A 56,922-nucleotide genomic window follows, 5' to 3' on the forward strand; every position below is an offset into this window, starting at 1 on the left:
AAAGCAGATGCTGTTGCGGCACCGGTGAAGCCTGTCACACCGTCTACCGCAGCAACGCCTGGCATCAAGTCTTCGCTGAATCCCTCCGCGAAGTGGCCGTTTCCGACAGGATCGCGGCCTTGATCCAATAGACTGAGTAAAAGGAAAACGGGGCGCCAAGCCCCGTTTTTCTTTTCGCGGCACCCGCCTTCTGACAGGGATTGCGGCAGGCCGATGCCGCCGCTTGCAACGTCTTGTAACGTTGGCGGCATGAGGGCGGATTGACAAAGCCCATTCAAATCAATAGACTGCGCACGTCATTGGAAAGACGGTGTCTTAACCGAGCCCTGCAGGCCATTCGCCGCTGAGTCGCGCTCGCGCCGTCACACACAACATACATGCCCTGATGATTCAACCTTGCCGTACTGGATGACGTCCCCCGTTTTCCGGTTCGGTGCCTGTGATGTGCCTCCTGGTTGCGGAGGCTTGCTGCATGTGATGGAGCTCTCGTTCGAGAGTTGTCGCCATCGATTTCGTCAAGAACCGGTACAACACAATCCGATTGTAGTGGCGCCCTGCTGCGTCGTCGGAGTGATGCCGGTTCGCATGATAGGAGCGTCGGAATGACTCACGTCGTCAGACTGTCCCGGTTTTTCAAGCATCTATTTACATTTATCGTGCATTTCGCGCATGGCGGCTTCGTCATGCTGGGTGCGATCGTCATGGCCTTGGGTGCCTATCAGGTCATTCAGTTCGGTCCGGCCGGGCTGGATCCCCGCAGCGCCTTCGGTTACAAACCAGCCGTCGGAGCGTACGCGTCCGAGGATGTGGCCCTGGCTGACGAATCGCTTGAGGAGTCTGCCGGAGCAGAGCGCGTCTCAGGTATGCCTGCAGGTTATGCAAGGGTCGCCAATGCGATTGCCAAACGTCACCGTGTTTCGCCAGTTGTTGTTGAAACGCTGGTCCAGGCAGCGATAAAGGAAGGGCGTTCGAACGGGATTGATCCGATGCTGATTCTGGCGGTGATCACGGTCGAGTCACGATTCAATCCGTTCGCGGAAAGCGCGTTTGGCGCGCAAGGCCTCATGCAGATCATTCCGCGTTTTCATGTGGAAAAGATCGCATCGGAAAAGGGGGCGGCCGCACTCTTTGATCCGATCGAGAATATCCGTGTCGGTACGATGATTCTCAAGAATTACATTCGTTCCACAGGCAGTGTGGATGCGGGTTTGCAGATGTACGGCGGCGCAAGCGCCGATCCTGAAATGAGCTACGCAGCAAAAGTCCAGAGCGAGCTTGAGCGCTTGCGTGCCCTGTCGCATCCCGGTGGTCCGCTGCGTACGGCAAACCGTGCCGGGGCTGATCCTCAGGCCTGAGAATTTCTTACAGGCAGCTTCTGATGCGAGTGAGCGCTTCCATCAGGCGCTCTTCGCTGGTGGTATAGGCCAGTCTCAGGTGCTGGTCGGATTTCCAGTCTCCGAAGTCTGCGCCAGGCGTCGCGGCGACAAATCCTTTTTCCAGCAGTCTGAGTGCCAGATCCTGACTGTTGCTGGTCAGCTCGCTGGTGTTCGCGTAGATGTAGAACGCTCCTTCCGGCTGCCGGTGAATGCGGAATCCGAGCCCCGGCAGTTCCCGAACGAGCAGATCGCGGCGACGTGCGAACAGGGCGCGACGCTCTTCGAGCAGGCCGATGCATTCCGGTGTGAATGCGGCCAGCGCTGCATGCTGTGCGGGCGTAGAGGCCGCGATGTAGAGGTGCTGGGCCAGTTTTTCCACATGACGCTCATAGCCTTCGGGCACGACCAGCCAGCCCAGGCGCCACCCCGTCATTCCGAAGTATTTCGAGAAACTGTTTACGACGAAGACATTGTCATGTTGCGCCAGTACGCTGCTGGCCTTCGTGTCGTAGACAAGGCCTTGATAGATTTCGTCCACGATCAGCGTTCCGCCAAGTTCCTGCATCAACCCGTTCATCATCTCGACTTCGGGAGCGCTGATCAGCGCGCCTGTCGGATTGGCCGGGCTTGCCACAAGCAAACCCTTGCTGTGCTCGCTCCAAGCCTGCCGGATCTGTGATGCTTCCGGTTGATAGTTCGTGCCGGCTTCAACCTGAAGGGCGCGCGGAACGCCGTTGCAGGCTTGAATGAACTGCCTGTTGCAAGGGTAGCCCGGATCGGTGAGCAGCCACTCGTCCCCGGGGTCTGTCAGGGCCGCAATGGCCAGCAGCAATGCTGCAGAGGCACCTGCCGTGATGATGATCCGGTGTGGCGGAACATTCGCATTCATGCGTGTCCGGTAAAAACGGAAGATCGCGTCTCTCAGCTCCGGCAGTCCGGTTGCCTGTGTGTAGCGAACGTCGCCGCCCGCGAGAAATCGTTGGGCGGCCGCGATGATGGGAGGCGGCGTCGGAAAGTCAGGCTCACCGACTTCCATATGGATGATGTCGTGCCCGGCTGACTGCAGTGCATGGGCTCTGGCAAGCAGCTCCATGACATGAAAAGGCGGGATGTTGGCCGCTCGTGAGGAGAGGGCAGGGCGCGAGGTCATTTTGGAAGGGCGTTGGAGTGGCGAAGCCCGAAGCATAAACCTCTCGCCGGCGGGCGAGGCAGACGGAGCCGGCATGCAGGGGAATTACCGGATGCAGAAGCGCGCCAGGGTATGCATAGAATGCAGGAGCCAGAATAATTCAGCGGCGTCTTGCACGCTGACACACCCTAGAGAGAGGACCTTCCATGGACGAGAGTATCCGGGCTGCTGCGCTGGAGTACCACGCAAATCCGCGCCCAGGAAAAATTGCTGTCGTGCCGACCAAGGCGCTGATGAATCAGCGCGATCTCTCGCTGGCGTACTCACCGGGGGTGGCGGCCGCCTGTGACGCGATTGTCGACGATCCGGGGGCCGCGAGCCTCTATACCGCGAAAGCGAACCTGATCGGTGTCGTCACGAACGGAACGGCGGTCCTGGGGCTTGGCAATATCGGCCCTCTTGCGGCCAAGCCTGTCATGGAGGGGAAGGGCGTCCTGTTCAAGAAATTCGCAGGCATTGATGTCTTCGATATTGAAATCAAGGAGCAGGATCCTGATCGTCTGGTTGAAATCATCGCCGCACTTGAGCCTACCTTCGGCGGCATCAATCTGGAAGACATCAAGGCTCCGGAATGTTTCTACATCGAGCGCAAGCTGCGGGAGCGAATGAATATTCCGGTCTTTCATGACGATCAGCATGGCACGGCGATCGTGGTGGGGGCGGCTGTTCTGAATGGACTGTGCCTCCTGGGAAAGAAACTGGATGAGGTCAAGGTGGTGACCTCAGGCGCAGGGGCCGCAGCACTGGCTTGCCTTGACCTGCTGGTCAAGCTGGGAATCCCGGTCGGTAACATCTGGGTGACCGATATTCATGGCGTGGTCTATGAAGGACGCGCCGAGGAGATGGATCCGATCAAGACCGTGTATGCCAAGCGCACACCGGCGCGTCATCTTGCCGACATAATCGCGGGAGCGGATGTTTTTCTCGGCCTGTCTGCCGCGGGCGTGCTGAAGCCGGAAATGGTTGCCGGCATGGCGCCGAATCCCCTGATTCTTGCGCTGGCAAATCCGGTGCCGGAAATCATGCCGGAGCTCGTGCACGCCGTACGCCCGGATGCCGTGGTGGCCACGGGGCGCTCCGATCACCCGAATCAGGTCAATAACGTTTTGTGTTTTCCCTTCATTTTTCGCGGGGCACTTGATGTTGGCGCCACCACCATCAGCGACGAGATGCAGCTCGCAGCGGTCCACGCGATTGCCGCGCTTGCGCGCGAAGAGCAGTCCGATGTCGTGGCCGCGGCATACGGAGAGCAGGTCTCCGGCTTTGGTCGGGAATACATCATCCCGAAGCCATTCGATCCTCGCCTGATTGTGCGGATTGCGCCAGCGGTAGCCCGGGCGGCCATGGCGTCGGGGGTTGCGACCCGGCCCATCGTGGACTGGGACGCCTATGAGCAGCAGCTCAACAACTTCATCTGGCACTCCGGCATGATGATGAAGCCGGTGTTTACGGCAGCCAAACGGGATCCGAGGCGGATCATTTTTGCCGAAGGTGAGTCCGAACGCGTCTTGCGTGCTGTGCAGACCGTTGTAGATGAAGGATTGGCGAAGCCCTTGCTGATCGGCCGGCCGGATGTGGTGGAAATGTACATCCAGCGCTTTGGTTTGCGCCTCAGGACCGGTGTTGATTTCGAGCTCGTGAATCAGGACTCCGATCCGCGTTACAGGGAACTTTGGAGCGAGTATCACCAGATCATGGAGCGGCAGGGGGTTTCCGTTGAATATGCCAAGCGCGAGGTGCTTCGCCGCCCCACACTCATTGGTGCCCTGATGCTCAGATTCGGCTGGGCAGACGGGATGATCTGCGGGACGCACGGTTTTCATGGCCAGCACCGACGCTTCGTTGAGAACGTGCTTGGTCGACGGGAGGGCGTCAACAGCATGTATGCGATGAATCTGCTGGCCCTGCCGACGCGGACCATCGCTCTGTGCGATACCTATGTGAATTACGATCCGACTGCCGAGCAGGTTTTCGAGATGACCTGCCTGGCTGCAGAAGAGTTGCAGCGTTTCGGTATTACGCCCAGAGTGGCCTTGTTGTCGCATTCGAGTTTCGGAACGGATGACACGCCCACAGCAAGAAAGATGCGTGCAGCGCTTGCGCTGCTGCATGCACATCGGCCCGATATCGCTGCGGAGGGTGAAATGCACGGTGACGCCGCGCTCGACGCCAAGATCCGGCAGCATATCTTTCCGAATGCACGCATGAAGGAAGACGCGAACCTGCTGGTGTTCCCCACGCTCGATGCCGCCAATATCGCCTTCAATCTCCTCAAGACCGCATCGGGAGACGGCATGACGGTCGGCCCCATCCTGCTCGGCGCGGCCAGGCCGGTCCATATCCTGACGCCGACAGCGACCGTCCGGCGCATCGTCAATATGACCGCGCTTACTGTTGTCGATGCGCAATCGACGCGCTGAAAGGTTGTTGTGGCGCTGGATTCGGGGCTTTTGAGCGTTACGAAGAGGCGCTTCCGCGGCTGTCCAATGCGTGCCTCAAGCCGTTTCGGACTTCAAGAAGCTGCCCATAAAGCCGTATACTCTCGCCGGGTCCATGAAGTCACATCGCGGTGTCGGAGCATTGCCGGGCGGCGGGAAGGCAGGATCTGAACGTTCAAGAAAAACATTAAAAAACGTTCCTATCTATATAATTCCTAATAATCATTGCTACAATTTGGCAATGATCAGGAAGTAGCAGGAGTTGCTCTAGATGCGAGCTCAAAAGGTTCTGGCAGGGTTTCTGGGGGCGTTGTTCGCCGTTGCAATGCCATTGGCTGCTGATGCGGCCCAGAAAAACAGTAAAAAGCATTCTGTGAAGAGCACTGCCGTGGCTGCCAGTCCCGCGCGCGCCAAACCGGTCAAGGCCGTAGCAAAGAAGCGCAATGCAGCCAAGGCGACGCCGGTGAAGGCCGTCAGCCGTTCTGTCGAGGCCGATCTCGATCGAAACGGAAACCCCATGCTTCAGTCCTCTGCGTTCATCGTCCAGGAAGTCAATACCGGTAAGGTGCTGCTGGAGAAGAATGCCAATGTGGCCGTTCCCATTGCTTCCATTACCAAGCTGATGACTTCCATGGTCGTTCTGGATGCGCATCAGAGTCTGTCGGAGATCATCGAAGTTACCGATGAGGACGTTGATCGTCTGAAGGGCACGAGTTCCAGGCTTGCAGTCGGGACCCGGTTGAGCCGGGAGGAAATGCTCAGGCTGGCGCTCATGGCCTCCGAGAATCGTGCTGCATCTTCCCTGGCGCGCAGTTACCCCGGCGGCATGCCCGCCTTCCTCGAGGCCGTGCATGTGAAGGCGAAGATGATGGGGTTGACGGCGACTCGACTTTTTGACGGCACGGGCCTCAACAAGAACAACGTGTCTTCCGCGCACGACCTTGCCATTCTCGTGGCCAACGCTTCCCGTTACCCGCTGATCCGCGAATTCTCGACCTCGCCTGAATATACGGCGGAGCTTGCCAACGGGCGGGCACACACCTTCCACAACACGAATTCGCTGGTGAAGAGTTCTGACTGGCAGATCGACGTACAGAAAACCGGCTTCATCAATGAGTCCGGCAAGTGTCTGGTCATGCAAGCCTGGCTAGGCAACAAGCCCATTGCAATCGTTCTGCTGGATTCAAACGGCCGATACACGCGGATCGCGGATGCCAACCGTGTCCGTAAGTGGTTTGAAGCCACGATAGCCAATCACATTCAGCCCGTGGCGCTTCATCATCACGCGGACGCTATGGCCTCGGCCAACTGATCCGCGAAGTTTTGAAGGCGAGTGAAGCCGGCAAGGAGCCAGTTCCTGCCGGCTTCATGCTTTCTGGCCACGGAAAATCGTGCCACAGCCAAGGCGGCTCAAGCAGACTGCAGAAGTCCCGCAAGGGTTTTGCGGTCGGCCGGTCGGCGCCAGAATGCCCAGCGTGCGATCCGCGGCAGTGTGATCTGGAGCATTCCTTTGTCTGATGGTGCAAGCAGCCTGAGCTCATTGATCCGGCCTTTTTGCCAGCCTTCGATGGCAGGCTGAAGCAGCTCGCGGTCAATGACGCTCAGAGCATCTGTCCATCCGGCGAAATCTCCGTCCCGGGCAGCAAGCAGGGCCCGGTCGTCATGAACCCAGCTGTGTCCGGGGCGACCTGAAAACGCTTCGTCTGGCGACTTGAGCCGCGAGCAGCCTGCGCGGCGTGCGAGGCCGGTCACTATTGGATCGTTGCTGAAAACATGCGCCGCGGGCGGGAGGAGCGGGTTCAATGAAGCGGGCGACTCTCCCCACAGCCATATGCCGTTAGCATTGAGTAGGCCTTGTTCACGGCGACGCATGTTCACCGGATGATTGTGCAGGCAGACCTGCAATTCGTTGCTCAGCCGGGCGTATTCACGGGCTCGCGGGCCTTCTGGCTGAAAGTAGGCAACCGGGCGCCCCAGCACATCATCCAGAGGGTGGAAGCTGGTATCAGGGTCTGCATGTGGCAGCAGGTAGAAATGTGCCGGGCTGGTCATGAGCCATTGTCCGGCATCGCTGAACTCGGCATTCAGGGTGGAAATGAGTTCAGTCGCTTCCTGGGGGCTCAGCGCGACTTCCCTCGGACCTCTCAGAATCAGCGCGTCGGAGGAAAATCCGAGTGAAACCGGGTCAGCACAGAGGATGCCGGGTGCTACCGCTTCGGTGGTCTCGCGTTCTCCTGTCAGGCGAAGAGCCGCCCAGTCCAGCGCCTCGGCGCCCCACTGACGGCTCAGATATCGAAGCCAGGTCTGCCCGGGGCCGCGCTCGACACGGCCGCTGCCTGCAAGCGTGGCAAGCGCGGGAAGATTCAGGGACTCAATGGCGCTACCGATTCCCTGACCAGGCCAGATGAGTCCAGGCAGGACGAAGGAGACTTCGCTGCCTGCCATCTTGCTCGGGCCTGTGCCCATCCCGGGGTGAAAGCTCACTGAAAGATCCTGTGTGATTGGTGTTCTGGTACGGGTGCGCACGGGGCCGGGGCAGTGTAGCATTGCGACGCCATGAAATTTCCTCTTCTAGTCGGGCTGCGCTATGTGCGCGCCAAGCGTCGCAACGCATCGGGCGGCGGCTTCATTTCCTTCATTTCGTTTGCTTCGATGGCGGGGGTCGGTCTCGGCGTGATGGCGCTGATTGTCGTTCTCTCCGTCATGAACGGCTTCCAGGAAGAGCTGCGCAATCGCATCCTGGGGGTTGCCTCCCATGCGCAGATCGTCTCTTTCGAAGGCGATCTGAGGAACTGGCAAACCTACGCCTCCGTAGCCACCCGGCGATCGGAGGTCGTTGCCGCCGCGCCGTTCATTCAGCAGCAAGCCATGTTTTCGATGGATCAGTCGGTGCGCGGAAGTGTCATTCGCGGCATTGATCCTGTGCTGGAGGACAAGGTTGCCGATTTCGCGAGGTTCATGAAGCAGGGCGTTTTGTCGGATCTAAGGCCGGGTGAGTTCGGCGTGATTCTCGGCAAGGAACTGGCCGGAGCCCTGGGAGTGCGCGTGGGCGAGAAAGTCACGCTGATCGCACCGCAAGGGCTTGTCACGCCTGCAGCCGTGCTGCCCCGCCTCAAGCAGTTCCGGGTTGTGGGCATTTTCGAAGCCGGCATGTTCGAGTACGACTCGGGGCTTGCGCTGATCCACATTCAGGATGCCCAGACGCTCTACCAGATGGGCGAGGGGGTGTCGGGGGTGCGCTTGCGCCTCAATGATCTCTTCAAGGCTCGCCAGCTCGCTGCCACGCTGTCGGCAGAAATGCCGCAAGACGTGTATGTGAGTGACTGGACCCAAAGCCATGCAAACTTCTTCCGTGCGGTCCAGATGGAAAAGACGGTGATGTTCATCATCCTCTCGCTCATCGTGGCCGTGGCAGCGTTCAACATTGTGTCGGCACTGGTCATGGCGGTGCAGGACAAGAAAGCGGACATCGCCATCCTGCGTACGCTCGGCGCCAGTCCGCTGGAGGTGATGACGATTTTCATCGTCCAGGGCGCCACCATGGGCATGATCGGTCTGGGCGCAGGAACCTTTTTCGGCGTCTTGCTGGCGAAGAACATTTCGACGGTAGTGCCCTGGATCGAAAAGACCTTTGGTGTCCAGTTCCTGGCCAAGGACGTTTATTACATCTCGGATCTGCCGTCGCAACTGTTGTGGGGCGACGTGCTCGGCGTGCTGGCCGTGGCGTTCGTGCTCACGGTGATCGCCACGCTGTATCCGAGCTGGCGCGCTTCGCGTATCAATCCTGCCGAGGCCTTGCGCTATGAGTGAGCCCATGAATGAAGTCGTTCTCCAGGCGAACGGCCTGTCCAAGACCTATGGCAGCGGAAGCTCGGCGGTGCCGGTCCTGCAGGAAATCAATCTGAGTGTGGGTCATGGTGAGACGCTCTCCATCATCGGCGCGTCAGGCTCGGGCAAAAGCACCTTGCTGCATCTGCTGGGCGGACTGGATACGCCGAGCTCCGGAGAGGTGACGCTGCTGGGCCGCCCCCTGACGCATCTCAGCGACGCCGAGCGTGGCCGCATGCGCAACCAGGCCATGGGCTTCGTCTATCAGTTCCATCATCTGCTGCCCGAGTTCAGTGCGCTGGAGAATGTGGCCATGCCGCTGGTAATCCGGGGGCTGACGACGCATGAGGCCCACGGGCGGGCCGCGAAAATGCTTGAGTCGGTCGGGCTGGGACATCGACTGGAACACACGCCGGGCGAGCTCTCCGGCGGGGAGCGGCAGCGCGCCGCGATTGCCCGCGCACTGGTGACTGAACCACGCGTGCTGCTGGCAGACGAGCCGACCGGAAATCTGGATCGGCAAACGGCTGCGACGGTGTTCGAGCTGATGCTGGACCTGAACCGGCGACTTGGAACGGCACTGGTGATCGTGACGCACGACACCGAGCTTGCCCGCCGTGCCGGGCGGGTGCTGAATCTGCAGGACGGTGTGCTGGGGCAGTCTGCCTGAGTACGTGGGCCAGGCGAAGCGCGCCGGGCTTACCTGCCGAAAACGCCGTACCAGCCGAAGCCGACGGTGTAGCTGGCCGAATCCCTGACGCCCGCCATCCTTGCGGCCGTCAGGTCGATTCCCAGCTTGCCGGGGATTGCCCAGAGCCTGATGCCGGTCGACTGCGTGGTGCCTGCGTGCTGCTGATACATGGCCTCCCCAAACAGCATGACCCGCTCGTCCACGTTCCAGCTCAGGGCGAGATTGCCCAGGCGAGCGTTCCGGCGCTCGACACGGTCGCGGGCCAGTCCGAGGTTGAGATGCAGGGCCAGATCCTCCTGAAGCGCCCAGCTCCCCAGCAGGAGGGCGCCATTCTCGACCGGGCGGTAGCCCGTGCTTTCGTCTTCGGCGGCAGCAGAAGTGCGCGCGCGACCACTCCAGATCTTTCCGCCAAAACTCAACGGCCCGTAGCTCAGGGCTGACGGCCCCCATTTCAGCGCGAGAGATTGCGCCGTCTCGGTCTGCCCCTCGGCCTGCCGGCTCCGTGATGCTTCCAGTCCGAGCTCGAACTCGCCCAGCCCGCAGGCGGGCGCCACGACCCAGCCGCGGCTTTCCTTCGCCTTGTCACGCCAGGCTTCCAGCTGGCAAAGCCGGTCTCCCACCGTTCCGGCGTCGTCAGTACCGAGCGGACGGCCCGCAAACGCCGGTGTCGAGAGGAGCATGAGCAGGGCAAGCAGTGTTCTTTTCATTTTCAGTGCAAGCGTAAAAGTGGCGGTTTCAGTCTAGAGGCCCGTTTTCCATGCCAGCCATCAGGATCTTCATGGAGCGGGTTGGCGTGGATGTCTGCCGCGCAGGGCGCTCCGACGCTGCCATGCCTGACGGGTATGGATCTGCCAGCACAGCTTGACGGCAAAGTAACCTGCTGCGGCCAGGGCCAGCGCCAGCAGGGGCAGGCCGATGAACAGCGGTTTGCCCAGGCTGAGGAACCAGTCCAGCCAGGCGCGCATGAACTCGCTCATGCCGATGTCGCCCAGTTCGGCAGGCGGTGAGAACGCGGCGTCACTGCCTGTCACGAAGCGCCCGATCATGAAGGCGACCATATAGAGCGGGACGATCGTGAGCGGATTGGAGAGCAGCGTGCCGATCAATGCGAGCGGCAGATTCACCCGGAAGATCGCGCACAGGATGGCAGCCCCCAGCATCTGAAGCGGACCGGGGATCATGCCGCAGAAGAGCCCTACTGCGAGGCCACCGGCGGCCGAGTGCCTGTTCACATGCCAGAGGCGTGGATGGAGCAGGGAGTTGCCGAACAGCCGGAAGATCCGTTTGTCGCGGAGGGAGTCAGGGTGCGGCAGATGTTTGCGGATCAGTTTTCGCATCGGAGCTGCTTGAACGGAGAAGCCGGGTGGACATCCGGCAAGGCGGGTAGTTCGGCACGCTAGCCCGACACGCTCACCGACAATCCATCCCATGCGCATAGTCATCCTGTTTTTTGCGGCGGGCACGGCATTGTGCCAGTTGTTGGCCGAGCTTCCTTCATGGCACGTACTGCCCGTTCCGGTCTTGCTGACTGCCTCTCTTGCCATGGTTGCCACACCGGCGCACCCGCGCCGGGCACGCGCTTGCGTCTGTGTTGCCGCGCTGCTGACGGGCTTCGGGCTGGCGGTCTGGCGTGCCGAAATCCGTCTGGGGGAACGCCTGCCGCAGTCACTGGAGAGGCAGGACATTGTCCTGCAGGGCCGGATTGTCGATTTGCCGCAGCGCAATGATCGGGGGCTCCGTTTCCAGTTCGAACCGGAGGCGTCGGCATCGAATCCGGGCGTGCCCGGCAGGATCTCTCTGGGCTGGTATGCCGATTCCCGCTCCGTGCTGCCGGTACTGCACAGCGGGGAGCGCTGGCAACTGCGGGTTCGACTGAGGCAGCCTCACGGCAATTTCAATCCTCCCGGATTCGATCAGGAAGCCTGGCTCTTCGAACGGGGTGTGAGCGCGCAGGGATATGTACGGGCCTCACCTGGCAATCAGCGCCTGCCCGGCGAAGGGCTTTCCTTTCTGGCCCGTGTGGATCAATGGCGCGAAAGCGTCCGCAGCCGCTTTGAGCAGGTTTTGCCCGACTCCCCCTGGCGCGGGGTGCTGATCGCGCTTGTCGTGGGGGATCAGGCAGCGATTCCGGAGACGCAATGGGAACGCTTCCGGGTCACGGGCACGACCCATCTCATGAGCATATCGGGGCTCCATGTCACGCTCATCGCGCTCATCGTCGGAACGCTGGGTGGCGCCCTCTGGCGCCGCGTACCGGCACTGATGTTGCGCCTGCCTGCGCAGAAGGCTGCTTTGCCGGCGGGTGTGCTGGCAGCAGGCTTCTATGTGCTGATTGCCGGTGCGGGCGTGCCGGCAGTGCGCACCTTCTGCATGCTGCTGGTGGCGGCGCTGGCGCTATTGTGCGGTCGTAATGCGAGCCCTTCGCGGATCATGGCGGCCGCCTTGCTGTGCGTGCTCGTACTGGATCCCTGGGCGGTCCTCTCCGCGGGATTCTGGTTGTCCTTCGGTGCCGTGGGTGCGCTGCTGCTGATGGATGCCGGGCGGCGGAAGAGGCCTTCGTCAGGAGGCCGGCTGTATCGCCTGGTTGCTGACTGGCTGCGCGCACAGTGGGCCGTGAGCCTGATCGCCCTGCCTTTGCTGCTGGGCCTGTTCCAGCAGTTTTCGCTGGTGTCTCCCCTGGCAAACGCGGTAGCCATACCGGTGGTGAGCGCGCTTGTGACGCCGCTGGCAATGCTGTTCGCATTGCTGCCCCTGCCGGCGCTCGCCTTGCTCGCGGCGTGGGTCACAGGCTGGCTCATGAAGTTTCTCGATCTGCTGGCCGGGCTGCCACTGGCGCTCTGGCAGCAAGCGGCGCCTCCCGCATGGCTGGTGGCCTGCTGTCTGCTCGCTGCCGCTTTCGCCTTGTTGCCGCGTGGCCTGCCGGCCAGGTGGGCCGGATTGCTGGCTTTCATTCCCTTGCTCGGCTTCACGCCGGTCAGACCGGAGCAGGGGGGCATGACGGTTAACGTGCTTGATGTCGGACAGGGGCTCGCCGTGCATGTGCAGACACACCGGCAGGACCTGCTGTTTGATGCCGGCCCCCGCTACGGCCCCGAGGCCGATGCGGGAGCGAGAATCATCGTACCCTGGCTGCGCTCCCAGGGCGTTGCACGCCTCGACGATCTGGTGATCTCGCATGCGGACAAGGATCATGCGGGCGGCGCGGCAAGTCTGCTGGCCGCACTGCCGGTCGGCCGGCTGCGCAGCAGCCTCGGTGCGGACGATCCGCTCCTGAAGACCCGTGTGCCTCACCGGCCATGCGTGGCAGGGGACGCATGGGAGGCCGATGGCGTGCGCTTCCAGGTTCTTCATCCTGCCGCGGATTTTTCCGGCAGCGAGAATGATCGTTCCTGTGTGCTCAGGGTCTCAGCGGCAGCGGGCAGCGTGCTGCTGACGGGAGACATCGGCCTGCGTGCGGAGGAGCGCCTGGTGGCCGAAGACGCCTCGAGGCTTGCCGCCGAACTCCTGATCGCGCCGCATCATGGCAGCCGGACATCTTCCGGCGAGGATTTCATCCGGGCCGTCTCGGCGCGGCATGTGGTTTTCACGCCCGGCTATCTCAGCCGCTTCGGGCACCCCGCGCCAGAGGTTGTTGCGCGCTACGAAGCGAGCGGTGCCCGGCTGTATCGCTCGGATCACGACGGTCTGGTGCGTTTCAGGTTTGATCTGCGTGGCATTCAGGCGGAGCGCATGCGGAGTGCCCATCTGAGATACTGGCATGATCGTGATTGAACGCTGACAGGAGACTGGCATGTCAAACACAACCCCCTTCCGGCACGGAAGCGTGCTGTGCATGAGCGGCCTGCAGCTGCACCGGATGGCCTACACGGACTGGGGCGACCCGGACAATCCGGATCTGGTCTTTTGCGTTCATGGTCTCACACGGAATGCGCGGGACTTCGACCGGCTTGCTGCGGCACTCTCTCCTCGCTACCGCGTCATCTGCTCCGATGTGGCCGGTCGCGGCCTCAGCGACTGGCTGCTTGATCCCTCGGGTTACGTGGTGCCCAATTATGTCAATCACATGCTTACGCTATTGGCCAGGTCGGGCGCCGAGCGGATTCACTGGGTCGGAACGTCGATGGGTGGTCTGATCGGCATGGGCCTCGCTGCGCTCGATCAGTCGCCGATCCGGAGCCTCGTGCTTAACGATGTGGGGCCGGTGCTCGACGCGCCAGCGCTTCGCCGGATTGGTGAGTATGTGGGGCGAGCCCCCCGGTTTGCTTCGGTAGAAGAGGCGGAAGCCTACATGCGACGAGTCGGGCCGGGCTTCGGCGAGCTTGACGACCAGGCCTGGCGGGAGATCACGCTGAGCTCGATCCGCCAGGCGGGGGAGGGCTGGTGCATGCGTTACGATCCCGCAATCGGTGAGGTCATGCGGGCCACCGTCGATACGATGGATGCGAATCTCTGGCCGCTGTGGGACAGGATCCGCTGCCCCGTTCTTGTCCTTCGTGGCGAGCATTCCGATCTGCTGAGCAGTGCGACGCTGGCGGAAATGACGCAGCGTGGCCCCGGCGCGCGGACGGTCGTGATCCCGGATACCGGGCACGCGCCGATGTTGATGAAGGCGGGCGAGATCGCCCTTGTTTCGGATTTTCTCAAGGCTGAGGGCGCATGACATTCATCGGTTTCTTCAAGAGCCTGGGCTGGGCGGACTGGCTCGGGCTCGCCTGGTTCCTGGTCTGCTGGTCAGGGTATGAGCGACTGGTGGAGAAGGGCTGGAAGGGGCATTCGACGCTTCTGGTCGAAGGCCATCATCTGCGCGTGCAGTGGGCAAGGCAATTGCTGACGCGGGAGAACCGGATCGTCGATTGCGCGCTCGTGGCCAATCTGGTCAGCAGCGTGAATTTCTACGCAAACACGTCGATCTACATCATTGCAGGCCTCTTCGCGACGCTCGGCGCACTGGACCGTTTCATGGATACCGCAGCAGAGCTCCAGTTCTCGCGGAGCTTTTCGCGCGAGGCCATGGAGCTCAAGCTGATCCTGCTGATCACCATCTTCGTGGTCGCCTACTTCAAGTTCACTTGGGCGCTGCGCCAGTTCAACGTGCTCTCCATCACGACCGGCGCGGTGCCTCCGCGGGAATCCTCTCCCGAGGTTCTCGAGCGCTTCGCGCAGAAACATGCCGCGGTGAATACCTGCGCGGGCGACGATTTCAACCGCGGTCTGCGGGCGTATTACTTCGGCCTGGCGGTGCTGGGCTGGATGCTTTCGCCCTGGCTCTTCATCATCGCGACGACGGTCGTGGTGTATGTGCAGGCAAGGCGCGAGTTCGATTCGCCGGTGCTCCGCGCCTTGCGCGATGCAGACACCCTGCCGGCGCCGGAGCTTGGCGGTGCGCCGAAGGTCTGATGAGGGGGGTAATGCTGATGGCGTCGGAGAAAGCCGTCTCTGCGCTCGGCATTCGTGCGTTGCAGAGCGGGCGCTGCGGCGCCTGCCGTTCAATCCACGGCAGGACCGCTGCTTTCCGGCGAATCAGGCATCGCCGGGTTCCGGGTTGAGCTGGATCGACGCCGAGTTGATGCAGTAGCGCTGACCGGTGGGCGCCGGACCGTCATTGAACACATGGCCCAGATGCGCGCCGCATTGCTGGCAGATGACCTCGATGCGGTACATGCCATGGGAGAAGTCTTCGCGCTCTTCGACGTTGTCGGGCACGGCCGGGCTGTGAAAGCTGGGCCAGCCGCAGCCCGCATCGAACTTGCTCCCCGAGTGAAACAGGGCGGCACCGCAGCAGCGGCAGCGGTATTCGCCGGGTTCCCAGACGTTCCAGTACTCCCCGGTGAAGGGGCGCTCGGTTCCGGCCTGGCGGGTCACGCGATATTCCTCGGGGCTGAGGGTTTCACGCCATTCGGCGTCCGATTTTTCTCTGGGGCGGGGCATGTCTGGCTCCTTTTCAGCATGAAGGGCTTGTCTTCAAGACCTTACGCCATTCCGGCCGGGTTTTGGAGGGGCGCTTCCGGTATAATCGCGGCCTCTTCAGACCGGCTCCTGACGGTCCCCATCCCGAGTGCCTTCCATGTCCGACATCCTCAGCCTCCGCGGCGCACCGGCCTTCTCGGCTTCGCGCCTGTCCCGTCTTTCCGAATCCCTCTCCAGCGCCGGTGTGAAGCTGCGCGGACTGGTCGCCGAGTTCTGGTATTTCGTGGAAACCAGGGAGGCCCTGTCGGCTGGGGAACTGGAACGCCTGGTTGATCTGCTCGACGCCCGCCCGGCCACGCCCGAGCTGCCCACCGGCACGAATCTGCTGGTGACGCCGCGTCTGGGCACGATTTCGCCCTGGTCCTCGAAGGCGACCGACATCGCCCGCAACTGCGGCTTCGCCAAGATCGTGCGTATCGAGCGCGGCATCCAGTTCTCGCTGGATGGCAAGTTCGCGCGCGAGGCCGTGCTGCCGCTGCTGCATGACCGCATGACCGAATCGGTGCTGGACTCGCTAGACGCTGCCGCCGGTCTCTTCGCCCACTACGCGCCGCAGCCGCTGACCAGTGTGGATATCCTCAGCGGCGGTCGCGCCGCGCTGGAAGCCGCCAACGTCGAGCTGGGCCTGGCCCTGTCAGAAGACGAAATCGATTATCTGGTCGAGAACTTCACCAAGGTGAATCGCAACCCGACGGACGTCGAGCTGATGATGTTCGCGCAGGCCAACTCCGAGCACTGCCGCCACAAGATCTTCAACGCGGACTGGATCATCGACGGGCGCCGCGAGGAGAAGTCCTTGTTCGGCATGATCAAGGACACCCACAAGGCGCATCCGGAAGGCACCGTGGTGGCCTATGCCGACAACGCCTCGATCATCGAGGGCTTCGAGGTGGATCGTTTCTACCCGGACGCCGAAGGCCAGTGGGCCTATCGCCGCGAGCTGACCCACATCCTCGCCAAGGTCGAAACCCATAACCACCCGACCGCGATCTCGCCTTTCCCGGGTGCCTCGACCGGCGCGGGCGGCGAGATCCGTGACGAAGGCGCCACCGGCCGTGGCTCGCGTCCGAAGGCTGGTCTGGCGGGTTTCTCGGTGTCCAACCTGAACATCCCCGGCGCCGTGCAGCCCTGGGAAAAGCAATACGGCAAGCCTGAGCGTATCGCCTCCGCCCTGGACATCATGATCGAAGGCCCGCTCGGTGCGGCCGCCTTCAACAACGAATTCGGCCGCCCGAACCTGGCTGGCTACTTCCGCACCTTCGAGCAGGAAGTCGAAGGCGAAGTGCGCGGCTATCACAAGCCGATCATGATCGCTGGCGGCCTGGGCAGCATCCAGGACCAGCAATCCTTCAAGACCAAGTTCGCGCCCGGTACCCTGCTGATCCAGCTCGGCGGCCCCGGCATGCTGATCGGTCTGGGCGGCGGTGCGGCGTCCTCGATGGCCACCGGCAGCAACACCGCCGATCTGGACTTCGCCTCGGTGCAGCGTGGCAACCCGGAAATGGAGCGCCGCGCGCAGGAAGTCATCGACGCCTGCTGGCAGCTGGGCGACAAGAACCCGATCCTCGCCATGCACGACGTGGGCGCGGGCGGTCTGTCGAACGCCATGCCGGAGCTGGCCGATTTCGCCGGGCTCGGCGCGCATTTCGAGCTGCGCAATGTGCAGATCGAAGAGCCGGGCATGAGCCCGCGCGAAATCTGGTCCAACGAATCCCAGGAGCGCTATGTGCTGGCGATTGCGCCCGAGTCGCTGCCGGTTTTCCAGGCTTTCTGCGAACGCGAGCGCTGCCCGTTTGCGGTGGTCGGCACGGCCACCGGCGATGGCCGCCTGCAGGTGACCGACAGCCACTTCGGCAATCATGCCGTCGACATGGACATGCAGGTGCTGCTCGGCAAGCCGCCGAAGATGACCCGCGATGTGGCGAGCCGGCCGATCTACCTGCCGCCCTTCGACGTGTCGGACACCGACGTGCAGGAAGCCGCCTTGCGCGTGCTGCGCATGCCGGCGGTGGCCTCCAAATCCTTCCTGATCACCATCGGCGACCGCTCGGTGGGCGGCCTGACCGCGCGCGACCAGATGGTCGGTCCGTGGCAGACCCCGGTGGCTGACGTGGCCGTGACCGCAATGAGCTTCCACGGCTACACCGGCGATGCTTTCGCGATGGGCGAGCGCACCCCGCTGGCCTGCGTGAGCCCGGCCGCCTCCGGCCGCATGGCGGTGGGCGAATCCATCACCAACCTGCTCGCCGCCGATGTGGCTAAGATCGGCGACATCAAGCTCTCCGCCAACTGGATGGCCGCCTGCGGCCAGCGTGGCGAAGACGCGCGCCTGTTCGAAACCGTGAAGGCCGTGTCCGAATTCTGTATCGGCGCCGAGCTGTCGATTCCGGTCGGCAAGGATTCGCTGTCGATGCGCACGACCTGGAAGGATGGCGAAGAGGCCAAGGCCGTGACCTCGCCGCTGTCGATGATCTCCACCGCCTTTGCACCGGTGCAGGACATCCGCAAGACCCTGACGCCGCAACTGAAGATCGAAGCGGGCGTCGAAACCGAACTGGTGCTGATCGACCTGGGCCGCGGCAAGCATCGCCTTGGTGGCTCCGTGCTGGCGCAGGCCTACAACTCGGTCGGCGAACATGCACCTGACATCGATGCAGCCACCCTGAAGGCCTTCTTTGCCGGCGTGACTGCGTTGAAGCAAACCGGCCTGCTGCTGGCCTACCACGACCGCTCGGATGGCGGTCTGTTCGCGACCCTCGCCGAAATGGCTTTCGCCGCGCGCACCGGCATCTCGATCGAGCTGGATTCAGTGTGTTATGACGCGCTGGTCAACGACATCGACGGCGCCGAAAAGCGTCCCGATCTGCTCAAGGGCCGCTTCAATGATCGCGTCTTCGGCGCGCTGTTCGCCGAGGAACTCGGTGCCGTCGTTCAGATCCGCCGCAGCGATCGCGAGCGGGTGCAGGCCCTGCTGCGCGAAGCTGGCTTGGGTGCCGAGACGCACTTCATCGGCTTCCCGAATGACCGCGGCAGCCTGCGCATCCGCCGCAATGCCAAGACCGTGTTCGAAGCCGACGTGCATGAACTGCTCCAGGTGTGGTCTGAGGTCAGCCATGAGATTGCCCGGATCCGTGACGATGCGGAGAGCGCGGATCAGGAATTCGCCGCGCTGGCCGACAAGGCCGACCCAGGCCTCTCTGTTGCGCTCACCTACGACGCCGCTCAAGACATCGCTGCTCCCTACATTGCCAAGGGCTCCCGCCCGAAGGTGGTGATCCTGCGTGAGCAGGGCGTGAACTCGCAGAACGAGATGGCTTCGGCGTTCGAGGCGGCCGGCTTTGCGCCGTTTGACGTGCACATGTCAGACCTGATGGCCGGACGTGTGAATCTGGCGGACTTCCATGGCCTTGCTGCCTGCGGCGGCTTCTCCTACGGCGACGTGCTCGGCGCGGGGCAGGGCTGGGCCAAGTCCATCCTCTTCAACGACAAGCTGCGCGAGCAGTTCTCAGCCTTCTTCCAGCGCAGCAACACCTTCGCGCTGGGCGTGTGCAACGGCTGCCAGATGATGAGCAACCTCGCCGAGATCATTCCGGGTGCCGATGCCTGGCCGCGTTTCCAGCGCAACCGCAGTGAGCAGTTCGAAGCCCGTACGGCGATGGTCGAGGTGCTTGATTCGCCATCCATCCTGCTCGCCGGCATGGCCGGCAGCCGCATGCCGATCGTGGTGAGCCACGGCGAAGGCCGCGCCGACTTCGCGCTGCACGGCAACCAGACCGAGGCATTGCTCGCGATGCGCTTCGTCGCCAATAACGGCAAGATCGCCACGACCTATCCGGCCAATCCGAACGGTTCGCCGGCCGGTATCACCGGTCTGACGACGCCGGATGGCCGCTTCACCATCATGATGCCGCACCCCGAGCGTTGCCGCCGAACCGTGCAGATGAGCTGGGCGCCTGCCACGCTGGGAGAGGACTCCCCCTGGATGCGCATGTTCCGCAACGCGCGCGTGTGGCTTGGCTGAGGTTTTCGCGCAAGCAGGGAAAGCCCGGTTCGCCGGGCTTTTTTTTTGGATTTTTACAACACAACGCATAGTCTGGATGAATTTGTGAATAGGTAATGTTTATCGATCGTGGAGAGCGTCCGCAGAAAGATCCGGGGGTTTTGAGGCGTCTCTTCATGCTGCATCGCGATGCAAGGTGATCCGCTTGCACGGGTTGTTGTGCTGTCTGGCTCAGTATTCGTAGTCTTCTCGAATGCTGCAAAAGCACAAGGAGCGGAGTTGCTCCGGCGCGTTTCCAGGGGCTTTTGGCGGATATGACATTTGCATCCGCCGGACGGATAGTTCTGCTTTATGAACGGAAACGTAAACGGATTGACGCATTTTCACAAAGTGCCATGATCTGCCGCACTGAAATCTACGACTTCAGTACTAAGCCTTTACGGATAGCCAGTCCGGAAGGCAACACACATTCACTGGCAGGAGAACAGACTGATGCGTAGCAAGATCCTTGTCGCCATGGCGACCTTTGCGTTGGCTGGCGGCGCTTTCGCCGCCACCGACTATCCGAGCGGCTATACCAAGTGTGCCCAGGCTGATGGCAGTACCTGCTCCATGAGCGGTACCCGCTCTGTCGCGCTGGGCAAGTCCGGCAGCTTTGTGTATGCCACCAAGACAGGCGCCTTCGCCTGTAGCCTGTCGGCCTTCCCGACCAACAGCTTCACGACTTCCGCCTGGTGTTCCTACGGTGCCACGACCAGCAGCAGCTCGTCTTCCAGTTCGGTCGCTTCCAGCTCCAGCAGCGCAGCCTCCAGCTCGGTGGCATCCAGCGCTTCGAGCTCGGTTGCCACCAGTTCATCCAGCAGCTCGACCTCAAGCGGTGCCAGCAGCCTGTGTGTGGCAGGTGGCGTGATCGACGGTGTGGAAGTCGATTGCGGCGGCAAGACCATCGGTCTTTCCTGTGAAGGCGACACCGAAGGCCAGGCTGCAGTGCTGACGCTCAAGAACGGCGCCATCGTCAAGAACCTTCATGTGAAATCCGGCGGCGGCGCACACGGCATTTCCTGCACGGCAGGCAACTGCACGCTGAAGAACGTGACCTGGGATGAAGTCTGCGAACACGCTGCCGGGAACTACTCCGAGGGCGGCACCTACTCGATCTATGACAGCACGGCCTACCAGATACTGGACAACGCCTATGAGCATGGCTCGAAGCCGGACAAGTTCTTCCAGGACAACGCCTACAACTCGAAGATGTATGTGCGCAACTTCACTGCCGTGATGGTGGCGTCCACGATGTCGGGTCAGAAGGACAGCCAGGGCAACTCGGTGACGACCTACACGAGCTCCGGCAAGATCCTGCGCACCTGCGGTGACTGCTCCAGCAACAAGGGCGGTCGCACGCTCGACATGGACGGCCTGACCGTCAAGCACGTCGATTCAACCGGCGCCACGGTGAGCGGTGCGGGCCTGGATACGATTGCCGGCATCAACACCACCTGGGACAGCACCGTGCCTTCCGCTTACGCGATTGCTGACAAGGCCATCCTGCGCAACCTGAAGATCCAGTCCTACAAGCTCTCGAGCGACGGCGTGAAGAGCACGCCGAAGATCTGCGACACCTATGTCGGCAGCCGTACCCACAATGCCTCGACCAACATCGGTCAGGCGTGGAATACGACTTCCTGCAATGTCCAGACCACGGACGTGACCAGCTTCTGATTGCACGGACGCTTTAGTTGAAAGTGCAAGCCCCGACGGCCTGGCCGCCGGGGCTTTTTCATGACATGCCAAGGCAGAAACAGCTGCCGGGAATCGAATGCTTCCGATGAAACGCGCGATCTGGATCGGTTTTCTGATGCTTCAGGCTTGCCTGCCAGCCGTATCTGCGGCGCCCGCGGCGCGGGTCATTAATGCCGATCTGCACGCCTTGTGGCTCAGCGACGATGGCAGAACGGTGCTGGCGGGCGGCGCCGACGCGACGCTGCTGAGATCCGCAGACGGGGGGGAGCATTGGCAGGCTGGATTGCTGCCGACCGGTTTTGACGTCAGCCGCATCGAGGCGGATGACAAAGGGAATTTTCTCGCGCTGGGTGAGCAGGGCTTGCTGCATTCGTCTGATGGCGGCGTGAGCTGGCAAGCGGCACAGCTTCCTGCAGGATTGACCGCCTCCGCGATTGCCTACGATGCCCGCCATGCGCGCTGGCTGGCGGCGAGCAGACAGCAGGGCCTGCTGCGCAGCGATGACGGTGGTCTCCACTGGCAGGCAGTGCCCATGCCGAGCGCGGTATCGCTCGCAGCGCTGGCAATGCTTGATGACGGTAGCATCATGGCTGCGGGGGCTCATGGCCAGATCGTCCACTCGCGGGATTTCCACCGCTGGCAGCGACTCGAGGCGCCCTCCCAGGAGGCCATCATGCGATTGCTGGTGCTGCCCCGAAAGGCCGGTGTGCTGGCCTTCCATGCAGAGGGGAGCGTGAGCCGGATTTCGTCTGATGGCAGTCGGGTTGTTGCCGTCGCCAGTGTGGGAGACGTCATGCCCTCCGCGCTTGGGCACGACGCCCGCACCGGGCGGGTGTTCGCCGCGACGCCTCGCGGTGAGGTGCTGCGCTCGGCTGATGCCGGGCGCAGCTGGCAGTCCGCGAGTGTGGTCGACAACATCTTTCTGACCGGCTTGCTGACCGAGCGTGCCGACAAGGCGCTGATCGTGGCGGGTGGCCGCGGAACCATTGCGCGCTCGCGCGATGGCGGCGCGAGCTGGACGGTGCTGAACGGCAACGCCTGGACGAGCCGCCTGCATGCGCTGGCTTCGAGCGCGGACGGCAGGCGGATCGTCGCGGCCGGAACCGGAGGCCTGCTGCTGCTCAGCGAGAACGGCGGCGACAGCTGGCGTGCGTTGCAGCCGGATCTGCGCGGCTATGTGAATGATCTGGCCGCAGCGGGGTCATCGCAGGCGCTGCTGGCCGCCGGCATGGATGGCTTGCTGATCCGCAGCGAGGATGCCGGGCTTCACTGGCAGCAGGTGGAGGTCTCGCCGCCACTGGAGGTGTCACTCATGTCGCTGATCCGGAGTCCGGATGACGGAAGCATGCTGGCCGCCGGACCGATGGGACGCTTCCTGCGTGCGGATGCGCGGGGGCAGCAGTGGTCCCGGCAGACGGTCCCGGACGCGGGGGAGGGCTATTTCCGCCAGATCGTGGCCGGCTCTTCCGCCCGGACACTGCTCATGCTAGGGAATCCGGGCCGCCTGATGCGCTCGGACGACGGCGGGCGCAGCTGGCAGGCAACGGATGCCGAAACCCTTGTGGCCGGGCAGGGACTGGTACAGATCGCGGCGCTTGCCGGGCAGGTCTTCCTGGCTGCGGCGCCGGATGGCCGGATGTTGCGCTCAGACGATGACGGCCAGCACTGGGTGGCACTTCCCGGACCCGGGCCGCGCATCAGTCAGCTGCAGGCCGATGAGCTGGGCAAGGTTGTCTGGGCCATCGGTCCGGAGTCGCTTTTCCGCAGCCGGAATGCCGGTGACAGCTGGGAGCGGATCGATACGCCCGGCACGACGGTCGGCCATCTGCTGCGCACACCCGCCGGCACGCTGCTGGCCTTTGGCAGCGCGGGGCACATCCTGCGCTCGGATGACGACGGGGCCCGCTGGGCGAGCGTGGCGTCGGGTGTTTCGGCCAGCTTGCGGCGAGGTCTTGCGGATGCGTCCAGCGGACGGGTTTTTGCGGCTGGCCGCGAGGGCACCGTTCTCGTTTCCGATGACGATGGGCGCAGCTGGCGTGCGCTCATGGCAGGCACACGGGCGCATCTCAACCGTCTTTGGCTGAGCGAAGACGGCGGCGTGCTGGTCGTGGCCGGTGAGCGGATCGTGCGCATCCCCTTGCGCTGAGCGGTCCGGCGGCAGGCTTACTCGCTCAGCCGGAAAATGCGGTCACCCCAGAACAGGATCGCATCTGCAGTGCCCAGACTGCCGTTGATGCGGGCGTCCAGCGTGTCGGTCGCGGCCTGCCAGCGCTGCCCGCCATCCTCCGATCTGAGGATGGGCCCGCTGCGACCGGCCGCGAAAAGCGTGTCGCGGCCGGGGGCTCTGACGACGGTGCGCAGCAATTCCTGACTGCCGGAGCTGGCCGCCTCCCAGCTTTTCCCCGCATCGAGCGAGCGCAGGATGCTGCCTTTGCTGCCGACGGCGACGATGCCATGCGGAAGTCCAGGGATGGCTTCGAAATCGCGCGGCTCGCTGAAGACGGGCAGGAAAACCCTTTCGAAATGCTGGCCGCCGTCCTCCGAGCGCAGGATTTCGCCCTCCTTGCCGGCAGCGAGAAACACGCCCGCCAGGTAACGGATCCGATTGGCTCCCCGCGCGTCCTGGCTCGCTGTGGCCTGCCAGTGGCGACCGCCGTCCGTGCTGAAGACCGGCAGGCTGTCGCGACCAATCGCGACGATCTGCTGCGCGGAGCCGTCGTGCGCGGCGGATTGCCAGATGATGTCCGCGCTGGCGTCGCTGGCTGACCAGTCTGCTCCGCCATTTTCCGACACCAGAATGCCGTGGTCGGTGCTCAGCGCAAGCAGCTTGCCGCCGGGCAGCACGAGAAGCGGGCCAAGGCTGCCATCGCCGCCCAGCTTCTTTTCCTCCCAGCGCAGGCCGCGGTCAGTCGAGCGCAGCAGCATGCCTTGCGTGCCCGCGGCAAGGAAGGACTGGCTGACCGGCTCGTAAGCCACGCTGAAAAAGTAGCGATCGTCCGGCTCACGCACCGGAAACCAGTTGCGCCCGCCGTCTTCGGATCGGGCGAGGCTGCCTTGCGTACCGGCAGCGATCAGCAGGCTGCCATCGGTGGCCAGCATGTGGGTGTAGGCGTTCACGCCTTCCCGAACGAGCTGCCAGCTGAGGCCATCGTCGCCCGAGCGCGCGATGACGCCACCCGATCCTGCCGCGACGAGTGCGCCTGTCGGCAGTCGCTTGAGCGTTTCGAACTCCTGCCTTGTCGGCACTGAAGCTTCCATCCATGCCGTGCCGCGTTCGCGGCTTCGGGCGAGGGTGCCCTGCGCACCCGCGACGATGAATTCGTCATCTCCGGTGCTGATGACGGAGGAGAGAAAACGCCCGGGCATGCCGGCCAGTATCTGCCAGCTTCGGGCGCGATCAGCCGAACGCAGCAGGCGGCCATCCGCGGTGGTGGCGAGCAGCACGCCGCTGCGACTGGCCGCGAAGGCATTGATGACGGGCGGCTTGGTACTGGCGGGCATGCGGCTGCGTTTCCAGCGCAGTGCGCGGGCATCGGTATAGAGGATGCGGCCATCGGCAAAGCTCGCGATCACGAGCCCTGGCAGGACTTCCTGCAGTCGCGTGAGTGAGGCCTTGTCTAAACCGGACAGGGGCGTCCAGCGTTGGCCTTCATCCTGCGAGCGGGCAAGCAGCCCCTGTTCGCCGCCCGCCAGCAGAACCCCTGCCGAGCTGCGCAGCAGATGGGCAATGTAGCCGCTGCCGAGCCGGAGTTCTTCCCAGCGCTGCCCGCCATCATCCGATCGCATGAGCAGGCCTTTTTCGCCTCCTGCGAGCAGTACGGAGGCATCACTGCCGGCCGTGATGAGCGCGCGCAGATCCGCCGACTCATGAATGCTGCCGCTCGACCAATGCCTGCCGCAGTCCTCCGATATCGCGATGCTGCCTCGGGTGCCCGCGGCAATGTAGCGCGGCGGATGCGCGCTTGCTGCCACCGTGTAGAGCGTTGCGCCGAGATTCAGGCCGGCGTTGCCCCAGCGCTGCCCGTCGTCGGTGCTCAGCAGGAGGCTGCCGTGACTGCCCGCGATCACGCTGGTTTCGCATTGCTGGAGGCTGGTCACGCTGAAGAGATTGGCGTTGCCGGTTTCGAGCCTGAGCCGGGAGGACTGGGCCTGCGCGACGGCAGGCAGGAGGCTGGCCAGCGTCAGGCAGAGGAGACGGCGGCTTGCGCCGGCAACTGCGGGAAGAATGGCGTGGCGAGGCATGAGCGCTCCTGTGTGGTGGTGCTGCGACGGCGATCCGCTTTCATGTTGCCTTTCATCCGCATCGCCGATCTTGCCCTTGTCATGGACTGCCGGTGTCCGGATCATGCATGCAGATCCGGAGCGGGGGGCTACAGTCTGCATGTCAGCAAGCATGCCTGCCTTTCTACCGGGCGGACAACATCAGGGCGCGCAGCGTCCGACTTCCGGAGACAAGTCAATGCCGAAAAAACGTTTTCCAGATGTGTGCTGGCCGGGCGTGCTGATGGCTGCCTGCCTGCTTCTGCAGGGGTGTCGCGAGGATGCGGCGACGGCTGCCGTGGTCGCGAAGCCGCTTGCTCCGCCCAGTTACGCAGCACACGTCGTCAATCCGTCTTTCTACACCGCCTTTGCAGGCCAGGATTACCTGCTGGTGGCGGGGACCGATGGCGCGGTCTGGCGGAGCGATGACGGAGGCATGAACTGGACGATCGGCACGCCGGGCCGCATTGCCTCGCTGAGCAGACTGATGGCGGTGCCCGGCGTCGACAGGCTGATCGCGGCCGGTGCAAACGGTGCGCTTCAGACCAGCGAGGACGGCGGACGCAGCTGGACGCCGCGCGTCCAGGGTGCGAGTGCGCCTTTCCAGAGCCTGTTCGCGTCCGGAGACGGCAGATTGCTGATCGCGGCGGGCTCGGAAGGACTCATGGCGCGCAGCGAGGACGGCGGTCTCGGCTGGCAGCCGGTTGCCTTGCCCGGGCCGGTCACGATCGGACATGTGCAGGCGCTGCCGGGCAAGGGCGGGTTGATTGCCGCGGGCGCTGCCGGCGCAATCATCGTCTCGCGGGATGCGGGGCAAAGCTGGCAGGCGGTCGACAGCGGGACGCGCGAAGCCATCACCGCGTTGCGGGTGGAGCAGGGCAGTGGAGACATTCTGGCCGGGCTTGCAGATGGTCGCCTGCTGCGTTCGCGCGATGCGGGTCAGCACTGGACACCCGTCTCGACCGGACTCAGCTATGTCCTGCAGTTGCTTCAGGATAGGCAGAGCGGCGTGATGATTGCCTTCGGCTCCGATGAGCGCATCGCACGCAGCGAGGACGGCGGCCACAGGTGGGCTGTGGTGAAGGCGCCGGAGCGCGCCACCCTGCTCAGCGTGGTGATGCAGGGGCGGCGCATCGTGGCGGCCGGAGATCGCGGGCTGGTGCTGATTTCGGATGATCTGGGCAAGCACTGGAAGGCCGTCTCCGCTGGCGAGGCACGTCCGCTCAACAGTCTGGTGGTCGATCCGCGCAGCGGCAATCTGCTTGCTGTGGGTGGAGGCGGCTGGATCACTGTGTCCACCGATGCGGGGGAGACCTGGCAGACGCGCCGGCTCGGCATTGCCGAGTATGTCCATGGCATTGCACGCGACCCGGTCAGCGGAGCTCTTTTTGCGGCGGGCATCAACCGCACCGTGTCGCAGTCCCACGACGGCGGCCGGACCTGGACCAGTACGGTGATGACCCGGCTGGCCGAGCCCGGCTACCTGTTTCGTGTTGGCGTCGAACCGGTGTCGCGGACGCTGTTCATGGCTGGCGGCAAGCAGTCCTGGCTGCGGACGGCCGACGGCGGCAAGCACTGGGAGGCCGAAACCGCGGCAGAGGGGGCGGTGTATCAGGGCTTCCTGGGTCATCCGAAAAGCGGCACGATCATCCTGTACGGAGACTCCGGGTTGATGGCTCGCCTCGCACGCGGTGCGACGCAGGCGGAGATCCTGCCAAGGATCGTCGAAGGAGCCTGGTTCCGTGGCGAGTTTGACGAAAGCTCCGACACGATGTGGCTCTTCGGTGCCGACGGTGCGCTCGCGAAATCTACGGATGACGGTCGAAGCTGGACACGGATCGCCGTACCCACCGAGGTGACCTTTTACGGCGGCATTTTTGACGCGGCGCACGGTCGCTTCCTGCTGGCGGGTTCGCGTGGCGTGATTCTCCGCTCCGCGGATTCGGGGAACACCTGGGCGCAGGTCGAGAGCGGCACGGTGGCCATGCTCGGCTCGATGATGGCGGAGCCCGCCGGCAAGGCCTTGCTGGTGGCGGGTGCCAACGGCATCGTGCTGCGTTCGACCGATGAAGGCAAAAGCTGGCTGCAGAGCAGTACCGGTACGGAGAGCCTGCTGCGGGCCTTTACCGTCGAGCCCGATAGCGGCGCGCTGCTTCTGGCCGGGCGCGATGGCGTGATCCTGCGTTCGCTGGATCAGGGCGTGAGCTGGCAGGCTCTGGCGTCGAACACTGATGCCCGCCTGAAAGCGCTCTATGCAGATCCGGCCACGGGCAACCTGATTGCCTATGGTGACCGGATCGTGTTTTTCGAGCGCTTGAAGCCGTAAGACTCAGCGGGGCGGGCGGGTCTGCCAGCTCCGCATGAACGCCGGCAGCGCGGCTTCGATGTCAGCGATGACCGTGTTCCAGTCGTCATGCCGGGGCTGGCGGAAGAGCCGGACCGAGGGGTACCAGGGGCTGTCGCTGCGCTGCAGCTGCCAGCGCCAGTCCGGCTTGGCCGGCAGCATCAGCCAGACGGGCCGGCCCAATGTGGCTGCAAGATGGGCGACCGAAGTGTCGACGCAGATCACCAGATCGAGCGACGCGATCAATGCGGCGGTCGCTTCGAAATCCACCAGTTCGGATTGAAGGTCGAGGATGTTGCTGCGGGCCAGGAAATCGCTGTCGCCGGGTCTGACCTCCGGCTGCAGCGAAACAAAGCAGGCCGGCTGTTTCAGCAGCGGAGCCAGAAGCGCCAGCGCCAGGCTCCGTTTGTGATCATTGCTGTGGCGTGCATTCCCCGACCATGCCAGGCCGATCCGTGGCAGCGCGGCGTCGCTTGCCGCCTGGAGGCGCGTGGAAAAATCCTGAACACGCCCGGGCGCTGCAGTCAGACCTGACACCGGCAAGGGGATGGTGTCCTGCCGAACACCCAGCAGGCCGGGCAGGTCCAGCAGCCAGACATGAAAGTCCGTGGCGGGGCGAGGCTCGCCCGCCGCCACAATTCCGTCGATCCCTTCGAGCCTGGACAGCAGGCCTTTCAGTGCCGGCTGCACCTCGAACACCACCCGCGCGCCGCGTGAAGCCAGCGCGGTGAGCAGCCGGCAGAACTGAAGGCTGTCCCCCAGACCCTGTTCACAGAGCACCAGGATGCTGCGGCCTTCAAGTGCGGCTTCGCCGTCCCATTCCGGGCAGGCCGGAGCGCGACCCTGCATGGCGGCCTCCGCACTGAGCATGCGCCAGCGGTACAGCGGCCAGCCTTGTTCGAACTGGCCAAGCAGCAGATGGCACAGCGCCGCATTGAGGTGCGCCATCACATGCGAGGGATTGGCTGCCTGCGCCGCCGCATAGCTTTGCAGCGCCTCTTCGTAGCGGCCGGTCATTTCCAGACTTGCACCGCGGTTGTTGAGTGCCTCGGCAGCGAGGCCGGACTGGCCGCTCAGCTGATCGTAACCTTCGATGGCTTCATCGAAGCGGTGCAAAGCGCGCAGGGTATTGCACCGGTTGAAAATGGCATCTGCATAAGCCGGGCGGGCAGCCAGTGCCAGGTCGAAAGCGATCAGGGCCTCTTCGAACCGGCGCAGGTCGAACAGGACATTGCCGCGATCGTTGAGGATCTCCGGCGTTTGCGGATGCTCTTCGAGCAACTGGTCGAAGTTCGCAAGTGATTCGTCGAAGCGGCCGGCTCGTTTGAGGGCATTGGCATGAGCGAGCCGGGCGCGGAGGTGTCCGGGTGAGATCGCCAGGGCGCGCTCCGAGACGGCCAGCGCTTCGTCAAGGCGGCCTGCATGACGCAGCGCCTCGGAGAGGCTGCCGAGTACGTCCGGATTGTCCGGAGCCTGCTTGAGGAGTTGCCTGAGGGGCGCGAGCGCGGCTTCATGGCGCCCTGCCAGACCGAGAATCGAGGCGAGATTGGTCAGCACCCCGAAGTCTTCAGGGGTTTGCCGGAGCACGTCTTCGAGCAGCGTCACGGCCTCGTCCGTATGTCCGCGCTGTCCGAGCACCAGCCCCAGCATGTGCTGGCTGTCCAGATGTCCGGGCCATTCCCGCAGGGCCTGGCGGTACATCTGCTCAGCCTGCTCCGGATGGCCGGCGCGATGATGTCTGATGCCCTGTGCATGCCATTGGCTGGCAGCCACCTGGCGTGGATTCGGACCACTTGCGCGGCCGGGTTTCTTTCCGGGTTTCAGAAGCGCCTCCTTTCTGGTGTGCTGCCGGATTAGACACGAAAAGCCCCGCCGGAGCGGGGCGATCTGCCTTGCGGCAGGCAGTGTGTGACGGGGCGGCCGGTCAGTAGGCGGTAATGTCCGACGTGCTGACGTTGCAGGCGGTCGTGCCCCATTGTTCGCCGATCTTGGAAGATTCCGAGCCGCTCTGCACGCCTTTGTACGCGACGCAGATGGCCGGGGAACCCTTGGTCCAGCCCTTGACCTTCAGGGTGCGGATCTTGGCGATATCACCGAAGTTGCTGTTCACGCCCACGACCGATGCGCTGACATTGGCGACGGTCGTGCTGCTGATGTTGACATAGCGCGGGCCTCCGTTCGACGAGCAGTTGCCGCAGGAGCGGTACAGCTTGCCGATGGTGTTGGCATAAAAGCCGGAGATGTTGACCGTGGAGCCGATTCCGTTGTGCTGGAACACCTTGTCCGACGCGTAATAGGCTGTACCGCCCGAGACGTTCATGGTCTTGCCTGAGCCCCCTTTCATCGTGGCCGCATCCTCGCAGACGTCGTTCCAAACGACCTTGGAGAGCGTGCAGGAGCCGGTACAGTGGATGCCGTCCGCACCTCCGCCAGCCTTGATGACGACGTTCTTGATCGTTGCACCGTCGGTGAGGACGAACACCGGTTGCTGGCTTTCTGACTGGCCGTCACACGAGGTGCCCACGGTCGCACCGCCGTAGTCGACCGTGCCGGTAATGGTGGTGGTGGCCGAGGCGCCGAACGCGCTGGCTGCCAGTGCAATGCCGAGAAGGTATTTGCCGAGTTTCATGGTGTGCTGTCTCCTGGATATGACTTTGTTGTGAGCACCGGAAAGTGTCCCCATCCTGGCGGTTTCGTCTCCGGCTGCAGATCACTCTGGTTTTGCCAAACCGGGAAATCAAGGATGCGTGGTTACCGGTCTCATCCGCGAAAGAGTCTCCTGGAAATGCTGCAATGCAATATCGAAGCGACAGCTGTCCGCCTCGTTTTGTGACCGAAAACACTCCTGCTGAATCCCTTCGAAGGCTGCCGGAGAGTCGGAAAAATGCACGGCGGGTGGTGCAATGCCGCAGAGATTTCTCGCCAGGGATGGAGGCGAGACTGCCGGAGAAACTTGGAGAGCAACTGCAAATGTGCGATGCAGCAACAACACAGGCAGGCAGCGGGTATCGAAGTTTTTGATGTAAGGGAATACGCTTATATTCCCGCGCTGCATCCAACGTGCCCCCTATTCGGGTGGCATGTTGCCGTTCGTCGGAATGTGCCGGAGTTTCCGGCAGTCGGTGTAAGGCAGAAAAGCTGTTTTGTTTTTCTGGCGGACTAAGTTTCGAGGCTTCATGCCGGCCAATCTCGAGCCTGAAACCAGCAACTTTGCGAAGGCCGTCGGCACGCGCCGAGGGAGTCATGCAGATTTTCGTCGGCCGTTGCATTGACCGCCGGTTTCGCTGCGCTCAGATTGTGGCAGCCGGGCAACGTCGGGAGGCTTTTCCGCTTCAGTGCTGTGCCGGGCATTTCAAAGGGGCGAATCCATACAACGCCACCTGATTCATAAATCTGGACATTGAGGAGCCATCATGATCATCAGAATGCTGGGCGGCGTTGTTGCCCTTGTGCTCGCAGCAGGCGTTCATGCTGCAACGGACTACCCGTCCGGCTACACCAAGTGCGCCCAGAATACTGGCGCGACCTGCAGCATGAGCGGTACGCGCAGCGTCGCGCTCGGCAAGTCGGGTTCTTTCGTGTATGCCACCAAGACGGGCAACTTTGCCTGTATCGGCAGTGCCTTCCCGAGCAACAGCTATACGGAGTCGGCGTGGTGTTCATATGGTCCGACGAGCAGCGGAAGTTCTTCAAGTTCATCGACTTCGACGAGCTCATCAAGCTCTTCCACGGCAAGCTCTGCTTCCAGCAGTTCGACGGCAGCGGGCACGATCAACATGACCATTCCCTCGGCTACTGGAACGGTGATCAACTCCGGTACGACCACCATTCCGGCCGGTACGACCAAGAGCTATGGCAACCAGCGCATCGGTGTGAAGAACTCCGTGGGCAACTGTGAGGACGAAGGCCAGATTCCTGTCTTCCTGCTCGAAGAAGGCGCGACGCTGAAGGATGTGATCATCTACGGCGGGGTGAATGGCTCGGACGGCGTTCACTGCAAGGGCTCCTGCACCATCCAGAATGTCTATTGGGAGGATGTCTGCGAGGATGCGGCGTCCAATCTCGGCGCAGGTTCCACGGTCACGATCAAGAACATCATCGCGATCAGCGCTGCGGACAAGACCTTCCAGCACAACAGCAAGAACAGCACGACGATTGTCCAGGACTCCTATGTGAAGAACGTCGGCAAGCTGTGGCGCTCCTGCGGAAACTGCACCAGCAATGGTGGTCCGCGCAAGGTGACGATCAACAACGTGAAGCTCGATGGTGTCAGCGCCTCGGTGGTGGGCGTGAACAACAACTACGGTGATGTGGCAACGATCCGCAAGCTGCAGATCAAGGGTTACAAGTCCGGCAGTCCCGAGGTGTGTGTCGAGTACATCGGTTACGACAAGAGCGCGGGCAAGGAGTCGACCAAGGTCGGCGAGAAGTGGAATACCACCGCCTGCAATGTCAGCAAGACAGACGTGACTTCGTATTGATCGACCACCCGGCGGAGGGATTGGCAGTCGCTTCGCCGAAGTCAGGCATCAGGAAAGCGCCCTGCGAGTCGGGGCGTTTTCATGTCCGGATCGGAGCGGAGGGCCGCGTTGGTGTGCGGTCGTGGCAAGGTCGGATGCGGCAACTGCGCCCGGTCATGTTGCAGGCGGACACGACCGGCCTGCCGGTTCCGGCGGCAGGATTACTGACTGTATTGCGACGGATTGATTTCGCAGCCCTGGTCGGTACACACCACGCCGTAAATGAAGACCCAGTCCGCATAGCGCTTCTTGCCCTTGAAGTGAAAGAACTCCTCGGGGAAGTTGTCCATCCTGATCGGGATTTCCTTCGAGCGGCTGTGCAGTCCCAAGATGCCCTGGCCATCGGTGCTGCGGATCAGCACCCAGTCGGCCTTGCCGGTCATCGGGTCTTCGTAGAGCCTGCGGATGTGCCGCTTTGCCTGCGGAAAACGCGGGTCACGCAACAGGTCTTCCAGACGCGCCGGCGGAGTGGCGGCAGCGCCCGGGGGCGCAGACTCGAAATAACTCCGGATTGCACGCTTGTACTGGAGACCGACGAACAGGAGCTGGTCTTCCATCTGGCGACGCTGCACGATCGCACCGAGCTGAACGGACGCAGCGGCACTGAGGCTGATGATCGCAATGATGATCAGCAGACCGAGATAGGTGAAGCCGAGCGGCTGTCGGGTGTGGCGAACCATCGGCGTTACCACTGCCGGTACGGAATGCCGTTCAGGCCTATGCCTTCGGACTTGCTGTACACGTCGTAGACATCCACGCCTTCCTGCGGGTCGCTTGCATCGCTGGCGTAGGCGCGAAGGCCCCAGGTTGCCGCATCCGGAAGGCTGGGGTCAGGCGAGAAGGGGTCACGTGGTACACGGCGCAGGAAGAACATGCGTTGCCCCTTGGCATTACGCTGGTCGACCGCCCCGGTCACGAGTTCATCGAGCGTCTTCGGATAGCCGCTGCTGTCGATGCTGCGCTGGATGATGCCCTGCTCAGCCGCTAGCCGGTAGGCGTCAAGCGCGCTGCGGATCTCCCTGAGCGCCAGGCGCAACTCCTGCTCCTTGCTGCGCTGGTAGGAAACCTGTGCGATCGGGACGGCAATGCTCGCGAGCAGACCCAGGATGGCCAGCGAAATGAGCATTTCGATCAGCGTGAAGCCGCTCTTGGAATTGCGTGTGCGCATGAAAGTCGTCGAGTCACGGGTGGGCGCAGATTACACCTTGAGTATTAGCTGTGTGTCATGCCGGGTGTCGGAAGTTGGCAAAAGGCACACGGGTTTACAGGTACTCTTGCGGACTGTGCAGCGCAGATTGGAAGTCATGCTGCTTTATGGCAGTCTAGCGTGATGGAGACGACAGCCTGCACAGGCTGCACACACACAAAAGAACATCGACAGGATGCATGAAAATGATGCTGAATCAGGCAACGCGTTGTGGCGCCCGGGCTGGCGCGAAGGGTTTCACACTGCTTGAGCTGCTGGTCGTCATGGCCATCATCGGGCTGCTGGCCGCGTATGTCGGGCCGAAGTATTTTTCGCAGCTCGGCAAATCGGAGCAGAACGTGGCGAAAGCCCAGATCGAGGCTTTCGCGAAGGCGCTTGATACCTTCCGCCTAGATACCGGCCGTTACCCCACGAGCGCTGAAGGGCTGGCTGCACTGATGACCAAGCCGGTTAACGTGCGGACCTGGAATGGTCCCTACCTTGCCAAGGAAATTCCGCTCGACCCCTGGGGCAAGGCCTACATCTACAAGAACCCGGGTTCGCGTGGCAGGGAATTCGACATCATTTCGTATGGCAGTGATGCTCAGCCTGGCGGGACCGATTCGGCCGCCGATGTGCTGAACTGATTCATCGTCGACTGACAGGACGAAACCCTCATGCAGTTTGAGGTTCGTGCGCTTTCGCCAGACAACCGCGTCCAGACCCTGCTGGTCGAGGCCGCTGATGCCGCCTCGGCGCGCAAGAGCGTCGAGGCGCGCAAGCTGACGATCATCAGCCTGCGTGGTCGCAAGGCTTCCCGCCGCAGTGCATCGCGTGGCGGCTTCTCGCTCGTGATGTTCAGTCAGGAACTGCTCTCGCTGCTCGAAGCGGGTCTGAGCCTCGTCGAGGCACTTGAAGGCCTGCTCGAGAAGGAGACCACGCCGGCCTCGCGCAGTGTCATGGAAGGCCTGATCGCCCGCATTCGGGAAGGAGCCCGGTTGTCGGATGCGGTGTCCGCGCAGCCCGAGCATTTCCCACCGCTCTATATCGGCATCGTTCGGGCGGCAGAGCGCACCAGTGATCTGGGGCAGGCCCTCCGCCGCTATATCGATTACCAGACCCGGCTTGACATGGTTCGCAGCAAGATCGTCAGCGCGACGATCTATCCTGCCGTCCTCTTCGTCGTCGGCGGGCTCGTCGGCCTGTTCCTGATGACCTACGTCGTGCCGAAGTTTGCCGCGGTGTACAAGGACAGCGGTCGCGACATGCCTTTCATGTCCCGCTTGCTTCTGAGCTGGGGCGAGCTGCTGGGCCAGCACACCATGCTCGTGCTCATCGCGCTGGCCATCGTGATCTGTGGCGGCGTGTGGCTCTTCCGGCGGAATTCGAGGGAAGGGCGCTGGGCACAGATGGCCAAGCGGATTCCCGGTATCGGCGAGCGCGCACGCATCCTCGAACTTTCGCGGCTTTACCTCACGCTGGGCATGTTGCTTGAAGGCGGCATTCCAATCGTCATGGCCATGGAAATGCTCGAGGCCTCGGTGTCCCAGGAAACGCGGACGCGACTGCGACTTGGCTGCGCCGACATTTCCAGTGGCGAACCCTTGTCGCAGGCATTCGAGCGCCATGACCTCACGACCCCGATCGCGCTGCGCATGCTGCGGGTCGGTGAGCGCTCGGGGCAGCTGGGCGCGATGCTGATCCGGTCAGCCAATTTCTATGAAGGCGAGAGCGCACGCTGGATCGAGCGTTTCTCGAAGGTTTTCGAACCGGCACTGATGGCGGTGATTGGCGGCATCATCGGCGTCATCATCGTTCTGCTCTACATGCCCATTTTTGATCTGGCCGGTTCGCTGCAATGACTGCTTCCCTCATGATCGAAACCGAAACCCTGCTGCGTGCCAGAGAAGCGGTGCTGGCCTCGGGCCGCCATCTGGTGGCAGAGCTTGAAGGCATTACCCGCATGGAGGCGCGTGAGGTTGTGCGTGCGCTGGCTGCGCGGTTCCACTACCCGGTCATCGAGACCAGCGAGATGCTCGATATGCTGACGGCATTCGATCTGATGCCCTTGGGTAAGGCGCAGGGCAGAGGCTGTGCCATCCTTCGCGACAAGTCGGACCAGAAGCGCCTGATCGCGGTGATCTCCGATCCTTTCGATGCAGACCTGCAGGTCTGGCTCGAAAGCGCGACCGGCAAGGCCCTCAATTACCGGCTTGCCCTGCCGGCCGATATCCAGGCCTACCTCTCGCGTCAGGAAGCCTCGATGCGCGCGATTGATGGCCTGATCACCACCGATCCTGCCGCTGCGGCCGACGGCAAGGCGCTGGAGAGCCTGAGCTTCGCATCGGTGAGCGATGCGGCGAGCCCGGCCGTGAAGCTGGTCAACTCCACGCTCTATGACGCCTTGCGCCAGGGCGTGAGCGACATCCACCTCGAGAGCACGCCACAGGGCATGGTGTCGAAGTACCGTATCGACGGTGTGCTCGATCTGGTCACCACGATTCCCGGTGTCGCTCTGGCCGAACAGGTGATTTCCCGCATCAAGGTGCTCTCCGAGCTGGATATCGCGGAGCGTCGCGTGCCGCAGGACGGCAGCTTCCGGGTAGAGGCCCTGGGCCGGGAGATCGACCTTCGCGTGTCGATCATGCCTTCTATCCACGGCGAGGATGCGGTGATCCGGATTCTCGACAAGCAGGCCATGGTCGAAGCACACGGTGGCCTCACACTCGATGCGGCCGGCTTTGATCCCGATACGCTGGCGACCCTGCGCCGGCTGGTGGTGGAACCCTATGGCATGGTGCTTGTGACGGGGCCGACCGGTTCGGGCAAGACCACCACCCTCTATGCCGCGCTGTCCGAGATCAACCACGGTCGCGACAAGATCATCACCATCGAGGATCCGGTCGAGTACCAGTTGCCGGGCATCCTGCAGATTCCGGTCAACGACAAGAAGGGACTGACTTTCGCACGCGGTCTGCGTTCCATCCTGCGTCATGACCCGGACAAGATCATGGTGGGCGAAATCCGCGACAAGGAAACGGCCGAGATCGCCGTGCAGTCCGCGCTGACCGGTCACCTTGTGCTCTCGACGGTTCACGCCAACAACGTCTATGACGTGTTCGGCCGCTTCCATCACATCGGTGTTGATCTCTATTCCTTTGTGTCCGCGCTCAATGGTGTCATCGCACAGCGGTTGGTGCGCATGAACTGTCGCCACTGCTCGGTGAGCTACCGGCCGACGGATGCGGAGCTTGCCGATGCCGGTCTCACGCCAGCTGCGGTCGAGAAGTACGTGTTCATGAGGGGCGTAGGCTGTGGTGACTGCCGGGGCTCGGGGTACCGGGGGCGCAAGGCGGTGGCGGAGGTGCTGACGATGAATCCGGAAATTGCGGAGCTGATTGTCGAGCGGCGCTCGGTGCGGCAGATCATGGAAGCCGCAAAACGCAATGGCACCCGGAGTCTTTACGAAGATGCCCTGGCGCTTGTCGCCAATGGCGAGACCACGCTTGAGGAGGTGCGCCGTGTCACGCTCGCAGCGTAATCAGCGCCTGGTGCTGGGCGTTGGCGTCGACGAAATGACGCTGCTCACGGCTGACAGCGGTAAGCTCCTGGCTTCGGTCGAGATGGCCGCAGGCAAGGATGCGGCCTTGCCGGAGAGTGCCGTCTGGCTTTCAGCGCTGTCCGCCCTGATAGCCAAGGCTGGCGTCGAAGGCGATATCGCGCTTCATGCCACGGTTTCCGATCACTGGAGCCGTTACTGGATGCAGGCGGTGCCGGAGGGCATCGGCCAGTTGTCCGAGTTGCGTGCCTTGACCGCCGCGCGCTTTGCCGACCTTTTCGGCCTGAAACCCGATGCCTGGAGCCTTTCTGCAGACTGGCAGAGCAGCGGGCTCATGCTCGCCTGCGCCCTGCCGCTCGGTCTGGTGGAGGCCTTGCGCGCGCCACCGGGTGAGGCCTGGAAGCTTGCTTCGCTGCAGCCCGCGTCGATCCGGATGCTGGGGCGGCATGCCGGCCGCCTGCCTTCCTCGGGCTGGGCGCTGTGTGCCGGCTCTACCGGCATTACGCTGTTCCAGTTTTCGGGCTCACGCATTTGTCATGTTCGCCACCATCCGACGGCAGTGCCGCCGAGCGTGCAGCTTGCCGAATTCCTGCTCGAAGCCGAGATGCTGCGCCGTGCGGCGCCGCGGGGCGAAGACCTTCACGTCTTCGGTCGCATTCGTGGCAATGCTCCCGGCGTCCAGCTGGCGGGCCTGAAAATCGTGCTGCCTCGCCGGCGTCGCAAGTCCAAACCTGTTGAAGTGCCCTCGGGTTCGGAGTCCTTTGAATTGGGCATGCAGGGAGTGGCGGCATGAAGCCACTGGATATCGATTTTTCCAGCGACATCCGGGCGCCGGACGCCACATCGCGCCGCCTGTTGCTGGTTGCGGTGGTCTGCCTGTCTCTGAGCGTGGCCGGGATTGCCATTGGCATGCACCAGGCATCCCGTGCGCAGGCCTTGCGTGCGCTGGTTGCCGAGCGTTCGGCTGATCGTGAAGCCTTGCGTGAGGCCGCAGTGAATCAGGAAGCGATTTCGAGTGATGCGGCAGAAGCCGTCAACGGTGTCGTCCGGATGATGGCTTACCCCCTGATCCGGCAACTCGCGCAGATCGAACAGCATACCGACGAAGGCATCAAGCCGGTATCGATCGAAGCCGGGCCGGTACGTGCGAACCTGCGCCTGGTTTTCGAGGCCCGATCGCTGCCGCAGGCGCTGGATTATCTGGAAGCGCTGAAGACAGAAGAAGGGTTTTCCGGTTTTGCATTGAGCCGGCAGGAGCCTGCCGGCAGCGGTGATGGCGGTCTCTGGCGCTTCACGCTGGAGCTGCCTCAAGGGGATGCTGTTGCGCGAGCGATCGAACGCGCACCTGCGAAGGAGCGCGAATGAGAGAAATCCGTTTGCCCTCCGGCGCCCGCTTCCGCCTGATGGTGGAGCTGGCCTACTGGCGCCATGGCTGGCGCCTGCCGTTGGCCGCCGTCTCGGTGCTGCTGCTGCTGGGCGTGGCGGCCTGGCTGCCCATCCAGTTTGCGCGGCTTGCTGACGCCAATGCCGAGTTCGATCGTGATGCACGGGGCTCGGTCTCGGGCGTGAAGGCGGCCATGCCGCCCCTGGCGAGCTTCCGCGAAGTGCTTGTGATGCAGGATGCAACGCCGACGCAGTTGCGCGTGATCCATCAGAAGGCCAGCGAGCTGGGGCTCCAACCGGGCCAGCTCGACATGAGACGCCAGCAGGACGGGCAGGGCGTTTTCTCCCAACTGCAGGTAACGATGCCGCTCAAGGGCAGCTATCTGGCGGTGAAGCGCTTCTGCGGTGATCTGCTCGAATACATGCCCTCGGTGTCGATAGACCAGATCTCGATCAAGCGCGACGACACCCGTCCTGACGTGGTGGACGCCCAGATCGCCCTTTCCCTGTGGCAACTGCCGGAATCGAAGCAGGGAGGGCGGCCATGAGTCCGAAGCTTCGCATGGGACTGATGCTGGTCGGTCTCGTGATCGCGGCCTGGCTGGCGATCTTTGGTGACAAGACGCCGGTCAATGAGCCGGTTGCCGCACGCGGCGCCGAGCGTGCCCGTCCGGCGGCTGCGGTCCGGCCCGAAACGGCGGTGCCTGCTGCCGCCGAGCCCGAAACCGATACCGGGCCGGTCCGTCGGCTCCGTTCCCGCGCGGGCTGGTTCGAACTGGCCTCATCCGGCCGGGATATTTTCGCGCCGCCGGTCGTGGCTGCGCCACCTCAGGCGCAGAACGAGGCGCCGCCACCGCCGCCGCCTCCCGAGGTGCCCTTCAAGCTGATCGGCAGGCTGGAGGAGCAGGGACACTGGCGCTATTTTCTGGAGCGCGACAACGCCGTGCACGTGCTGCGGCCCGGAGAGGAAGCGGTCGGTTTCCGGCTTGAATCCGATTCGGGCGATACGCTCCGGGTGACGAACGTGGCAGACAAGACGAGCTTCCTGATTGCGATTGACAGCGACAAGCATTAGAAGAAAGAACATGTACATGGACAAGGACAAGCCGATCAGACTCCTGCCGATTGCCGCGTTGATGCTGACACTGGTTTTGCAGGCGGGTTGTGCCGGCTCCCGGCCGCGCACCGCAGAAGGTGTGGCGGCCGGCAAGTCGGCGGAGGCTTACGCAACGATTCGCAAGGCGAGCGAGGACGATCCTGCCAATACCGCATTGCGCAGCGAGGCTGCCGAGGCGAAAACGCTGCAGGCGCAGCGTCTGCGCCGCTGGGCCGAGTCTGCGATTGCTGCCGGGCAACCCGAGGAGGCGATGGAAGCCTATCGGCAGTTGCAGGCCTTGACCGGTCAGTACGAAGGGCCGGCCTTGCCGCCCGCGAAGCCTGGGGAGGTTGCCGGCAAGGCGGGCGGCGCGGTGACGCTGCCGGTTGCCGAAGCTGCACGGCTTGATGCGCCGAAGCCGCAGCCTGAAGTTCCGCCGCTGGAGCGGCGCGTGACGCTGGAGTTCCGCAACGCTTCGGTTCGCTCGCTGTTTGACGTGATCGGCCGGACTTCCGGCATGAACGTGATTTTCGATCGGGATGTGCCGGCTGAGTTGTCCACCACCGTATACCTGCGCAACACCACGGTGCGCTCGGCGATCGAGAAGATTGTGCTGACCAGCGGGCTCGCCTGGCGTGAGCTGGATGAGCACACCCTGCTTGTGTATGCCGATGACGCCGGCAAGCAGCGCGATTACCAGTCCCTTGTGGTGCGCAGCTTCCAGCTGGCCAATGCCGATGCCAAGTTCGTGGCCAACAGCCTGAAAACGGTACTGCGCTTCAAGGATCTGGTCGTTGATGAAAAACTCAACATGATCGTGGTGCGCGATACGCCCTCGGCCATCGCGATGGCCGAGAAACTCGTAGCCATGCACGATGTCCCGGAGCCCGAGGTCATGCTTGAGGTCGCGATCCTGGAGGTCAGCAAGGGACATTTGCAGAACCTGGGCGTCGCCTGGCCGCAGTCGATGGCGCTGACGCCTCTGGCGCGCAACGTCTCGACGACTTCCAGCACGACCGATACGACTTCGGGCTATGTGAGCAGCTCGAGCACGAACACGCTGACGCTGCGCGACCTCTACAATCTGACGCCGGCGAGCCTTGGCATGTCGATCGGATCCACGACGCTGAATTTCGGCGCGACCGACAACAAGGTCAACGTGCTCGCGAACCCGAGAATCCGGGCCAAGAACCGCGAGAAGGCGAAGATCCTGATCGGTGAGCGGGTGCCCAATATCAGTTCCACCGCTACCTCGAACGGGGTGACGAGCCAGAACATTACCTATGTGGACGTGGGGCTCAAGCTCGATGTCGAGCCCCAGATCTTCCCGGGCAATGAAATCGCGCTGAAGATCGGCATGGAGGTCTCCAGCATCAACAGCACCATCCAGAACTCGAGCAGCGGCACGGTGGCCTATCGGATCGGCACCCGCAATGCTTCAACCGTCTTGCGGCTGAAGGATGGCGAGAACCAGATTCTTGCCGGCCTGATCCAGGACTCCGACAAGAAGACCGTGACCAAAGTCCCGCTGCTGGGCGACATCCCGATCCTCGGCCATCTTTTCCGCTCTGACAGCGATGACAAGGGCAAGACCGAAATCGTGTTGTCGATCACACCGCGGCTGATCCGGGGCAACGACATGCGGGGCAGCGATGACACGCGCTTCGATGCCGGCACGGTCAGCAGCGTGCGTGGCCGTCGCGACGGTGACAGTGGCGGTGGTGGCGGCATCACCGTCGATACACCTTCTCAGCAGCCGGTACAGCAGAGCCAGGGCGCGGGCTATCAGGACGGGCGCCAGCAGCAGGGCAATCCTTCTTCACGCGGCTTCGGAGGTTCGGTTGACTGAGTCGCGCCGCATGAGCCTTCGTCAGCGGGGTTTTACCCTGATCGAAATGATTGTCGCCATGGCCATCCTGGCCTTGCTGCTGACGATTGCGGTGCCGCGCTACTTCTCGAGCCTTGAACGATCGAAGGATGCGGTGCTCATGGAGAACCTGAAGATCACGCGTGACGTGATCGACAAGTTCTACGGTGATACCGGCCGCTATCCGGATTCGCTGGGCGAACTGGTAGACAAGCGTTACCTGCGGCAACTCCCGATGGATCCGGTGACCCAGAGCACCCAGACCTGGATCATCGTGCCACCCGAGCCTCCGCTGCGTGGTCAGGTGTATGACCTGCGCAGCGGAGCCAAGGGGCATACCAGTGACGGGCGTGCCTACAGCGCGCTCTGATGCGCCGGGCTCAGTTCGGTTTGTGGAAGCTCAGACCGTCTCCTGAGGCATCCACCACCACCGTATCCTTCGCGCCGAAACGTCCTTCCAGAATCTGCTTCGAGAGCGGATTCTCGATGTGCTCCTGGATGGCACGCTTGAGGGGGCGCGCGCCGAAAACCGGATCGAAGCCCGCCTTGGCGACTTCACCGAGCGCGGCATCGGTGACCGTGAGTCCGATCTCCAGGCGCCCGAGGCGGCGCTTCAGATTGTCGAGCTGGATCCGGGCAATCGAGCGGATGTGCGCGTCACCCAGCGAATGGAACACCACGACCTCGTCGATCCGGTTGATGAACTCCGGCCGGAAGAAGGTCTTCACCTCGTTCATGACTGCCGACTTCACCGCGGTATAGGGCTCTCCTGCCATCTGCTGGATCATCTGGCTGCCCAGGTTGGAGGTCATCACGATCACCGTGTTGCGGAAATCAACAGTGCGACCCTGTCCATCGGTCATGCGGCCGTCATCGAGCACCTGCAGCAGCACGTTGAACACGTCCGGATGCGCTTTTTCGACCTCGTCGAACAGCAGCACCGAATAGGGCTTGCGGCGCACCTGCTCGGTCAGGTAACCCCCTTCTTCATAGCCGACGTATCCCGGCGGCGCACCGATGAGACGGGCCACCGAATGCTTCTCCATGAATTCACTCATGTCGATGCGGATCAGGTGTTCCTCGCTGTCGAACAGGAAGCCGGCCAGCGTCTTGCACAGCTCGGTCTTGCCCACGCCGGTCGGGCCGAGAAAGAGGAAGGAGCCGTAGGGCCGCCCTTCCTCCGAGAGGCCGGCACGGGAGCGGCGGATCGCGTCCGCCACCAGTCGCACCGCTTCGTCCTGACCGATCACGCGCTCATGCAGACGCTCTTCCATCTTCAGCAGCTTCTCGCGTTCGCCCTGCATCATCTTGGCAACCGGAATCCCGGTCGCGCGTGACACGACCTCGGCGATTTCCTCGGCGCCGACCTGCGTGCGCAGCAGCTTGTTCGGGGCTTTCACATCCTCGCTGCCTTCAGCGGCCTTCAGCTGGGCTTCGAGCTTGGGCAGCTCGCCATACTGCAGCTCGCTCATCTTCTGCCAGTCGCCTTCGCGCCGTGCCTCGTCCATCTGGACGCGCAGTTTCTCGATCGCTTCCTTGATGTGCTGGCTGCCGATCACCGCGGCTTTCTCGGCTTTCCAGACTTCTTCCAGGTCGGCGTATTCGCGTTCGAGTCGTTCGATTTCCTCTTCAATCAGCCCGAATCGGCGCTGTGAGCCCTCGTCTTTTTCCTTGCGCACCGCTTCGCGCTCGATCTTCAGCTGGATGAGCCGACGCTCGAGCTTGTCCATCGACTCGGGCTTCGAGTCGATTTCCATCTTGATGCGTGCAGCCGCTTCATCGATCAGGTCAATCGCCTTGTCCGGCAGGAAGCGGTCGGTGATGTAACGATTGGAAAGCTCGGCGGCAGCCACGATTGCCGGATCGGTGATATCCACGCCGTGGTGCAACTCATACTTTTCCTGCAGGCCCCGCAGGATGGCGATGGTGGATTCCACTGTCGGTTCGTCGACCAGTACTTTCTGGAAGCGGCGTTCGAGCGCGGCATCCTTCTCGATGTACTTGCGGTATTCGTCCAGCGTGGTGGCGCCGATGCAGTGCAGCTCGCCGCGCGAGAGCGCCGGCTTCAGCATGTTGCCGGCATCCATCGCGCCCTCTGCCTTGCCGGCACCGACCATGGTATGGATTTCGTCGATGAAGACGATGATCTGGCCTTCTTCCTTCGCGATATCGCTCAGCACGGCCTTGAGTCGCTCTTCGAATTCGCCGCGGTATTTGGCACCGGCAAGCAGGGCAGCCATGTCGAGCGACAGCACGCGCTTGCCCTTGAGTGACTCGGGGACTTCATCATTGATGATGCGCTGAGCGAGGCCTTCGACGATGGCCGTCTTGCCTACGCCCGGCTCGCCGATCAGGACCGGATTGTTCTTCGTGCGCCGCTGCAGGATCTGGATCGCGCGGCGGATTTCGTCGTCCCGCCCGATCACCGGATCGAGCTTGCCCTGACGGGCACGATCAGTCAGGTCCAGACAGTATTTCTTCAATGCTTCCCGCTGTGATTCGGCTTCCGCGCTGTTCACGCTGGCGCCGCCGCGTACCGCTTCTACGGCAGATTCCAGCGCGCGACGCTGGCCGCCATGTTCGCGCAGCAGCTTGCCGGTCGCACCCTTGTCGTCGCAGAGCACGAGCAGAAACATTTCGCTGGCGATGAACTGATCGCCTCGCTGCTGGGCTTCGCGGTCGGTCAGGTTGAGCAGGTTGGCCAGGTCGCGACCGATCTGCACTTCGCCACCGTGGCCCTGCACCTGGGTCAGGTTGTCGATGGCGCGGTCGAGCGCCTGGCGCAGGGCGGGCACATTCACGCCGGCGCGGGTCAGCAGGGAGGCGCTGCCGCCATCTTCCTGCTGGAGCAGGGCGGCGAGCAGGTGTTGCGGTTCGATGTACTGCGAGTCATGGCCGACCGCCAGGCTCTGGGCATCGGCAATCGCGTGCTGGAAAAGGGTTGTGAGTTTGTCAAAGCGCATGGTTGGACTCCTCTAACGGTCTGCTCCAGAAGTGGGGGGCTTTAGGCCGTGTTTCAAGTGAGGGCAACCGGCAGGTCGCAGATGTCTTTGTCTCCGTGGCTGCAACAGCAGGCGCAGCAGCGGAATTCCAGTGGTACCGATGAGCAGAGGAGACCTTGCATGGCTACGAAACCGGAAGAATCATTCGCCCGCATGCAGCAGAAGAATCTCGAAATGGCAACGCGCCTCGCGCAGATGTCGATCGAGAATTCCCAGCGCATCCTGCAGTTGCAGGTCGAGGTGGCGAAGGAAATTTTCGAGGATGGTGTCCAGAGCGCCAGGCGTCTGGCCGAGGCGAAATCGCCGCAGGAGGCGATGGAGTTGCGCGCCAGCTATTCCCGCCAGACCGCGGAGCGGATGTTTTCCTGCAGTCAGAACATCTCGGCCATTACCGCAGAGGTGCAGGGTGAGCTGGGCCGGCTGATGAGCGAGCAGCTGAACAAGGGCAGCCAGGAAATGTTCGATGCCATGCAACAGATGTTGGCTGGCATGCCGCTCAACAGCAAGGCGGCGGCGGAGGCCCTGCAGCACACCTTCGATACCGCCCGGAAAACCCTGGAGCAGGTCTCGAAAGCGTCCAGCGAAGCGATCGCCTCGGCGACCACCGCCTCGCGCAGCAAGCACTAGGTATGCCTCAGGGAGGAGGAGGCGGCGTGCCCGCCTTTTCTCCCGCCTGCGCCCGGTGCCTTGCCTGGCGCAGGAACTCCCGCAGAAGAGGGCCGCTGTCGAGCAGATGCGCAGCGCCCGGACCATGGAACTCCGGATGCCACTGCACGCCGTACACGAAGCTGCTGCCTTGCCAGCGAACGGCCTCGACCACCTGATCCAGATTCGAAACCGCCTCGACGATCAGGCTGTTGCCGAGTCGATGGATGGCCTGGTGATGGATACTGGAAATGCGGGGCAGGGCATCATGCGGATAGAGCCGCTGCAGCAGTGAGCCCTGCACGAACTCGACCGGATGCGTGTGTGCGTCATAGGCCTCCGCATCCACATGCGCGATCGCTCCGGGGATCTCGGTCAGGATGTCCTGGTACAGACTGCCACCGAAGGCCACGTTGAGCAGCTGGCAGCCGCGGCAGATGCCCAGCACCGGCTTGCCCTGGAAGATGCATTCCCAGATCAGCTCCAGCTCATACAGGTCGCGCACACGGTCGCCGGCCCATTCCGGCCGGAGGGCTTCCTCGCCGTAGCTGGCCGGGCTCACGTCCCGCCCGCCCTGCAGCACCAGCCCGTCAATCGCTTTCACATAGTCGCTCACATGTACCGCGCTGCGGTGCAGACCACCGCTGCCCGAGAGCGTCGGCAGCATGAAGGCGAGCGCGCCTTCCGACATGATCCAGTGCGCGATGCTCTGCTCGAGGTATTGCAGTGTCTTGCCGCGAAACCCGAGCTCGGCAGGCGGTTCAGCCAGCAGACGGGCTGAGAGCCCGATCCGCAGCGGCGGGATCAGGGCGTCTCGCGCCATAGCAGAGCCTGTTGCCAGACGAGATCGGGCAGCGAATTGCGTTCGGCATAGACCCGGCGCATCCACTGCGCGTCGCTGCCTTCATGGCAGGCGCGTCGCAGGCTGGCCAGCAGTTCGGTGGTACCGAGCTCGGCCGCATGCGGGGCGAGGCGATCCAGTGTCTCGAGAAAATCCTCGCGCAGCAGGACCTTGGCCTTTTTTACCGGATCGAGCAGGCCACCGTCAAAGCCGAAGCGCGAGGCCTGGAAGCGGTTGAAGGTGTAGACGGCATACAGCGATTCGTCGATCAGGAAGGGCCGCTCGATCAGCAGGTAGCGGCACACGGTCTGCGCATAGGCCGCCAGCGCGGCCGCACGCTGCAGCGTGAGGGGCGTGTCGCAGATGCGGATTTCCACCGTGCCGAATTCCGGCTTGGGCCGGATGTCCCAGTAGAAATCCTTCATGCTTTCGACCACGCCGCTTTCCTTCATGCTGTCGAAATACGCATTGAACTCAGCCCAGCTCTTCACGAGCGGTGCGCGACCGGAAAGCGGAAAGGCAGATACCGCGGTCAGCCGCGAGGTCTCGAAAGCCGTATCCACGCCCTGGTAATAGGGTGACGCGGCCGAGAGCGCGATGAAGTGCGGGATGAAGCGCGAGAGGCCGTGAAGCAGGAAGATGGCTTCATCGCCGTTCGGACAGCCGACATGGATATGCTGGCCGAATACTGTGAACTGCTTGGCAAGGTAACCGTAGAGTTCGTTCAGTTGATGAAAGCGCGGTTTGTCGAAGATCTTGCGTTCCGCCCAGTGCTGGAAAGGGTGGGCGCCGCCGCCGCAGATCAGCAGATTGAGCCGGTCTGCAGCGGTCAGCAGGGTCTTGCGGACCTCCTGCAGCTCGGCCTGCAGCGTGCTGCAATCCTGATGCACCCCGGTGCTGACCTCGATCATGCTCTCGGTCATTTCCGGCTTGAAGTCGCCCGAGTGCGGCTTGCGTTCGATCAGCGCCAGCAACTCGGAAGCGCCGCCGGTGAGGTCGCCATCCAGGCGACTCACGATCTGCAGCTCCAGCTCGACGCCGAGTGTGAGCGGGCTGGACTGGCTGAATTCGAGATGGCTTTCGCTCATGCGTTTTCTCCCGTTTCATTGGCACGGCGCAGCGCAAACTGCAGCGCGGGCGGTGCGAGGAATTCCATGATCAGCAGTGCAGTGAGCACGACACCGGCGATCTGCGCGCCCAGATCGGGCCAGAGCGCCGCAGTGCGCTCGACCGTGAGCAGTGCCGCGCCGGACATCGGCAGCAAGCCGATCGAAAGCAGCGAAGCCTTGCGTACGGGCAGGGCGCTCGGTCGCGCGAAGGCGAATACCCCGAGCGCCTTGCCCAGCGCGCGAGCCGCGAGCAGGCCGATGGCTGGCACCAGTGCCGTTGCGAACTGGGCGGGGTCAAGCAGCGTGCCGGTGCCGACGAACACCACGATCAGCGACATGCGTGAGAGCAGGCCGAAATCCATCGGCTGGAGGCGACGCTGACGATCAAAGCTGCGGGTCAGCACGCCGGCAGCCAGCAGGCTCAGGACCACCGACAGGCCGAGGGTGTTGGCGAGCGCGACGATCACCACGATCAGGGCAACCGCCGCCAGCGTCTGGTTGTTGTTGCCGGCCCTGATCCGGGCCAGCAGCATGAGCACGGCCCAGGCACCGATACCGCCCAGCAGCGCCGAGCCGGCGAAGAGGTAGAGCGGATGCAGCACGATGATGCTCAGCGGCGCCGCGGATTCCGCATGCTGCCAGGCGTAGATGACGCCGACCACTACGAAGCTGTAGCAGGCGGACAGTGCGGCGAGCATCTGCAGGCGATCGGTGACCTGACCGCGCGACCCGCTGTCCCGCGTGACGCCCAGAACCGCAGCGGGCCCGGTGGCTGACGCGATGGCCGCGATCAGCGCCGCCACGACGGGTGGCTGATCGAACACCAGCATCAGGGCACCGACGAAAACGAAGGCAAGGAGCGACTCGGCCAGACTCGTGGCCAGCAGCCAGGGGTTGCGGCGCAACCAGCCCAGGTCGATGCGCTGGCCGAGTTCGAAAAGGATCAGCGCGAACGCCAGTTCATAGACCTTGTGTGCCGCCGGCAGCAGATCGAGCAACGCCGGATCCAGTCTGGCAAAGCTCAGGGCGGCGCCGGTGGCGACGTAGGCGCTGATGCGTGGCAGGTAGAGGCGGCTCGCCAGCTCTCCCAGCGCAATCGCGAGAAACAGGACGATGCCGAAAGAAATCAGCGGATCAAAGCGAAGCGGCCATTGCGGCAGAAAATGCAGGGCAAGCAGGGATTCCATCGAAGACTCCTCGTGTTCGGATGGTGTTCGGAATGCGATGCCAGGCGTGGAGAGACCGCGCTGGACCGGGCCGTATGGCCCCCGCCGCCAGGGGGCGGGCAAAGGAGAGGGTGATACGGTATCGGGCTGTCCGACCCGGCGGTGCCGGAGGAAGTTCCCTCAGACCTGCCCGGCGGGCAGACTCCGGAGGATGTGACGGGCCGCGTTGTTGCCGGAGCGGACAGCGGACTCCAGCGTGGCAGGATAAGGTGACGAAACGTAGTCACCCGCCAGGAAAATGCCGTTGTTCGGCGTGCGTGTCAGGGGCCGGCTGATGCCGGGGCGACAGGCAAAGGTAGCACGTTTCTCGGTGATGACCTGACTCCAGGCCGGTGCGCGGATGCTCCGGTGCGGAAACAGTCCGGTGAGCGCACGGTGGGTCTGGAGCACGAGTTCCTCGCGCGAAAGCTCGCTGTGCGGGCCGCTCGCGGAGATGACGGCGGCAAACACGTTGCGCTCGCCGGTAAATTGCTGACGGTCGAACAGCCACTGCACCACCGGGCTGCCCGGTTGCAACATCGGCTCGGGCAGGCGGATGTCTTCGTCGTAACCCAGATAGATGGTCGTGATCGGCTCGTGCTCGAGCGCATCGATCTGCGCGCGCAACTGCCTGAGCTCGCCGAAACCCTCCAGCAGCCGGCTGGCATGGTAGGGCGCGGTCGCCACGATCACATGACTGAAGTGCGAGTTTTCGCCCGGATCCCCGTCGAGAAAGAAACGGCCATCCAGTTGGCGTATCGACCGGATCGGTGTGGCCGTGTGGATGACGGCGCCATTCATGCCCAGGAAGACCGCGGCCTGTACCGGCAGCAGTTCGGTCAGATCCACGCGCGGAATCAGCATTTCAGAGGCCGGTGCCGATGCGCCGACCGAGTCGCGCAGCACGTTGGCGAAAACCTGTGCCGAGGCTTCATCCGGCGGGGTGTTGAGCGCGGCCACGCAAAGCTGGTCCCAGACGACCTCCCGCAGCAGGGGCGTTTGCCGGGTCCGCGTCAGCAGCTCGCTGACCGGATAGTCGTCACCGAGTTTCCAGTCCGTTTTTTTCAGGAAACGGATCAGCCGCAACATGGCAAGCCGGTCTGCCCAGCCCAGTTCGCGACTGCGCAGCAGGCCGACGGCCAGATGCAGCGGGGCAGGCAGGCTCGCGGCGCGCAGCGTGAGCCGGCCCGGGGCGTGCAGCACGAAGGGCATGCTGAGCAGGCTGCGTGGCTTTACGCCGAGAAAACGCAGCAGCCGCAGTGTTTCGGTGTAGGCGCCGAGCAGGATGTGCTGTCCGTTGTCGAGCCGCAGACCGTCCTTTTCGACCACACGCGCCCGACCGCCCATGACGCGGGAGGATTCGAACACGACCACGTCCAGCCCGGCCCGGGTCAGCTCGACGGCTGCAGCAAGGCCGGCATAGCCGGCACCGATGATGGCGACGCGGGTGTTCATGTCAGCGGAATGTCTGCGATGCGGTGGACAAGGCGGGCGATCTCAGCTCTTCACCCAGGCCTTCACCGCCAGCCACAGCTTGCGCAGCGGTGTCAGCGAGAGGCGCTGGCTCAGGACCTTGCAGCCGTCCGCCTGGATCTCGCGCAGGGTCTCGCGGTAGATTGCCGCCATGATGAGGCCGGCGCGCTGGCTCTTGCGGTCTTCCTTCGGCAGCAGGGCCATGGCCTGGTCGTAATACTTTTGCGCACGCTCGATCTGGAAGGCCATCAGGCGCTGGAAGTTTTCGCTGTCACGCGCTTCGAGAATGTCGCGCGCCGGAACGTTGAACTGCTCCAGCTCGCTGACCGGCAGATAGATGCGGCCGCGGCGCGCATCCTCTCCGACATCACGGATGATGTTGGTCAGCTGGAAAGCGATGCCGAGGTCATGGGCGTACTTGAGGGTCTGGCGATTCGTGTAGCCGAAGATTTCGGCGGCGAGGAGCCCCACCACGCTGGCGACCCGATAGCAGTAGAGCTGCAGCGCCTTGAAGTCGGCATAACGCGCCTGTTCGAGATCCATCTGCATGCCGTCGATGATTTCCAGCATCTGTTCCTGGGGCAGGCGGAACTGCTGGACCACGTCCTTGAGCGCCCGGCCGACCGGATGCTCCGGCGTGCCGGCGTAGATCTTGCCCACCTCGCCGCGCCACCAGTCGAGCTGGCGGGCGGCCACATCCGGATCCAGTGTTTCATCGACAACGTCATCGACTTCGCGGCAGAAGGCGTACAGCGCCGTGATGGCGCGGCGCCGTTCAGGCGTCAGGAAGCGGAAGCTGTAGTAGAAACTCGATCCGCTCGCGGCGGCTTTCTGTTCGCAGTAGTCGTCGGGGCTCATCTCGGGATGTCCAGTCTGGCAATGGCGGCCGCACGTTTGCCGGCGCGGCGGGCAGGGTTCAGGCGTTGCGGCGCATGCCCAGCGCACGCCAGCCGATCAGCAGCCAGTCCTTGCGGCCGAGCACGGGGCGTTGCCGGAATACGTCGTAATTGACGGCTTCGATGCACTCGAGGATGCGCAGGCCACCCTGCACGACCAGACGCAGCTCCCAGCCGGCGCGACCGGGGAGGTCCAGCGCCAGCGGGGCACCTTCACGCATCATGGCACGCGCACGTTGCACTTCGAAGGCCATCAGGGCGCGGAAGGCGTCGTCCGTCCGCCCGGCAGCAATGGCGGACTCGGTCACGCCGAAACGCTCGAGTCCGTCCTGGGGCAGGTAGATGCGGTCTTTCTGCCAGTCGACACCCACGTCCTGCCAGAAGTTGATCAGCTGCAGCGAGGAGCAGATGAGATCGGAGCGATGCAGGTTGAGCTCGCTCGTCGCGCCGTAGAGGTGGAGCAGCAGGCGGCCGACCGGGTTGGCCGAGCGGCGGCAGTAATCAAGTACGTCCGCGATGTCGGCATAGCGCTTCTTGATGACGTCCTGCGAGAAGGCGTCGAGCAGATCGCGCAGCAGCTGGACGGGCAGATTCCACTGCCGCACATTGCGCGCGAGCCGGGCGAAAAGGGTGATGTCCGGCGTGCCGCCGGCCTCGATGACGTCGAGTTCGCGCTGGTAGGCCGAGAGGGCCGCCAGTCGCTCGCCGGGCGAGGCACTGCCCTCGTCTGCGAGGTCGTCAGCACTGCGGGCGAAGGCATAGATGGATTCCACCGGCTCGCGCAGACGGCGCGGCAGGAGGAAGGAGGCTACCGGGAAATTTTCGTAATGATCGACAGGCATCAGGGCTGCGAGTATAGCCGCAAGCTGCAGGCCATCGGGCATGGAGCTGGGCTATAATCCGCGCCTCTTCGCTCCTGCGTTGCATTCGCGGCGCAGCATCCGGGCCCGGGTGGCGAAATTGGTAGACGCACCAGATTTAGGTTCTGGCGTAGCAATACGTGGGGGTTCGAGTCCCTTCCCGGGCATTTCCTGAGCGCGCAGCGCAGGCCCGCCCTTGTCGAGTGTCTGCCTCAGGGCTGGCGCGCGACGCGCGACAGCAGCCAGGCGCGCAGTTGCAGGGCGTCCGCATCACGACGGAACACCATCACGCACCATGCGAAGGCCGAGAAAGCCAGCAGCGCTCCGGTCTGGCCGACATGCGACATGCCGGCGATCAGGCTGATCTTGCTGCCCAGCAGCGCGCCGGCTCCGATGCCGACGTTGTAGATGCCCGAGAAAAGCGACATCGCGACGTCAGTGGCATCCGGTGCCGCTTCAAGCACTTTGGCCTGCATGCCCAGACCGATCACCATGATCGACAGTCCCCAGATCACGCTGAGGCTGCACAGCAGCACGTCGGAAAACGTGGCAGGGAGGAGCAGCGCGAGGCAGCTCGCCAGCACGGCGCAGGCCAGCGTGATGAGCAGCGAGGGGCTGCGGTTGCCGAAGCGCGAGAAGACGAGGCTGCCTAGGATGCCGGCGCCGCCGAAGAGCAGCAGGATGATGGTGGCAAAGGTGTTCTCGCGGGCGGCCACATCCTGCACGAAGGGCTCGATGTAGCTGTAGGCCGTGAAGTGCCCCGTGATGATCAGCAGGGTCAGCATGTAGATGCGGGTGAGCGACGCACGCCGGGCGAGCACGGGCAGGCTGGAGATCGAGCCGGTGTTCTGGCTTGGCAGGCGGGGCAGGGTGCGTACGAGCACGAGCAGCGTCAGACCGGCGAGGATGGCGATGCCGAGGAAGGTCATGCGCCAGCCGAGCAACTGGCCCAGCATCCGGCCCATCGGCACTCCGGCAACCATGGCCAGTACGGTGCCGGTCGAGAGCAGGCCGAGAGCCTGTGCTTTCCTGCCTTCAGGAGCGACGCGGATCGAGAGTGAGACGGTGATCGACCAGAACACGGCGTGTGCCAGCGCGATGCCAAAGCGCGAAATCATCAGCACGGTGAAGTTACCGGCCTGGGATGAGAGCAGATGGCTCGCGATGAAAAGCAGGAAGGTGCCGGTGAGGAGTTTCTTGCGCTCGATGTTGCGCGTGAGCAGCATGATCGGCAGCGAAGCGAGCGTGACCACCCAGGCGTAGATGGTGATCATCAGCCCGGTTTCGGCGGTTTCCATGCGGAAGCTCATCGCGATGTCGCTGAGCAGGCCGACCGGGACAAACTCGGTGGTGTTGAAGATGAAGGCACCCAGGGCCAGCGCGATCACGCGGAACCAGGCGGTGGTATTCGAGACAGGGGCTTGGGGCATGCGTCTGGCGGCATCTGCTGTTGCCAGCGATCCAGCCTGTTTTGTATTGTCGGGGAATGTGTTTGATGTTACGCCGCAGGCACAGGTCTCCGCTTCGAATTCCCTTATCAGCTCATAAGCGCCCTCAGGCACCGGCCTGAGGCGCAGGGCCTGCGTGCTAAGATCGAAATTCCTCTTCCGGGCAAGCTCATATGATCGCAATCATCGGTGGCAGCGGCCTCAGCCAGCTTTCGAATCTGGACATTACCCGGCGCGAAGTCGTGCGCACGCCTTATGGCGAGCCCTCGGGCGCGCTGCTGTTCGGACACATGTGTGATCAGCAGACGGTTTTCATCGCGCGTCATGGATACGGCCATACGATTCCGCCGCATGCGGTGAATTACCGCGCCAACATCTGGGCACTCAAGCAGGCCGGTGCCGAGGCGATCATTTCGGTGGCATCGGCCGGTGGCATCCAGGATCACCTGACGCCCGGCGTGATCATGGTGCCCGACCAGATCCTTGATTACACCTGGGGGCGTCAGGCGACCTATTTCGACGGCGTCGATACGCCGGTGGTACATGTCGATTTCACCGAACCCTATGACACGGCATTGCGCCAGCGCATCCTCGCGGCGGCCAGGGCGGCGGGCGAAGCGGTGATTGACGGCGGCACCTACGCTGCAACCCAGGGACCACGCCTGGAGACCGCGGCCGAAGTCACGAAACTCGAACGCGATGGCGCGCATGTCATCGGCATGACCGGTATGCCGGAGGCGCTGCTGGCGCGCGAGCTTGAAATCCCGTACGCGGCGATCGTGCTGGTGGTCAATGATGCGGCAGGGCGTGGTACGAGCCTGCACGGCATCCAGATGTCCGGCATCGAGGCGACTGCCAAGCAGGCGATGAGCCGTGTCCATAATGTGCTTCAGCATTTCTGCACTCACTGCGCATGATCCGCGACATCCTCCGCATGGGTGACCCGCGCCTTCTTGAACGCGCCCGCGAGGTCGAGGTGCTCGACACGCCCGAACTGCACGCGCTGGTGGCCGACATGTTCGACACCATGGAAGCGGCAGGCGGCGTCGGTCTGGCTGCGCCGCAGATCGGCGTGGGGCTGCGGGTGGTGATCTTTGGCTTCGAATCCAGCGAGCGTTATCCGGATGCGCCTGCGGTGCCGCAGACCGTACTGGTCAATCCGGTGCTGGAATTCATTGGCGACGAGATGGAAGAAGGCTGGGAGGGCTGCCTGTCGGTGCCCGGCCTGCGCGGCGTGGTGCCGCGCCACAACCGCCTGCGCTACAGCGGATTCGATCCCCATGGTCAGCGCATCGAGCGCGAAGTGGAGGGCTTTCATGCTCGCGTCGTGCAGCATGAGTGCGATCACCTGGATGGCCGGCTCTATCCGATGCGGGTAACCGACTTCTCCCGCTTCGGTTTTACTGACGTGCTGTTTCCTGCCTGAACATGCCCGTCGGCGTGAGGCCGAAGTTGCGCCGGAAGGCCGCAATGAAGGCGGATGCCGACGCATAGCCGGCATCGAGCGCCACGCTGGTGACCCGTTCGCCGCGCTCCAGCGCATTGATCGCGAGCAGCAGGCGCAGGCGCTGTCGCCACTCTCCGAAGCTCATGCCGGTCTGCAGCGCAAACAGCCGGGCGAGGCTGCGCTCGCTGAGCCCTGCATGCGCGGCCCACTCGCTCATCGTGCGCCGATCGTCCGGCTGCAGCTGCAGGGCGGCACAGATCCGGCTCAGGCGCGCGTCTTCCGGCATCGGCAGATTGAAGGCGACTTCCGGCAGCATGGCGAGCTGATCGATGAGGACGCCGATCAGGCGTTCGTTCCGTTCGTTCTCCGGATAATCCGTCGGCAGGCTGCCCAGACTGAGAATGAGTTCGCGCACGAGCGGCGAGATTTCCACCACATGACAGCGCTCAGGCGCCCAGCTCATCAATTCCCGCGCCACATAAAGGCTGCGCATTTCGGTGTGCGAGCTGTTGGTGGCCTGATGTTCGATGTCAGGCGGTACCCAGATCGCCCGCTGAGGGGGTGCGACAAAGCTTGCTTGGCGGGTTTCGAGGTTCAGCACGCCGCGCATGGCCCAGGCAAGCTGCCACCAGTCATGGCTGTGCCAGGGCGTGAGCGAGCCGGGCGGCAGGGTCTCGACCCGGGCCACGACGGGCCGAGGCAGTCGCGCATAGCGGGGGATGCTGCGGATCAGCAGGGGATGGCTGTTTTGCGACATATTCTGTCCATTTGCCGTGAGCCGGAATTCTGCGCTTCGCCCATAGTGGCGACAAGGCGTTTTCGCGCGGGAGCGAAAACCACTTGAGGAGCTTCATCATGGCCGCAGCCAATCCGTCATTGCCGCAGCAGACGTCGTACCGCGTGCTCGGTGCGATCAGCGTTTCGCATTTCCTCAACGACATGATGCAGTCGTTGATCATCGCCCTCTATCCCTTGCTGAAGGGCAGCTTCGAGCTGAGTTTCGTCCAGATCGGGCTGATCACCTTCACTTACCAGGCCACCGCCTCGCTGCTGCAACCGGTGGTGGGCATGTACACCGACAAGCATCCGCAGCCATATTCGCTCGCTTTCGGCATGTGCTGCACGCTGGTCGGCCTGCTCCTGCTGGCCGTGGCCTGGAACTATCCGGTGGTGCTGCTGGCGGCGGCGCTGGTGGGCGCGGGCTCTTCGGTTTTCCATCCGGAATCTTCGCGGGTGGCGCGGATGGCCTCCGGCGGCAAGGTCGGGCTGGCGCAGTCGATCTTCCAGGTGGGGGGCAATGCAGGCACGGCGCTGGGCCCGCTGCTGACCGCGCTGATCGTGATTCCGAACGGGCAGGGCAGCGTTGCCTGGTTCTCGCTGGCGGCGCTGCTCGCGATCTTCGTGCTCTGGAAGGTGGGACAGTGGTATGCCCATCAGCAGGCCAGCGGCGCGTTCAAGAGCAAGCTGCGGCAGGGGACGGCGGGTAACGGGCTCACACGCAAGCGGATTGTGACTTCGATCGGCATCCTGCTGGTGCTGATTTTCTCGAAGTACTTCTACATGGCCAGCCTGTCGAGTTACTTCACTTTCTACCTGATCCACAAGTTCGGGCTCTCGATCCAGGCGGCACAGGTGCATCTTTTCATCTTCCTGTTCGCGGTGGCTGCCGGCACCGTGATCGGCGGCCCGGCCGGAGACCGCTTCGGCCGCAAGCGGGTGATCTGGTTCTCCATTCTCGGGGTGGCGCCGTTCACCTTGCTGCTGCCGCATGTGGGCCTGGAAATGACCAGTGTGCTGAGCTTCATCATCGGTCTCATCCTGGCCTCGGCCTTCTCGTCGATCATCGTCTATGCGCAGGAACTTCTGCCGGGCCGGGTCGGCATGGTGGCCGGACTGTTCTTCGGCTTTGCCTTCGGCATGGGTGCGATCGGTGCGGCCGCCCTGGGCTGGCTGGCCGACCTGCGCGGCATCGAATATGTGTATCAGGTGTGTGCATGGCTGCCCTTGCTGGGCGTGCTCGCGGTGTTCCTGCCGGACATGCGTCACGAGTGAGGGGCGGCGGCAGACGGTCGTCGGATGAGTGCTTGTGTTGCAGTGCAGCATGAGCCACACTCAAAGCGTCATCTGACGGATCCGGATCATGGCTGCACACCCCAAACGCATTCCTCTCAGTCTGGCCCTGCAAGGGGGCGGCGCGCACGGCGCTTTCACCTGGGGGGTGCTGGATGCGCTGCTCGAGCAGGGGCGTTTCAGCTTCGACGGCATCAGCGGAACCAGCGCCGGCGCGATGAACGCGGTTGCGCTGGCAGACGGCTGGCTCGCCGGCGGTGCGGACGCGGCCCGTGAGCGTCTGGCCGGATTCTGGGAGGGGGTCGCGATGCTCGCCCCTTCGGAGCCGATGTCGCCGATGGTGGATGCGTCCTTGCCGGGACTGGGCACGAACTGGATGCTGCAGCTCTCGCGCTGGTTTTCGCCCTACCAGCTCAATCCGCTGGATCTCAACCCGCTGCGGGATCTGGTCGAAGAAACTTTCGACTTCGAGCGCTTGCGCA

The 56,922-nt window shown here is 63.3% G+C and carries 47 protein-coding genes and 1 tRNA gene (2 of these 48 only partly in view); 29 read left to right on the forward strand and 19 right to left on the reverse strand.

The annotated features are described in order from the left end of the window. Positions 1–123 carry the 3' end of a hypothetical protein gene (locus tag ABDB87_RS09345; protein ID WP_345926274.1) on the forward strand. The gene continues 903 nt to the left of window position 1, outside the view, so 123 of the gene's 1,026 nt are visible here — the last part of the coding sequence; its start codon lies beyond the left edge, outside the window; the stop codon is at positions 121–123. A 479-nt stretch (positions 124–602) separates the two neighbouring features. Beyond that, entirely contained in the window at positions 603–1,355 is a 753-nt protein-coding gene (locus ABDB87_RS09350; protein WP_345926276.1) for a transglycosylase SLT domain-containing protein, read from the forward strand. 7 nt (positions 1,356–1,362) lie between these two features. On the opposite strand, the gene ABDB87_RS09355 is transcribed toward ABDB87_RS09350, so the two are convergent. Next, entirely contained in the window at positions 1,363–2,526 is a 1,164-nt protein-coding gene (locus tag ABDB87_RS09355) for a pyridoxal phosphate-dependent aminotransferase (protein WP_345926278.1), read from the reverse strand. Positions 2,527–2,711: 185 nt separating this feature from the next. Here ABDB87_RS09355 and ABDB87_RS09360 point away from each other — a divergent pair, with 185 nt between their 5' ends. Together ABDB87_RS09360 and pbpG are read left to right on the forward strand one after the other, a co-directional pair. Beyond that, on the forward strand, positions 2,712–4,985 hold the full coding sequence (locus ABDB87_RS09360; RefSeq protein WP_345926280.1) for an NADP-dependent malic enzyme: 2,274 nt from the start codon (positions 2,712–2,714) through the stop codon (positions 4,983–4,985). A gap of 289 nt (positions 4,986–5,274) precedes the next feature. Continuing rightward, positions 5,275–6,315, forward strand: a complete 1,041-nt coding sequence (gene pbpG / locus ABDB87_RS09365; protein ID WP_345926282.1) for a D-alanyl-D-alanine endopeptidase — start codon at positions 5,275–5,277, stop codon at positions 6,313–6,315. 98 nt (positions 6,316–6,413) lie between these two features. Here the strand turns inward: pbpG and ABDB87_RS09370 are convergent, their stop codons facing one another. Then, entirely contained in the window at positions 6,414–7,448 is a 1,035-nt protein-coding gene (locus tag ABDB87_RS09370) for a hypothetical protein (RefSeq protein ID WP_345926284.1), read from the reverse strand. A gap of 111 nt (positions 7,449–7,559) precedes the next feature. Here ABDB87_RS09370 and ABDB87_RS09375 point away from each other — a divergent pair, with 111 nt between their 5' ends. Beyond that, the gene (locus ABDB87_RS09375) at positions 7,560–8,813 is read left to right on the forward strand and encodes a lipoprotein-releasing ABC transporter permease subunit (RefSeq protein ID WP_345926286.1); all 1,254 of its coding nucleotides are present in this window, start codon (positions 7,560–7,562) and stop codon (positions 8,811–8,813) included. After that, positions 8,806–9,501: a lipoprotein-releasing ABC transporter ATP-binding protein LolD gene (gene lolD, locus ABDB87_RS09380; protein ID WP_345926288.1), complete on the forward strand. Its 696-nt coding sequence runs from the start codon at positions 8,806–8,808 to the stop codon at positions 9,499–9,501. Before ABDB87_RS09375 ends, lolD begins: the two co-directional genes overlap by 8 nt. Before the next feature lie 29 nt (positions 9,502–9,530). Here the strand turns inward: lolD and ABDB87_RS09385 are convergent, their stop codons facing one another. Beyond that, a complete protein-coding gene (locus ABDB87_RS09385) occupies positions 9,531–10,229 on the reverse strand; it encodes a hypothetical protein (protein WP_345926290.1) in 699 nt (232 codons plus the stop codon). Between the two features lie 69 nt (positions 10,230–10,298). After that, on the reverse strand, positions 10,299–10,859 hold the full coding sequence (locus ABDB87_RS09390) for a DUF2062 domain-containing protein (RefSeq protein ID WP_345926292.1): 561 nt from the start codon (positions 10,857–10,859) through the stop codon (positions 10,299–10,301). 91 nt (positions 10,860–10,950) lie between these two features. On the opposite strand from ABDB87_RS09390, the gene ABDB87_RS09395 reads away from it, so the two are divergent. Genes ABDB87_RS09395 through ABDB87_RS09405 form a run of 3 tightly spaced genes read left to right on the forward strand, consistent with a single transcriptional unit; the run spans position 10,951 to position 14,919 of the window. Next, positions 10,951–13,293 carry a DNA internalization-related competence protein ComEC/Rec2 gene (locus ABDB87_RS09395; RefSeq protein WP_345926294.1) on the forward strand — a complete coding sequence of 781 codons (2,343 nt, stop codon included), beginning with the start codon at positions 10,951–10,953 and terminating at the stop codon, positions 13,291–13,293. A gap of 19 nt (positions 13,294–13,312) precedes the next feature. Next, the gene (locus tag ABDB87_RS09400; protein WP_345926297.1) at positions 13,313–14,182 is read left to right on the forward strand and encodes an alpha/beta fold hydrolase; all 870 of its coding nucleotides are present in this window, start codon (positions 13,313–13,315) and stop codon (positions 14,180–14,182) included. Further along, a complete protein-coding gene (locus ABDB87_RS09405) occupies positions 14,179–14,919 on the forward strand; it encodes a DUF599 domain-containing protein (protein ID WP_345926299.1) in 741 nt (246 codons plus the stop codon). Before ABDB87_RS09400 ends, ABDB87_RS09405 begins: the two co-directional genes overlap by 4 nt. A 123-nt stretch (positions 14,920–15,042) precedes the next feature. Here ABDB87_RS09405 and msrB read toward each other — a convergent pair whose 3' ends face one another. Then, on the reverse strand, positions 15,043–15,450 hold the full coding sequence (msrB, locus tag ABDB87_RS09410; protein WP_345926300.1) for a peptide-methionine (R)-S-oxide reductase MsrB: 408 nt from the start codon (positions 15,448–15,450) through the stop codon (positions 15,043–15,045). 136 nt (positions 15,451–15,586) lie between these two features. Between msrB and purL the strand changes: the two genes are divergently transcribed. The 3 genes from purL (at position 15,587) to ABDB87_RS09425 (ending at position 23,375) form a co-directional block, all read left to right on the forward strand. Then, entirely contained in the window at positions 15,587–19,510 is a 3,924-nt protein-coding gene (gene purL, locus ABDB87_RS09415) for a phosphoribosylformylglycinamidine synthase (protein WP_345926303.1), read from the forward strand. Positions 19,511–19,981: 471 nt separating this feature from the next. Next, positions 19,982–21,208 carry a pectate lyase gene (locus ABDB87_RS09420; RefSeq protein WP_345926306.1) on the forward strand — a complete coding sequence of 409 codons (1,227 nt, stop codon included), beginning with the start codon at positions 19,982–19,984 and terminating at the stop codon, positions 21,206–21,208. Between the two features lie 106 nt (positions 21,209–21,314). Beyond that, positions 21,315–23,375: a WD40/YVTN/BNR-like repeat-containing protein gene (locus ABDB87_RS09425; protein WP_345926308.1), complete on the forward strand. Its 2,061-nt coding sequence runs from the start codon at positions 21,315–21,317 to the stop codon at positions 23,373–23,375. Positions 23,376–23,392: 17 nt separating this feature from the next. Here ABDB87_RS09425 and ABDB87_RS09430 read toward each other — a convergent pair whose 3' ends face one another. Beyond that, the gene (locus tag ABDB87_RS09430; RefSeq protein ID WP_345926310.1) at positions 23,393–25,471 is read right to left on the reverse strand and encodes a WD40/YVTN/BNR-like repeat-containing protein; all 2,079 of its coding nucleotides are present in this window, start codon (positions 25,469–25,471) and stop codon (positions 23,393–23,395) included. A 217-nt stretch (positions 25,472–25,688) separates the two neighbouring features. Here ABDB87_RS09430 and ABDB87_RS09435 point away from each other — a divergent pair, with 217 nt between their 5' ends. Continuing rightward, positions 25,689–27,815 (forward strand): YCF48-related protein, encoded by a 2,127-nt coding sequence (locus ABDB87_RS09435; RefSeq protein ID WP_345926312.1) that lies wholly within the window; start codon positions 25,689–25,691, stop codon positions 27,813–27,815. Between the two features lie 3 nt (positions 27,816–27,818). Here ABDB87_RS09435 and ABDB87_RS09440 read toward each other — a convergent pair whose 3' ends face one another. Both ABDB87_RS09440 and ABDB87_RS09445 read right to left on the reverse strand, forming a co-directional pair. Beyond that, positions 27,819–29,606: a tetratricopeptide repeat protein gene (locus ABDB87_RS09440; protein WP_345926314.1), complete on the reverse strand. Its 1,788-nt coding sequence runs from the start codon at positions 29,604–29,606 to the stop codon at positions 27,819–27,821. Between the two features lie 151 nt (positions 29,607–29,757). Then, positions 29,758–30,462, reverse strand: a complete 705-nt coding sequence (locus tag ABDB87_RS09445; protein ID WP_345926316.1) for a pectate lyase — start codon at positions 30,460–30,462, stop codon at positions 29,758–29,760. 784 nt (positions 30,463–31,246) lie between these two features. Here ABDB87_RS09445 and ABDB87_RS09450 point away from each other — a divergent pair. Then, a complete protein-coding gene (locus ABDB87_RS09450) occupies positions 31,247–32,314 on the forward strand; it encodes a pectate lyase (protein ID WP_345926318.1) in 1,068 nt (355 codons plus the stop codon). A gap of 200 nt (positions 32,315–32,514) precedes the next feature. Here ABDB87_RS09450 and ABDB87_RS09455 read toward each other — a convergent pair whose 3' ends face one another. Continuing rightward, complete coding sequence (locus ABDB87_RS09455) at positions 32,515–33,033, reverse strand: type II secretion system protein (protein ID WP_345926321.1); 519 nt, start codon at positions 33,031–33,033, stop codon at positions 32,515–32,517. A 5-nt stretch (positions 33,034–33,038) separates the two neighbouring features. Continuing rightward, entirely contained in the window at positions 33,039–33,521 is a 483-nt protein-coding gene (locus ABDB87_RS09460; protein ID WP_345926323.1) for a type II secretion system protein, read from the reverse strand. Positions 33,522–33,745: 224 nt separating this feature from the next. On the opposite strand from ABDB87_RS09460, the gene gspG reads away from it, so the two are divergent. The 9 genes from gspG to ABDB87_RS09505 are packed head-to-tail and all read left to right on the forward strand — an operon-like array spanning position 33,746 to position 41,814. Beyond that, positions 33,746–34,186: a type II secretion system major pseudopilin GspG gene (gene gspG / locus ABDB87_RS09465; protein ID WP_345926325.1), complete on the forward strand. Its 441-nt coding sequence runs from the start codon at positions 33,746–33,748 to the stop codon at positions 34,184–34,186. Between the two features lie 30 nt (positions 34,187–34,216). After that, on the forward strand, positions 34,217–35,401 hold the full coding sequence (locus tag ABDB87_RS09470) for a type II secretion system F family protein (RefSeq protein ID WP_345926327.1): 1,185 nt from the start codon (positions 34,217–34,219) through the stop codon (positions 35,399–35,401). Then, entirely contained in the window at positions 35,398–37,080 is a 1,683-nt protein-coding gene (locus ABDB87_RS09475; protein ID WP_345926329.1) for a GspE/PulE family protein, read from the forward strand. The genes ABDB87_RS09470 and ABDB87_RS09475 overlap by 4 nt, the downstream gene beginning before the upstream one ends. After that, the gene (locus ABDB87_RS09480) at positions 37,061–37,891 is read left to right on the forward strand and encodes a hypothetical protein (RefSeq protein WP_345926331.1); all 831 of its coding nucleotides are present in this window, start codon (positions 37,061–37,063) and stop codon (positions 37,889–37,891) included. The genes ABDB87_RS09475 and ABDB87_RS09480 overlap by 20 nt, the downstream gene beginning before the upstream one ends. Continuing rightward, complete coding sequence (locus tag ABDB87_RS09485) at positions 37,888–38,463, forward strand: hypothetical protein (protein ID WP_345926333.1); 576 nt, start codon at positions 37,888–37,890, stop codon at positions 38,461–38,463. Before ABDB87_RS09480 ends, ABDB87_RS09485 begins: the two co-directional genes overlap by 4 nt. Further along, the gene (locus ABDB87_RS09490; protein WP_345926335.1) at positions 38,460–39,029 is read left to right on the forward strand and encodes a hypothetical protein; all 570 of its coding nucleotides are present in this window, start codon (positions 38,460–38,462) and stop codon (positions 39,027–39,029) included. Before ABDB87_RS09485 ends, ABDB87_RS09490 begins: the two co-directional genes overlap by 4 nt. Continuing rightward, on the forward strand, positions 39,026–39,556 hold the full coding sequence (locus tag ABDB87_RS09495) for a hypothetical protein (RefSeq protein ID WP_345926337.1): 531 nt from the start codon (positions 39,026–39,028) through the stop codon (positions 39,554–39,556). The genes ABDB87_RS09490 and ABDB87_RS09495 overlap by 4 nt, the downstream gene beginning before the upstream one ends. 16 nt (positions 39,557–39,572) lie before the next feature. Then, a complete protein-coding gene (locus tag ABDB87_RS09500) occupies positions 39,573–41,426 on the forward strand; it encodes a type II secretion system protein GspD (protein WP_345926339.1) in 1,854 nt (617 codons plus the stop codon). 10 nt (positions 41,427–41,436) lie between these two features. Continuing rightward, positions 41,437–41,814 carry a type II secretion system protein gene (locus ABDB87_RS09505; protein ID WP_345926341.1) on the forward strand — a complete coding sequence of 126 codons (378 nt, stop codon included), beginning with the start codon at positions 41,437–41,439 and terminating at the stop codon, positions 41,812–41,814. 10 nt (positions 41,815–41,824) lie between these two features. On the opposite strand, the gene clpB is transcribed toward ABDB87_RS09505, so the two are convergent. Then, positions 41,825–44,407, reverse strand: coding sequence for an ATP-dependent chaperone ClpB (gene clpB, locus ABDB87_RS09510; protein ID WP_345926343.1), 2,583 nt, complete (start codon positions 44,405–44,407; stop codon positions 41,825–41,827). A gap of 159 nt (positions 44,408–44,566) precedes the next feature. Between clpB and ABDB87_RS09515 the strand changes: the two genes are divergently transcribed. Next, positions 44,567–45,073, forward strand: a complete 507-nt coding sequence (locus ABDB87_RS09515; protein ID WP_345926345.1) for a phasin family protein — start codon at positions 44,567–44,569, stop codon at positions 45,071–45,073. Positions 45,074–45,080: 7 nt separating this feature from the next. Here ABDB87_RS09515 and ABDB87_RS09520 read toward each other — a convergent pair whose 3' ends face one another. From ABDB87_RS09520 to hpnC, 6 genes are all read right to left on the reverse strand, one after another. Then, on the reverse strand, positions 45,081–45,914 hold the full coding sequence (locus ABDB87_RS09520) for a gamma-glutamyl-gamma-aminobutyrate hydrolase family protein (RefSeq protein WP_345926347.1): 834 nt from the start codon (positions 45,912–45,914) through the stop codon (positions 45,081–45,083). Further along, positions 45,896–47,020, reverse strand: coding sequence for a YbdK family carboxylate-amine ligase (locus tag ABDB87_RS09525; protein ID WP_345926349.1), 1,125 nt, complete (start codon positions 47,018–47,020; stop codon positions 45,896–45,898). The genes ABDB87_RS09520 and ABDB87_RS09525 overlap by 19 nt, the downstream gene beginning before the upstream one ends. Beyond that, positions 47,017–48,228, reverse strand: coding sequence for a cation:proton antiporter (locus ABDB87_RS09530; protein ID WP_345926351.1), 1,212 nt, complete (start codon positions 48,226–48,228; stop codon positions 47,017–47,019). Before ABDB87_RS09530 ends, ABDB87_RS09525 begins: the two co-directional genes overlap by 4 nt. A 159-nt stretch (positions 48,229–48,387) precedes the next feature. Further along, a complete protein-coding gene (hpnE, locus tag ABDB87_RS09535) occupies positions 48,388–49,701 on the reverse strand; it encodes a hydroxysqualene dehydroxylase HpnE (RefSeq protein ID WP_345926354.1) in 1,314 nt (437 codons plus the stop codon). Between the two features lie 42 nt (positions 49,702–49,743). Beyond that, complete coding sequence (gene hpnD, locus ABDB87_RS09540; protein ID WP_345926356.1) at positions 49,744–50,577, reverse strand: presqualene diphosphate synthase HpnD; 834 nt, start codon at positions 50,575–50,577, stop codon at positions 49,744–49,746. Positions 50,578–50,635: 58 nt separating this feature from the next. Continuing rightward, on the reverse strand, positions 50,636–51,457 hold the full coding sequence (gene hpnC, locus ABDB87_RS09545) for a squalene synthase HpnC (protein ID WP_345927281.1): 822 nt from the start codon (positions 51,455–51,457) through the stop codon (positions 50,636–50,638). A gap of 103 nt (positions 51,458–51,560) precedes the next feature. On the opposite strand from hpnC, the gene ABDB87_RS09550 reads away from it, so the two are divergent. Next, positions 51,561–51,642, forward strand: a tRNA-Leu gene (locus ABDB87_RS09550). 45 nt (positions 51,643–51,687) lie between these two features. On the opposite strand, the gene ABDB87_RS09555 is transcribed toward ABDB87_RS09550, so the two are convergent. Next, positions 51,688–52,905 carry a sugar transporter gene (locus ABDB87_RS09555; protein WP_345926358.1) on the reverse strand — a complete coding sequence of 406 codons (1,218 nt, stop codon included), beginning with the start codon at positions 52,903–52,905 and terminating at the stop codon, positions 51,688–51,690. A 191-nt stretch (positions 52,906–53,096) separates the two neighbouring features. Here ABDB87_RS09555 and ABDB87_RS09560 point away from each other — a divergent pair, with 191 nt between their 5' ends. Next, positions 53,097–53,840, forward strand: a complete 744-nt coding sequence (locus ABDB87_RS09560; RefSeq protein ID WP_345926360.1) for an S-methyl-5'-thioinosine phosphorylase — start codon at positions 53,097–53,099, stop codon at positions 53,838–53,840. Continuing rightward, entirely contained in the window at positions 53,837–54,349 is a 513-nt protein-coding gene (gene def, locus ABDB87_RS09565; protein ID WP_345926362.1) for a peptide deformylase, read from the forward strand. Before ABDB87_RS09560 ends, def begins: the two co-directional genes overlap by 4 nt. Here def and ABDB87_RS09570 read toward each other — a convergent pair. After that, complete coding sequence (locus tag ABDB87_RS09570) at positions 54,324–55,127, reverse strand: AraC family transcriptional regulator (protein WP_345926364.1); 804 nt, start codon at positions 55,125–55,127, stop codon at positions 54,324–54,326. The two genes, def and ABDB87_RS09570, sit on opposite strands and share 26 nt — an antisense overlap. Positions 55,128–55,225: 98 nt before the next feature. On the opposite strand from ABDB87_RS09570, the gene ABDB87_RS09575 reads away from it, so the two are divergent. Both ABDB87_RS09575 and ABDB87_RS09580 read left to right on the forward strand, forming a co-directional pair. Then, complete coding sequence (locus ABDB87_RS09575) at positions 55,226–56,422, forward strand: MFS transporter (protein ID WP_345926366.1); 1,197 nt, start codon at positions 55,226–55,228, stop codon at positions 56,420–56,422. An 88-nt stretch (positions 56,423–56,510) separates the two neighbouring features. Beyond that, on the forward strand, positions 56,511–56,922 hold the 5' end (the start) of the coding sequence (locus ABDB87_RS09580) for a patatin-like phospholipase family protein (RefSeq protein WP_345926367.1). Its footprint extends 623 nt past the window's final position; the window shows 412 of its 1,035 coding nt (coding positions 1–412); the start codon lies at positions 56,511–56,513; the stop codon falls past the right edge of the window.

The organism is Uliginosibacterium paludis (genome assembly GCF_039631355.1).
Taxonomy (GTDB): domain Bacteria; phylum Pseudomonadota; class Gammaproteobacteria; order Burkholderiales; family Rhodocyclaceae; genus Uliginosibacterium; species Uliginosibacterium paludis.

Excerpts from the sequence above, each read along its gene's own strand:
- ABDB87_RS09350 (WP_345926276.1), top strand. The coding sequence starts at position 603 with ATGACTCACGTCGTCAGACTGTCCCGGTTTTTCAAGCATCTATTTACA.
- ABDB87_RS09355 (WP_345926278.1), bottom strand. The coding sequence starts at position 2,526 with ATGACCTCGCGCCCTGCCCTCTCCTCACGAGCGGCCAACATCCCGCCT.
- ABDB87_RS09360 (WP_345926280.1), top strand. The coding sequence starts at position 2,712 with ATGGACGAGAGTATCCGGGCTGCTGCGCTGGAGTACCACGCAAATCCG.
- pbpG (WP_345926282.1), top strand. The coding sequence starts at position 5,275 with ATGCGAGCTCAAAAGGTTCTGGCAGGGTTTCTGGGGGCGTTGTTCGCC.
- ABDB87_RS09370 (WP_345926284.1), bottom strand. The coding sequence starts at position 7,448 with ATGGCAGGCAGCGAAGTCTCCTTCGTCCTGCCTGGACTCATCTGGCCT.
- ABDB87_RS09375 (WP_345926286.1), top strand. The coding sequence starts at position 7,560 with ATGAAATTTCCTCTTCTAGTCGGGCTGCGCTATGTGCGCGCCAAGCGT.
- lolD (WP_345926288.1), top strand. The coding sequence starts at position 8,806 with ATGAGTGAGCCCATGAATGAAGTCGTTCTCCAGGCGAACGGCCTGTCC.
- ABDB87_RS09385 (WP_345926290.1), bottom strand. The coding sequence starts at position 10,229 with ATGAAAAGAACACTGCTTGCCCTGCTCATGCTCCTCTCGACACCGGCG.
- ABDB87_RS09390 (WP_345926292.1), bottom strand. The coding sequence starts at position 10,859 with ATGCGAAAACTGATCCGCAAACATCTGCCGCACCCTGACTCCCTCCGC.
- ABDB87_RS09395 (WP_345926294.1), top strand. The coding sequence starts at position 10,951 with ATGCGCATAGTCATCCTGTTTTTTGCGGCGGGCACGGCATTGTGCCAG.
- ABDB87_RS09400 (WP_345926297.1), top strand. The coding sequence starts at position 13,313 with ATGTCAAACACAACCCCCTTCCGGCACGGAAGCGTGCTGTGCATGAGC.
- ABDB87_RS09405 (WP_345926299.1), top strand. The coding sequence starts at position 14,179 with ATGACATTCATCGGTTTCTTCAAGAGCCTGGGCTGGGCGGACTGGCTC.
- msrB (WP_345926300.1), bottom strand. The coding sequence starts at position 15,450 with ATGCCCCGCCCCAGAGAAAAATCGGACGCCGAATGGCGTGAAACCCTC.
- purL (WP_345926303.1), top strand. The coding sequence starts at position 15,587 with ATGTCCGACATCCTCAGCCTCCGCGGCGCACCGGCCTTCTCGGCTTCG.
- ABDB87_RS09420 (WP_345926306.1), top strand. The coding sequence starts at position 19,982 with ATGCGTAGCAAGATCCTTGTCGCCATGGCGACCTTTGCGTTGGCTGGC.
- ABDB87_RS09425 (WP_345926308.1), top strand. The coding sequence starts at position 21,315 with ATGAAACGCGCGATCTGGATCGGTTTTCTGATGCTTCAGGCTTGCCTG.
- ABDB87_RS09430 (WP_345926310.1), bottom strand. The coding sequence starts at position 25,471 with ATGCCTCGCCACGCCATTCTTCCCGCAGTTGCCGGCGCAAGCCGCCGT.
- ABDB87_RS09435 (WP_345926312.1), top strand. The coding sequence starts at position 25,689 with ATGCCGAAAAAACGTTTTCCAGATGTGTGCTGGCCGGGCGTGCTGATG.
- ABDB87_RS09445 (WP_345926316.1), bottom strand. The coding sequence starts at position 30,462 with ATGAAACTCGGCAAATACCTTCTCGGCATTGCACTGGCAGCCAGCGCG.
- ABDB87_RS09450 (WP_345926318.1), top strand. The coding sequence starts at position 31,247 with ATGATCATCAGAATGCTGGGCGGCGTTGTTGCCCTTGTGCTCGCAGCA.
- ABDB87_RS09455 (WP_345926321.1), bottom strand. The coding sequence starts at position 33,033 with ATGGTTCGCCACACCCGACAGCCGCTCGGCTTCACCTATCTCGGTCTG.
- ABDB87_RS09460 (WP_345926323.1), bottom strand. The coding sequence starts at position 33,521 with ATGCGCACACGCAATTCCAAGAGCGGCTTCACGCTGATCGAAATGCTC.
- gspG (WP_345926325.1), top strand. The coding sequence starts at position 33,746 with ATGATGCTGAATCAGGCAACGCGTTGTGGCGCCCGGGCTGGCGCGAAG.
- ABDB87_RS09470 (WP_345926327.1), top strand. The coding sequence starts at position 34,217 with ATGCAGTTTGAGGTTCGTGCGCTTTCGCCAGACAACCGCGTCCAGACC.
- ABDB87_RS09475 (WP_345926329.1), top strand. The coding sequence starts at position 35,398 with ATGACTGCTTCCCTCATGATCGAAACCGAAACCCTGCTGCGTGCCAGA.
- ABDB87_RS09485 (WP_345926333.1), top strand. The coding sequence starts at position 37,888 with ATGAAGCCACTGGATATCGATTTTTCCAGCGACATCCGGGCGCCGGAC.
- ABDB87_RS09490 (WP_345926335.1), top strand. The coding sequence starts at position 38,460 with ATGAGAGAAATCCGTTTGCCCTCCGGCGCCCGCTTCCGCCTGATGGTG.
- ABDB87_RS09495 (WP_345926337.1), top strand. The coding sequence starts at position 39,026 with ATGAGTCCGAAGCTTCGCATGGGACTGATGCTGGTCGGTCTCGTGATC.
- ABDB87_RS09500 (WP_345926339.1), top strand. The coding sequence starts at position 39,573 with ATGGACAAGGACAAGCCGATCAGACTCCTGCCGATTGCCGCGTTGATG.
- ABDB87_RS09505 (WP_345926341.1), top strand. The coding sequence starts at position 41,437 with ATGAGCCTTCGTCAGCGGGGTTTTACCCTGATCGAAATGATTGTCGCC.
- clpB (WP_345926343.1), bottom strand. The coding sequence starts at position 44,407 with ATGCGCTTTGACAAACTCACAACCCTTTTCCAGCACGCGATTGCCGAT.
- ABDB87_RS09515 (WP_345926345.1), top strand. The coding sequence starts at position 44,567 with ATGGCTACGAAACCGGAAGAATCATTCGCCCGCATGCAGCAGAAGAAT.
- ABDB87_RS09520 (WP_345926347.1), bottom strand. The coding sequence starts at position 45,914 with ATGGCGCGAGACGCCCTGATCCCGCCGCTGCGGATCGGGCTCTCAGCC.
- ABDB87_RS09525 (WP_345926349.1), bottom strand. The coding sequence starts at position 47,020 with ATGAGCGAAAGCCATCTCGAATTCAGCCAGTCCAGCCCGCTCACACTC.
- ABDB87_RS09530 (WP_345926351.1), bottom strand. The coding sequence starts at position 48,228 with ATGGAATCCCTGCTTGCCCTGCATTTTCTGCCGCAATGGCCGCTTCGC.
- hpnE (WP_345926354.1), bottom strand. The coding sequence starts at position 49,701 with ATGAACACCCGCGTCGCCATCATCGGTGCCGGCTATGCCGGCCTTGCT.
- hpnD (WP_345926356.1), bottom strand. The coding sequence starts at position 50,577 with ATGAGCCCCGACGACTACTGCGAACAGAAAGCCGCCGCGAGCGGATCG.
- hpnC (WP_345927281.1), bottom strand. The coding sequence starts at position 51,457 with ATGCCTGTCGATCATTACGAAAATTTCCCGGTAGCCTCCTTCCTCCTG.
- ABDB87_RS09555 (WP_345926358.1), bottom strand. The coding sequence starts at position 52,905 with ATGCCCCAAGCCCCTGTCTCGAATACCACCGCCTGGTTCCGCGTGATC.
- ABDB87_RS09560 (WP_345926360.1), top strand. The coding sequence starts at position 53,097 with ATGATCGCAATCATCGGTGGCAGCGGCCTCAGCCAGCTTTCGAATCTG.
- def (WP_345926362.1), top strand. The coding sequence starts at position 53,837 with ATGATCCGCGACATCCTCCGCATGGGTGACCCGCGCCTTCTTGAACGC.
- ABDB87_RS09570 (WP_345926364.1), bottom strand. The coding sequence starts at position 55,127 with ATGTCGCAAAACAGCCATCCCCTGCTGATCCGCAGCATCCCCCGCTAT.
- ABDB87_RS09575 (WP_345926366.1), top strand. The coding sequence starts at position 55,226 with ATGGCCGCAGCCAATCCGTCATTGCCGCAGCAGACGTCGTACCGCGTG.